61 protein-coding genes (2 of these 61 running past the window's edge) are annotated in these 52,977 nt (G+C 68.3%); 32 read left to right on the top strand and 29 right to left on the bottom strand.

Annotated elements, in window-relative coordinates; genetic code table 11:
• The 4 genes from dxs to JKL49_RS06430 all read right to left on the bottom strand — a co-directional run.
• Positions 1-955: the 5' end (the start) of a 1-deoxy-D-xylulose-5-phosphate synthase gene (dxs, locus tag JKL49_RS06445; protein ID WP_215339115.1), read on the bottom strand. Its footprint begins 971 nt before the window's first position; 955 of the gene's 1,926 nt are visible here — the first part of the coding sequence; its start codon is at positions 953-955; its stop codon lies beyond the left edge, outside the window.
• A gap of 24 nt (positions 956-979) precedes the next feature.
• Positions 980-1,861 carry a polyprenyl synthetase family protein gene (locus JKL49_RS06440; protein WP_215339114.1) on the bottom strand — a complete coding sequence of 294 codons (882 nt, stop codon included), beginning with the start codon at positions 1,859-1,861 and terminating at the stop codon, positions 980-982.
• Positions 1,861-2,103 (bottom strand): exodeoxyribonuclease VII small subunit, encoded by a 243-nt coding sequence (locus JKL49_RS06435; protein WP_215339113.1) that lies wholly within the window; start codon positions 2,101-2,103, stop codon positions 1,861-1,863. The genes JKL49_RS06440 and JKL49_RS06435 overlap by 1 nt, the downstream gene beginning before the upstream one ends.
• A 67-nt stretch (positions 2,104-2,170) precedes the next feature.
• Positions 2,171-3,097, bottom strand: a complete 927-nt coding sequence (locus tag JKL49_RS06430) for a histone deacetylase family protein (RefSeq protein ID WP_215339112.1) — start codon at positions 3,095-3,097, stop codon at positions 2,171-2,173.
• A 37-nt stretch (positions 3,098-3,134) separates the two neighbouring features.
• On the opposite strand from JKL49_RS06430, the gene JKL49_RS06425 reads away from it, so the two are divergent.
• The 5 genes from JKL49_RS06425 to JKL49_RS06405 all read left to right on the top strand — a co-directional run bounded on the left by JKL49_RS06425 (position 3,135) and on the right by JKL49_RS06405 (position 7,967).
• Complete coding sequence (locus JKL49_RS06425; protein WP_215339111.1) at positions 3,135-3,671, top strand: GNAT family N-acetyltransferase; 537 nt, start codon at positions 3,135-3,137, stop codon at positions 3,669-3,671.
• Positions 3,672-3,823: 152 nt separating this feature from the next.
• Positions 3,824-4,342, top strand: a complete 519-nt coding sequence (locus JKL49_RS06420) for a helix-turn-helix domain-containing protein (protein ID WP_215339110.1) — start codon at positions 3,824-3,826, stop codon at positions 4,340-4,342.
• Positions 4,343-4,670: 328 nt separating this feature from the next.
• The gene (locus JKL49_RS06415) at positions 4,671-5,855 is read left to right on the top strand and encodes a vWA domain-containing protein (RefSeq protein ID WP_215339108.1); all 1,185 of its coding nucleotides are present in this window, start codon (positions 4,671-4,673) and stop codon (positions 5,853-5,855) included.
• Positions 5,856-6,030: 175 nt separating this feature from the next.
• Positions 6,031-6,687, top strand: a complete 657-nt coding sequence (locus JKL49_RS06410) for a TetR/AcrR family transcriptional regulator (RefSeq protein WP_215339106.1) — start codon at positions 6,031-6,033, stop codon at positions 6,685-6,687.
• Between the two features lie 113 nt (positions 6,688-6,800).
• Positions 6,801-7,967, top strand: coding sequence for an MFS transporter (locus JKL49_RS06405; protein WP_215339104.1), 1,167 nt, complete (start codon positions 6,801-6,803; stop codon positions 7,965-7,967).
• Here JKL49_RS06405 and JKL49_RS06400 read toward each other — a convergent pair.
• The 3 genes from JKL49_RS06400 to JKL49_RS06390 form a co-directional block, all read right to left on the bottom strand.
• Positions 7,939-9,363 (bottom strand): UdgX family uracil-DNA binding protein, encoded by a 1,425-nt coding sequence (locus tag JKL49_RS06400; RefSeq protein WP_215339102.1) that lies wholly within the window; start codon positions 9,361-9,363, stop codon positions 7,939-7,941. The two genes, JKL49_RS06405 and JKL49_RS06400, sit on opposite strands and share 29 nt — an antisense overlap.
• Positions 9,363-10,589 carry a putative DNA modification/repair radical SAM protein gene (locus JKL49_RS06395; RefSeq protein ID WP_215339100.1) on the bottom strand — a complete coding sequence of 409 codons (1,227 nt, stop codon included), beginning with the start codon at positions 10,587-10,589 and terminating at the stop codon, positions 9,363-9,365. Before JKL49_RS06395 ends, JKL49_RS06400 begins: the two co-directional genes overlap by 1 nt.
• A gap of 103 nt (positions 10,590-10,692) precedes the next feature.
• Positions 10,693-12,885, bottom strand: coding sequence for a transglycosylase domain-containing protein (locus JKL49_RS06390; RefSeq protein ID WP_215339098.1), 2,193 nt, complete (start codon positions 12,883-12,885; stop codon positions 10,693-10,695).
• Between the two features lie 206 nt (positions 12,886-13,091).
• Between JKL49_RS06390 and JKL49_RS06385 the strand changes: the two genes are divergently transcribed.
• The 4 genes from JKL49_RS06385 to JKL49_RS06370 all read left to right on the top strand — a co-directional run bounded on the left by JKL49_RS06385 (position 13,092) and on the right by JKL49_RS06370 (position 17,009).
• Positions 13,092-13,970 carry a transglutaminase family protein gene (locus tag JKL49_RS06385; RefSeq protein WP_215339096.1) on the top strand — a complete coding sequence of 293 codons (879 nt, stop codon included), beginning with the start codon at positions 13,092-13,094 and terminating at the stop codon, positions 13,968-13,970.
• Positions 13,971-13,999: 29 nt separating this feature from the next.
• On the top strand, positions 14,000-14,143 hold the full coding sequence (locus tag JKL49_RS06380; protein ID WP_215339094.1) for a hypothetical protein: 144 nt from the start codon (positions 14,000-14,002) through the stop codon (positions 14,141-14,143).
• A gap of 197 nt (positions 14,144-14,340) precedes the next feature.
• Positions 14,341-15,510 carry an MFS transporter gene (locus JKL49_RS06375; RefSeq protein ID WP_215339092.1) on the top strand — a complete coding sequence of 390 codons (1,170 nt, stop codon included), beginning with the start codon at positions 14,341-14,343 and terminating at the stop codon, positions 15,508-15,510.
• 122 nt (positions 15,511-15,632) lie between these two features.
• A complete protein-coding gene (locus tag JKL49_RS06370) occupies positions 15,633-17,009 on the top strand; it encodes an MFS transporter (protein ID WP_249778038.1) in 1,377 nt (458 codons plus the stop codon).
• A gap of 14 nt (positions 17,010-17,023) precedes the next feature.
• Here JKL49_RS06370 and JKL49_RS06365 read toward each other — a convergent pair whose 3' ends face one another.
• From JKL49_RS06365 to pcaF, 8 genes are read right to left on the bottom strand one after another with little or no spacing between them, the layout of a single operon-like run.
• Positions 17,024-18,100, bottom strand: a complete 1,077-nt coding sequence (locus tag JKL49_RS06365; protein ID WP_215339090.1) for a Glu/Leu/Phe/Val dehydrogenase dimerization domain-containing protein — start codon at positions 18,098-18,100, stop codon at positions 17,024-17,026.
• Positions 18,101-18,160: 60 nt separating this feature from the next.
• On the bottom strand, positions 18,161-19,180 hold the full coding sequence (locus tag JKL49_RS06360; RefSeq protein ID WP_347340361.1) for an alpha/beta fold hydrolase: 1,020 nt from the start codon (positions 19,178-19,180) through the stop codon (positions 18,161-18,163).
• Positions 19,177-19,761, bottom strand: coding sequence for a uracil-DNA glycosylase family protein (locus tag JKL49_RS06355; protein ID WP_215339088.1), 585 nt, complete (start codon positions 19,759-19,761; stop codon positions 19,177-19,179). Before JKL49_RS06355 ends, JKL49_RS06360 begins: the two co-directional genes overlap by 4 nt.
• 35 nt (positions 19,762-19,796) lie before the next feature.
• Positions 19,797-20,432 (bottom strand): glutathione S-transferase family protein, encoded by a 636-nt coding sequence (locus JKL49_RS06350; RefSeq protein ID WP_215339086.1) that lies wholly within the window; start codon positions 20,430-20,432, stop codon positions 19,797-19,799.
• Complete coding sequence (locus JKL49_RS06345; RefSeq protein ID WP_347340360.1) at positions 20,429-20,749, bottom strand: DUF3253 domain-containing protein; 321 nt, start codon at positions 20,747-20,749, stop codon at positions 20,429-20,431. The genes JKL49_RS06350 and JKL49_RS06345 overlap by 4 nt, the downstream gene beginning before the upstream one ends.
• 2 nt (positions 20,750-20,751) lie before the next feature.
• Entirely contained in the window at positions 20,752-21,900 is a 1,149-nt protein-coding gene (locus JKL49_RS06340; RefSeq protein WP_215339085.1) for an acyl-CoA dehydrogenase family protein, read from the bottom strand.
• A gap of 16 nt (positions 21,901-21,916) precedes the next feature.
• Positions 21,917-22,513 carry a hypothetical protein gene (locus JKL49_RS06335; RefSeq protein WP_215339084.1) on the bottom strand — a complete coding sequence of 199 codons (597 nt, stop codon included), beginning with the start codon at positions 22,511-22,513 and terminating at the stop codon, positions 21,917-21,919.
• Positions 22,510-23,718: a 3-oxoadipyl-CoA thiolase gene (pcaF, locus tag JKL49_RS06330; RefSeq protein ID WP_215339083.1), complete on the bottom strand. Its 1,209-nt coding sequence runs from the start codon at positions 23,716-23,718 to the stop codon at positions 22,510-22,512. The genes JKL49_RS06335 and pcaF overlap by 4 nt, the downstream gene beginning before the upstream one ends.
• A 108-nt stretch (positions 23,719-23,826) precedes the next feature.
• Here pcaF and JKL49_RS06325 point away from each other — a divergent pair, with 108 nt between their 5' ends.
• Together JKL49_RS06325 and JKL49_RS06320 are read left to right on the top strand one after the other, a co-directional pair.
• The gene (locus JKL49_RS06325; protein ID WP_215339082.1) at positions 23,827-24,288 is read left to right on the top strand and encodes a PaaI family thioesterase; all 462 of its coding nucleotides are present in this window, start codon (positions 23,827-23,829) and stop codon (positions 24,286-24,288) included.
• Positions 24,285-25,283 (top strand): MsnO8 family LLM class oxidoreductase, encoded by a 999-nt coding sequence (locus JKL49_RS06320; RefSeq protein ID WP_215339081.1) that lies wholly within the window; start codon positions 24,285-24,287, stop codon positions 25,281-25,283. Before JKL49_RS06325 ends, JKL49_RS06320 begins: the two co-directional genes overlap by 4 nt.
• On the opposite strand, the gene JKL49_RS20950 is transcribed toward JKL49_RS06320, so the two are convergent.
• Both JKL49_RS20950 and JKL49_RS06310 read right to left on the bottom strand, forming a co-directional pair.
• Positions 25,280-25,789 (bottom strand): molybdopterin-binding protein, encoded by a 510-nt coding sequence (locus JKL49_RS20950; protein WP_215339080.1) that lies wholly within the window; start codon positions 25,787-25,789, stop codon positions 25,280-25,282. The two genes, JKL49_RS06320 and JKL49_RS20950, sit on opposite strands and share 4 nt — an antisense overlap.
• Positions 25,786-27,063, bottom strand: a complete 1,278-nt coding sequence (locus JKL49_RS06310) for a NupC/NupG family nucleoside CNT transporter (RefSeq protein ID WP_215339079.1) — start codon at positions 27,061-27,063, stop codon at positions 25,786-25,788. The genes JKL49_RS20950 and JKL49_RS06310 overlap by 4 nt, the downstream gene beginning before the upstream one ends.
• Before the next feature lie 178 nt (positions 27,064-27,241).
• On the opposite strand from JKL49_RS06310, the gene JKL49_RS06305 reads away from it, so the two are divergent.
• The 4 genes from JKL49_RS06305 (at position 27,242) to JKL49_RS06290 (ending at position 30,494) form a co-directional block, all read left to right on the top strand.
• Positions 27,242-27,661, top strand: coding sequence for an organic hydroperoxide resistance protein (locus tag JKL49_RS06305; protein ID WP_215339077.1), 420 nt, complete (start codon positions 27,242-27,244; stop codon positions 27,659-27,661).
• A complete protein-coding gene (locus JKL49_RS06300) occupies positions 27,658-28,158 on the top strand; it encodes a MarR family winged helix-turn-helix transcriptional regulator (RefSeq protein WP_215339075.1) in 501 nt (166 codons plus the stop codon). The genes JKL49_RS06305 and JKL49_RS06300 overlap by 4 nt, the downstream gene beginning before the upstream one ends.
• Before the next feature lie 309 nt (positions 28,159-28,467).
• A complete protein-coding gene (locus JKL49_RS06295) occupies positions 28,468-29,517 on the top strand; it encodes a M23 family metallopeptidase (RefSeq protein WP_215339073.1) in 1,050 nt (349 codons plus the stop codon).
• A gap of 80 nt (positions 29,518-29,597) precedes the next feature.
• A complete protein-coding gene (locus JKL49_RS06290) occupies positions 29,598-30,494 on the top strand; it encodes an alpha/beta fold hydrolase (protein WP_215339071.1) in 897 nt (298 codons plus the stop codon).
• 76 nt (positions 30,495-30,570) lie between these two features.
• Here the strand turns inward: JKL49_RS06290 and JKL49_RS06285 are convergent, their stop codons facing one another.
• The 3 genes from JKL49_RS06285 to JKL49_RS06275 form a co-directional block, all read right to left on the bottom strand.
• On the bottom strand, positions 30,571-31,224 hold the full coding sequence (locus JKL49_RS06285; protein ID WP_215339069.1) for a DUF4360 domain-containing protein: 654 nt from the start codon (positions 31,222-31,224) through the stop codon (positions 30,571-30,573).
• Between the two features lie 150 nt (positions 31,225-31,374).
• On the bottom strand, positions 31,375-31,974 hold the full coding sequence (locus JKL49_RS06280; RefSeq protein ID WP_215339067.1) for a DUF4360 domain-containing protein: 600 nt from the start codon (positions 31,972-31,974) through the stop codon (positions 31,375-31,377).
• 161 nt (positions 31,975-32,135) lie between these two features.
• Positions 32,136-32,480 (bottom strand): cupredoxin domain-containing protein, encoded by a 345-nt coding sequence (locus tag JKL49_RS06275; protein WP_215339065.1) that lies wholly within the window; start codon positions 32,478-32,480, stop codon positions 32,136-32,138.
• A 97-nt stretch (positions 32,481-32,577) separates the two neighbouring features.
• On the opposite strand from JKL49_RS06275, the gene JKL49_RS06270 reads away from it, so the two are divergent.
• The gene (locus tag JKL49_RS06270; protein WP_215339063.1) at positions 32,578-33,339 is read left to right on the top strand and encodes a hypothetical protein; all 762 of its coding nucleotides are present in this window, start codon (positions 32,578-32,580) and stop codon (positions 33,337-33,339) included.
• Positions 33,340-33,463: 124 nt separating this feature from the next.
• Here the strand turns inward: JKL49_RS06270 and JKL49_RS06265 are convergent, their stop codons facing one another.
• The 6 genes from JKL49_RS06265 to JKL49_RS06240 form a co-directional block, all read right to left on the bottom strand.
• A complete protein-coding gene (locus JKL49_RS06265; protein WP_215339061.1) occupies positions 33,464-34,747 on the bottom strand; it encodes an RNA polymerase sigma factor in 1,284 nt (427 codons plus the stop codon).
• Positions 34,663-35,031, bottom strand: coding sequence for a YciI family protein (locus JKL49_RS06260; RefSeq protein ID WP_215339059.1), 369 nt, complete (start codon positions 35,029-35,031; stop codon positions 34,663-34,665). Before JKL49_RS06260 ends, JKL49_RS06265 begins: the two co-directional genes overlap by 85 nt.
• Positions 35,032-35,200: 169 nt before the next feature.
• Positions 35,201-36,430: a hypothetical protein gene (locus JKL49_RS06255; protein WP_215339057.1), complete on the bottom strand. Its 1,230-nt coding sequence runs from the start codon at positions 36,428-36,430 to the stop codon at positions 35,201-35,203.
• Positions 36,431-36,653: 223 nt separating this feature from the next.
• Positions 36,654-37,352, bottom strand: a complete 699-nt coding sequence (locus JKL49_RS06250) for a glutathione S-transferase family protein (RefSeq protein WP_215339055.1) — start codon at positions 37,350-37,352, stop codon at positions 36,654-36,656.
• Positions 37,353-37,453: 101 nt separating this feature from the next.
• Positions 37,454-37,639: a DUF2200 family protein gene (locus tag JKL49_RS06245; RefSeq protein WP_347340359.1), complete on the bottom strand. Its 186-nt coding sequence runs from the start codon at positions 37,637-37,639 to the stop codon at positions 37,454-37,456.
• 44 nt (positions 37,640-37,683) lie between these two features.
• Positions 37,684-37,845, bottom strand: a complete 162-nt coding sequence (locus tag JKL49_RS06240; RefSeq protein WP_215339053.1) for a hypothetical protein — start codon at positions 37,843-37,845, stop codon at positions 37,684-37,686.
• A 155-nt stretch (positions 37,846-38,000) separates the two neighbouring features.
• Here JKL49_RS06240 and JKL49_RS06235 point away from each other — a divergent pair, with 155 nt between their 5' ends.
• The 4 genes from JKL49_RS06235 (at position 38,001) to JKL49_RS06220 (ending at position 40,306) form a co-directional block, all read left to right on the top strand.
• The gene (locus JKL49_RS06235; RefSeq protein ID WP_215339051.1) at positions 38,001-38,795 is read left to right on the top strand and encodes a GNAT family N-acetyltransferase; all 795 of its coding nucleotides are present in this window, start codon (positions 38,001-38,003) and stop codon (positions 38,793-38,795) included.
• Between the two features lie 86 nt (positions 38,796-38,881).
• A complete protein-coding gene (locus JKL49_RS06230) occupies positions 38,882-39,532 on the top strand; it encodes a glutathione S-transferase family protein (protein ID WP_215339050.1) in 651 nt (216 codons plus the stop codon).
• A gap of 109 nt (positions 39,533-39,641) precedes the next feature.
• Complete coding sequence (locus JKL49_RS06225) at positions 39,642-39,884, top strand: type II toxin-antitoxin system Phd/YefM family antitoxin (RefSeq protein WP_215339049.1); 243 nt, start codon at positions 39,642-39,644, stop codon at positions 39,882-39,884.
• Positions 39,884-40,306 (top strand): type II toxin-antitoxin system VapC family toxin, encoded by a 423-nt coding sequence (locus tag JKL49_RS06220; RefSeq protein ID WP_215339048.1) that lies wholly within the window; start codon positions 39,884-39,886, stop codon positions 40,304-40,306. The genes JKL49_RS06225 and JKL49_RS06220 overlap by 1 nt, the downstream gene beginning before the upstream one ends.
• Here JKL49_RS06220 and JKL49_RS06215 read toward each other — a convergent pair.
• Positions 40,303-41,097, bottom strand: coding sequence for an SDR family oxidoreductase (locus JKL49_RS06215; protein ID WP_215339047.1), 795 nt, complete (start codon positions 41,095-41,097; stop codon positions 40,303-40,305). The genes JKL49_RS06220 and JKL49_RS06215 overlap by 4 nt on opposite strands.
• A gap of 340 nt (positions 41,098-41,437) precedes the next feature.
• Here JKL49_RS06215 and JKL49_RS06210 point away from each other — a divergent pair, with 340 nt between their 5' ends.
• Entirely contained in the window at positions 41,438-41,959 is a 522-nt protein-coding gene (locus JKL49_RS06210) for a GNAT family N-acetyltransferase (protein WP_215339046.1), read from the top strand.
• 103 nt (positions 41,960-42,062) lie between these two features.
• Here the strand turns inward: JKL49_RS06210 and JKL49_RS06205 are convergent, their stop codons facing one another.
• Positions 42,063-42,428: a nuclear transport factor 2 family protein gene (locus JKL49_RS06205; protein ID WP_215339045.1), complete on the bottom strand. Its 366-nt coding sequence runs from the start codon at positions 42,426-42,428 to the stop codon at positions 42,063-42,065.
• An 81-nt stretch (positions 42,429-42,509) separates the two neighbouring features.
• On the opposite strand from JKL49_RS06205, the gene cysK reads away from it, so the two are divergent.
• From cysK to JKL49_RS06160, 9 genes are all read left to right on the top strand, one after another.
• Positions 42,510-43,553 carry a cysteine synthase A gene (cysK, locus tag JKL49_RS06200; protein ID WP_215339044.1) on the top strand — a complete coding sequence of 348 codons (1,044 nt, stop codon included), beginning with the start codon at positions 42,510-42,512 and terminating at the stop codon, positions 43,551-43,553.
• Positions 43,554-43,587: 34 nt separating this feature from the next.
• Positions 43,588-43,938 carry a hypothetical protein gene (locus JKL49_RS06195; RefSeq protein WP_215339043.1) on the top strand — a complete coding sequence of 117 codons (351 nt, stop codon included), beginning with the start codon at positions 43,588-43,590 and terminating at the stop codon, positions 43,936-43,938.
• 121 nt (positions 43,939-44,059) lie between these two features.
• The gene (locus JKL49_RS06190) at positions 44,060-45,274 is read left to right on the top strand and encodes a hypothetical protein (protein WP_215339041.1); all 1,215 of its coding nucleotides are present in this window, start codon (positions 44,060-44,062) and stop codon (positions 45,272-45,274) included.
• A complete protein-coding gene (locus JKL49_RS06185) occupies positions 45,271-45,702 on the top strand; it encodes a hypothetical protein (protein WP_215339039.1) in 432 nt (143 codons plus the stop codon). The genes JKL49_RS06190 and JKL49_RS06185 overlap by 4 nt, the downstream gene beginning before the upstream one ends.
• A gap of 463 nt (positions 45,703-46,165) precedes the next feature.
• Entirely contained in the window at positions 46,166-47,308 is a 1,143-nt protein-coding gene (locus tag JKL49_RS06180) for an ABC transporter permease (protein ID WP_215339037.1), read from the top strand.
• Positions 47,305-48,060 carry an ABC transporter ATP-binding protein gene (locus JKL49_RS06175; protein ID WP_215339035.1) on the top strand — a complete coding sequence of 252 codons (756 nt, stop codon included), beginning with the start codon at positions 47,305-47,307 and terminating at the stop codon, positions 48,058-48,060. Before JKL49_RS06180 ends, JKL49_RS06175 begins: the two co-directional genes overlap by 4 nt.
• A gap of 4 nt (positions 48,061-48,064) precedes the next feature.
• Positions 48,065-49,021: an HlyD family secretion protein gene (locus JKL49_RS06170; protein WP_215339034.1), complete on the top strand. Its 957-nt coding sequence runs from the start codon at positions 48,065-48,067 to the stop codon at positions 49,019-49,021.
• A gap of 47 nt (positions 49,022-49,068) precedes the next feature.
• Positions 49,069-49,302: an antitoxin gene (locus JKL49_RS06165; RefSeq protein WP_215339032.1), complete on the top strand. Its 234-nt coding sequence runs from the start codon at positions 49,069-49,071 to the stop codon at positions 49,300-49,302.
• Complete coding sequence (locus tag JKL49_RS06160) at positions 49,302-49,700, top strand: type II toxin-antitoxin system VapC family toxin (protein ID WP_215339030.1); 399 nt, start codon at positions 49,302-49,304, stop codon at positions 49,698-49,700. The genes JKL49_RS06165 and JKL49_RS06160 overlap by 1 nt, the downstream gene beginning before the upstream one ends.
• Positions 49,701-49,709: 9 nt before the next feature.
• Here the strand turns inward: JKL49_RS06160 and JKL49_RS06155 are convergent, their stop codons facing one another.
• Complete coding sequence (locus JKL49_RS06155) at positions 49,710-50,492, bottom strand: SDR family NAD(P)-dependent oxidoreductase (protein WP_215339028.1); 783 nt, start codon at positions 50,490-50,492, stop codon at positions 49,710-49,712.
• Between the two features lie 276 nt (positions 50,493-50,768).
• Here JKL49_RS06155 and JKL49_RS06150 point away from each other — a divergent pair, with 276 nt between their 5' ends.
• Positions 50,769-51,674: an SDR family NAD(P)-dependent oxidoreductase gene (locus JKL49_RS06150; protein WP_215339026.1), complete on the top strand. Its 906-nt coding sequence runs from the start codon at positions 50,769-50,771 to the stop codon at positions 51,672-51,674.
• 265 nt (positions 51,675-51,939) lie between these two features.
• A protein-coding gene (locus JKL49_RS06145; RefSeq protein ID WP_215339024.1) for an MFS transporter crosses the window boundary here: on the top strand, positions 51,940-52,977 show its 5' portion. 384 nt of this gene lie beyond the right edge of the window; only the first 1,038 of its 1,422 coding nucleotides appear in the window; it begins with the start codon at positions 51,940-51,942; its stop codon lies off the right edge, out of view.

The raw sequence follows: 52,977 nt of genomic DNA, 5'->3' as shown, positions 1-52,977 counted from the left end.
GCGGAGCCGGGGCGGTCGACTTGGCCTGCTGGCCGGTCACCACGTCGAACTTCACCACCGCGTGCAGCTTGTCGGCGGCGCTCTCGGCGGGGGCGTAGCCCTTGCCCTTCTGGGTCACCACGTGGACCAGGACCGGGCGGTCCTTGATCTCGCGCGCATTCTTCAGGATCGGCACCAGGGCGTCCATGTCGTGCCCGTCGATGGGGCCGACATAGTAGAAGCCCAGCTCCTCGAAGAAGGTCCCGCCGGTGACCATGCCGCGGGCATACTCCTCGGCCTTGCGGGCGGCTTCCTGCAAAGGCTTGGGCAACACCCGGGCCATGGACTTGCCCAGGTGGCGCAGGGACTGGTAGCCGCCGCCGGACACCAGGCGGGCCATATAGGCGCTCATCCCGCCGACCGGCGGGGCGATGGACATGTCGTTGTCGTTGAGGATGACGGTGAGCTGGCCGGTGGTCTCGCAGGCGTTGTTCATCGCCTCATAGGCCATGCCGGCGCTCATCGAGCCGTCGCCAATCACGGCGACGACGCGGTTGTCGCGGCCCTTGGCGTCGCGCGCCGCGCAGAAGCCCAGCGCCGCCGAGATCGAAGTGGCCGCGTGGGCGGCGCCGAAGGGGTCGTATTCGCTCTCGCTGCGCTTGGTGAAGCCCGACAGTCCGCCGCCCTGGCGCAGGGTGCGGATGCGGTCACGGCGGCCGGTGAGGATCTTGTGCGGATAGGCCTGATGGCCGACGTCCCAGATCAGGATGTCGTCGGGCGTCTGGTAGACATGGTGCAGGGCCACGGTCAGCTCAACGACGCCCAGCCCGGCGCCGAAGTGCCCGCCGGTCTGTGACACAACATCGATCATCTCGGCGCGCAGTTCGTCTGCGAGCTGCTTCAGTTCCGAAGCATTGAACCCACGCGTGTCGGCGGGCGAGGCGACCTTGTCGAGCAGAGGCGTGTTTGGCGGCATGTTACGCGGACAAATCTCTTGAAATCAGTTTCGGCGCTCTAACACGAAATCCACGCTGGCTCGCAGGAATTCAGCCCGCGGACCGAGGGGATCAAGATGGGCCTTGGTCTGCTCGATCAGCAAATTCAGCCGCTCGCGGGCGGCGTCGGCGCCCAGCAGGGTGACGTAGTTGGCCTTGCCCTTGGCGGCGTCCTTGCCGGCCTTCTTGCCCAGAACGGCGTCCTCGCCGTCATGGTCCAGCAGGTCATCGACGATCTGGTAGGCCAGGCCCAGGCCCTGGGCGAACGCCATCAGGGCGTGGCGCTCCCCCTCGCCAGCATGGGCCATGATCAGCGGCAGCTCGAAGGCCACGGCGATTAGGGCTCCGGTCTTCAGTCGCTGCATGCGGGCCACCGCGCCCAGGTCGTCGCGGACTCCCAGCAGGTCGATCATCTGGCCGCCGCACATGCCCCGTGCGCCGGAGGCCTGAGCCAGGCGCACCACCATCTCGGAGCGGACATTGCCGTCCTTGTGGGTGTCGGGATGGGCCAGGATCTCGAAGGCGGCGGTCTGCAGGGCGTCGCCGGCCAGGATGGCGGTAGCCTCGTCATAGGCCACGTGCACGGTGGGCCGGCCGCGCCGGGTGTCGTCGTCGTCCATGGCCGGCAGGTCGTCGTGCACCAGGCTGTAGGCGTGGACGCACTCCACCGCGCAGGCCGCCCGCAGCACCGGGCGTTCGTCCAGGTCGAACATCTTGCCGGTCTCGATGGCGAAGAAGGGTCGCAGCCGCTTGCCCGGTCCCAGCGCCGCATAGCGCATGGCTTCGGTCAACCGGGCCTCCGGCCCCTCGGCGCGGGGCAGCAGTTCGTCCAATGCCACAGTGACCAGGTCGGCGGCCTCGGTCACGCGGTAGGCGAGGTCGGCCATCAGCTGAAGTCCGCCGCCTCGACTCCCGGTGCGCCGTCGGCGCCCATGACGATCTTCTCCACCCGCAGGCGGGCGGCCTCCAGGCGGGACTCGCAGTGCGCCTTCAGCTTGGCGCCACGCTCATAGAGCTCGATGGACTGCTCCAGCGGCGTCTGGCCGGACTCCAGCTGGGCCACGATCTTCTCGAGCTCGGCCAGGGCCAGCTCGAACGAAAGCCCATCGATGTCTGCGGCGTCGGCCATGTCGGTTCCCGGAGGTGAGCGAGCCAACCTAGAGAGCCCCGATGCACCTCGCAACGGGGCAACGAGGTTAGCTGTCTGACAACGCCCGAACATGGGCCAGGGCCGAACGGCCCAGCGCCTCCAGGCCGTAGCCGCCCTCCAGAGAGGAGACGATCCGCCCCTGGCTGTGCTTGCGGGCCACCGAGGCGATGGCCCGGGTCGCCCAGTCGAAGTCCGGGGCCTCTAGGTTCTGGAAGGCGTCGCCGACAGGATCATAAGCGTGGGCGTCGAAGCCCGCCGAGATCAGGATGAGGTCCGGGGCGAAAGCGTCGACGTGGGGCATAAGGCTCTCGAAGGCCCTGCGCCATTCCTCTGCGGGCGCGCCGGGCGGGACCACGGCGTTCTTGATGTTGGCGGGGACCGTCTCGTCCGGATGCCCGGTGCCGGGCCACATCGGCCACTGCTGCACCGAGGCGAAGAACAGGTCCGGATGGCCGGCGAGGGCCGCCTGGGTGCCGTTGCCATGATGGACATCGAAGTCCACCACTGCGACCCGCTTCAGACCACAGGACTGGGCCACGCGGGCGGCGACGGCGATGTTGGAGAAGATGCAGAAGCCCATCGGCTTGTGCGGCTCGGCGTGATGACCCGGCGGCCGCACGGCGCAGAAGGCGCGGCCCTGCCGGCCCGCCGCCACATCCCGCACCGCCTGGACCACCGAGCCCGCGGCGCGGCGCGCGGCGTTCAGGCTGCCCGGCGACATGTAGGTGTCTTCGTCCAGCATCAGCATCCCCTGGCGGGGCGCGGCCTCGAAGATGGCCTGGACGTACATGGGCAGGTGCACCCGGGCGAGATCGCTCGGCTCGACGAGCGGCGCGTCGCGGGGTTCGAGATCGAGGTCGGAGGCGTCGCTCAGGGCGTCGATCACCGCGGTCAGCCGCTCGGGCCGCTCGGTGTGGTTGGCGCCCGGGCGGTGGTCGAGCATGTCCGCATGGGTGTAGAGCGCGACAGTCATCAGAATCGATCCTAACCCCGAAAAGCCTCCGAGCCGAATGTCCGAAATCACCATCCGCCGCGCGGGGCCCGCCGACGCCCCGGTCCTGTCTGTCCTCGCCGCCCGGACCTTCAGCGACACCTTCGCCCATCTCTACGATCCCGCCGACCTCGCCGCCTTCCTGGAGGACGCCTACAATGTCGCGGCGATGACGGCCGACCTCGCCGACCCGGCCAAGGCCCTGTGGCTGGTGGAGGCCGCGGGCGAGGCCGTCGGCTACGCCCAGTGCGGTCCCTGCGAGCTTCCGCATGCGGAGGTCACATCAAGTTGTCGCGAACTTAAGCGCTTCTACCTGCTCGAAGCCTTCCAGAACGGCGGCCTCGGCGGACGCCTGTTTGCGCAGACCATGGCCTGGATGGAAGAGGGCGAACCCCGCGACCTCTGGATCGGCGTGTGGTCGGAAAATCATGGGGCGCAGCGGTTCTACGGGCGGGCCGGTTTCGAAAAGATCGGGGAATACGGCTTCCGAGTCGGGGCCACGACAGACAGAGAGTTCATTCTGAGGCGTTCTGCGGATAGGTTTTCTAACAAATAGGTCAATTCCGCGCTCGCATTGCGAGCACTTGGCCGATTATCGCCATTGGAAGAACAATTATTGCGGAGATTTAAGGTTCTACGCTTTGACGGCGGCCCCGGCTTTTGCGAGTTTGGCGTCAATCATCGCAGTAGCTGGAAGCGACGGGTGGGATGTTGAGAATTGGATATGTCCGGCTGCGCGACGAGCGCTCCGCGGACGATACAGCAACGCTGAAAGCCATCGGCTGTCATGTGGTCCGGGCTGAGGAGCCCGCCGGCCCGATGACGGATGAGTCCACGGTGCTAACCTCGATCCTCGACTTCATTGGCGAGGGCGATCAGCTGGTCGTGACCCGGCTCGAACACCTGGCGGGGTCCAGCCGCAATGTCCTCGGCGTGATCGACAAGCTCGAGGAACGCCAGGCCAGCCTGTACATCGTCGAACCCGAGATCTGCAGCGAAGGCGAAGGCGGCCGGGCCCTGCGCGCCGCCCTGCAGGCGGTGCTCTCTGTGGAGCCCACGGGCCTGTACCGCCGGCCTCGCGGCCAATCGGCCATCGACCAGATCCGCGCCCTCCAGGCCGCCGGCGTCGGCCCCGTCGAGATCGCGCGCCGCCTCGGGGTCTCGCGCATGACCGTCTGGCGCAAGCTGCGCGACGTCGAGACCCGCGAGGCCCGGGCGACCGCCTAGGTCTTGCCGGCGCAAAGTCGATGAAGGCCCGCTGGGCCGCCGGCACATGTCTGCGGCTGGGATAGGCCCGGGAACCGAGGCAGCCAATCCTCCAGCACGCTCACCAGCCGGTTCGCCACCATGTGCTTGGCCACATTGCCTTCGAAGGTGGCGTAGAAGCCGACACCGGCCGGAGCGGCGGCGGGAGGCCGCTATGCGGCGCCCCAGATGGCCATGCTTGACAGCGAACGCTGACCGTCACTCGCGCGCCATACTGGACAGACGGCGCGCGGGGCTCCATCTTCGGACGATCAAACAATCGTTCGTCCCCCTATTAGGGAAGCCTGCCATGTTCATGCGCTTTTTCACCGAACTTCGGGAAGCCAAGGTCCCGGTGACGCTGAAGGAGTACCTGATGCTCATGGAGGCCATGGACAAGGTGGTCATCGAGCGGACGGTGGACGAGTTCTATTACCTGTCCCGCTCGGCCCTGGTGAAGGACGAGAAGAACCTCGACCGCTTCGACCAGGTTTTCAGCCACGTCTTCAAGGGCTTGGAGAAGGTCGACGGGATCGGGGTGTCCGACATCCCGGCCGAATGGCTGAAGAAGCTCTCCGACCAGTTCCTCACCGATGAGGAGAAGGCGCAGATCGAGGCCATGGGCGGCTTCGAGGCGCTGATGGAAGAACTCGCCAAGCGGATGAAGGACGCCAAGGAAGGCAAGGGCGAAGGCGACGAGGGCAAGGGCGGCATGGGCCCCAAGGGCGACTCGCCCTTCGGCGCCAACGGCTACCACCCCGAGGGCGTGCGCATCGGCCAGGACAAGGGCCGCCATGGCAAGGCGATCAAGGTCTGGGACAAGCGCGAGTACAAGAACCTCGACGACTCCGTCGAGCTGGGCACCCGCAACATCAAGGTGGCCCTGCGCCGCCTGCGCCGCTGGGTCCGCGAGGGCGCTCAGGAAGAACTGGACATGAACGCCACCATCCGCGGCACCGCGGAGAAGGGCTATCTGGACATCAACCTGCGCGCCGAGCGCCGCAACAAGATCAGCGTCCTGATCTTCTTCGATATCGGCGGCTCCATGGACAGCCACATCAAGGTCTGTGAGGAGCTGTTCTCGGCCGCGCGGTCAGAATTCAAGAACATGGAGTTCTACTACTTCCACAACTGCCTCTACGAGAGCGTCTGGAAGGACAACCGCCGCCGTCACGCGGAGAAGCTGAACACCTGGGATATCCTCCACAAATATTCCCACGACTACAAAGTCATCTTCGTCGGCGACGCCACGATGAGCCCCTACGAGATCACCTATCCGGGCGGCTCGGTGGAGCACTGGAACGAGGAAGCCGGTGCGGTCTGGATCGACCGGGTGGCGGGCATCTACGAGAACATGATCTGGCTGAACCCCACCGCCGAACGGCATTGGGACTACACCCCCTCGATCGAGCTGATGAAGCAGCTGCTGGGCGACCGGATGTATCCGCTGACCATCGAGGGCCTCGACAAGGCGATGCGGCAGCTGTCGCGGTAGAGCCCTTTCCGTTCAGGTCTTCTGAAGGGACCAAAAGGGCTCTCACCTTAGATGAAAGCGTGACGGGCGCGTGAACCGGCAGCCACGTCACGCTGTCGCGTTAAGCCGCAGGCGGACAATCGTTTGCGACACGCATTAGCCTGCTAAGCTGTTCGCGAACCTTGAGGATTCGCCTGTGACCGACCCGGTGCCGGCCAACGACCCTGATCCGCCCAACGAAGCCGCCACCAAGGCCGCGGTCTTCGCCGCCGCTGAGCGGCTGTTTGCCCTGCACGGGTTCCAGAACGTCTCGGTGCGCGACATCACCGCCGAGGCCGGGGTCAACCTGGCGTCGGTGAACTACCATTTCGGCTCCAAGGACGCCCTGCTGTTCGAGATCTTCCGGCGCCGTACCGGAGAGCTGAACCGCGAGCGGGCCCGGATGCTCCACGAGGCCCGCGACCGCCACAACGGCAAGCCGCCGGTGCGCGATATCCTTGAGGCCCTGTTCGCCCCGCCGCTGAAGTGGGCCTCCCCCGACAACGACCGCCGCATCTCGGTCCAGTTCATCATCCGCTCGCGCAGCGAGGGCACGGCGGAGATGCGCGAGGCGCTGACCAACGACGTCTCGCACCTGGCCCGCTTCGCCGACGCCCTGCTGGCGGCCAGGCCCGACCTGCCCCGCGAAAGCGTCTACTGGCGGCTGCACTTCTGCCTGGGCATGGTCCACAACAACCGCTTCGCCGAGTTCGACCGCCTGCACGTGCTGTCGGACGGGGCCACCCGCGAGAGCGACATCGACGGCCTGCTGAAGCGGATGCTCGACTTCGCCGAGGCCGGCTTCCTGGCCTAGAGCGGGAGCGAAAAGTGGGAACCGGTTTTCGCGTCAAGCCCGCTCTAGATACAAAGAATCGATCACGTTTCATGATTTTGGATCTGCGATCCAAAATCATCGTGATCTAGGCCGTGCCCAGGTTTGTTGGCCGGGTCTACCTGTTCAAGGCCCTCGACGCCTTCGTCCTGATCTACCCGCTCTACACGGTAATGTTCGTCGCCCACGGTCTGACGCCGGTCCAGGTTTCGGCCACCCTGATGGCCTGGTCGATCACCGCCTTCATCCTGCAGATCCCGTCTGGCGTCCTGGCCGACCGCTATTCCCGGCGCTGGATCCTGGCGGGCGCGCAAGTTTTGCGGGTGATCGGCTTCCTGGTCTGGATCGCCTCGCCCAGCTTCCTGAGCTGCCTGGTGGGGATGATGCTGTGGGGCGCCAAGAGCGCCTTCACCAACGGGGTGTTCGAGGCGCTCGTCTATGACGAACTGCACGGCGAGGGCCGGTCCGACGACTATAGCCGCGTGATCGGCCGCGCCCAGGGCGTTGGGTTCGCCGCGGTTCTGCTGGCCTCGCTGAGCGCCTCGGTGTCGGTGCAGTTTGGCTACACAGCGATCCTCTGGGCCAGCGTGGCGGTGGTGATCGGCGCGGCCGGTGCGGCCATCGCTCTGCCCCGGGCGCGCAAGACCCTGAAGGTCGGCCGCCACTACCTGGTCCTGCTGAAGCAGGGTTTTCATACCGTGGCCGGTGCGCCCCTGGTGTTGGGCTTCATCGCCTTCGCCGCGATGAGCAACGCCTTCGGCGGTGGGCTGGAGGGGTTCTGGCCGATCTTCGGGTCGCAGACCGGCCTGCCCGCCTCCCAGGTCGCCCTGTTCGTCGCCGCCATCAGCGCCGCCCAGGCCGGCGGCTCCCTGACCGCCCACCGCCTGCGCAAGGCCACGACCCCGGTGTTCTTCGCGCTATTCGCCCTGATCGGTCTGCTCATCGCCGCCGCCGCAGCCAGCCTGCAACCCTGGTCGGTGGCGCTGATCGTGCCGGCCGCCGGCCTGTTCAAGGTGGTGGACGTCAACTTCGACGCCCGCCTGCACCACGCCATCCCGACCGAGACCCGGGCCACCATCGCCGCGGTGAAGAGCTTCGCCGGCCAGGTGATCATGACCGGCATGCTGATGGTCTTCGGCGTCCTGGCCCAAGGCGTGTCCTACCGGATCGCCTTCATGGCCTGCGGCGGGGCCATCGCCCTGATCGGCCTGGGCGCCCTGGCGCGCAACCGGCTCAGCCCGCCAGCTTCCACGCAAACTTGAGGTCCTGCACGAACAGGGCATAGGCCTTGGCCTTCGCCTCGGCATCCGGGACCCGCAGCAGGTAGGACGGATGATAGGTCACCACGCCCTGGGCCTGGTCGGGAAGCTGCAGGGCGACGCCGCGGTTCTTGCCGATGGGGGTGGCCTTGCCGAATACGCTGAGCGCGGCGGTGGCGCCCAGGGCCACCACCACGCGGGGCCGGATCAGGCGGCGCTCGGCGTCAACCCACCAGCGGCAGGCGGTGACCTCCGACGGGTTCGGCGTCTGGTGGATACGCCGCTTGCCCCGAAGCTCGTGCTTGAAGTGCTTCACGGCGTTGGTGATGTAGGTCTCCGCGCGGGGCACGCCGGCCTCGGCCAGGGCCTTGTCCAGCACCTGGCCCGCGGGACCGACGAAGGGCAGGCCGGCCAGGTCCTCCTGGTCGCCGGGCTGCTCGCCCACCAGCATCAGGCGGGCGTGGGCGGGGCCTTCCCCCGGCACGCCCTGGGTGGCGTCCTTGTAGAGCGGGCAGCGGCGGCAGGCGTCGACCCCGGCGGCCACCTCCTCCAGGCCCTGGGGCGCGAGCGCGTCGTAGGTGGCGTCGCGGGCGGTGCGAGCCATCTGCCGGATCACGCGGTTGGGCTGGCTGGGAGCTTGGGCGACCATCAGGTTGGTTCGGCCTTCGGCGGCGGCGATCAGGTCTGGAATGAGCCGCGCCTCCGGCAGGTTCCGCCAGTAGCGCTTGGGCATCTCCTTGGTCATGGCGTCGACCTTCAGCCGGGCGGGGTTGAAGATCGAGGCGTAGTAGGTGAGCCAATAGTCCTCAAGGGCGTCCTCGCCGGGCGCATCGGCGGGGTCCGCGCCCGGCGTGGTGGCCAGCTGCGCGCCGTTCCAGTGGATGCAGACATCCGGTGTCAGGATCGACCAGATCATGTTGGCGAAGCGCTTGGCGAAGAAGGGGGCGACCGACTCCGTGACCCGGTGTGGCGGCTCGAACCAGGCGGCATAGGCCTCCGGATCGGTTCCAACCGTGCGGAAGCGCACGAAGGCCTTCATCTTGTGGGCCGCCTTGCTGACCTGACGGGCGAGATCGTTGGCGCGGGCGACGTCGGGGTCGGTGGCGATACGCAGCAGGTTGGGCTCGGCGGCCATGCGCCACAGCATCCGGTACAGCAGGGCGAAGCGTTCGGCCGAGCGGTGCAGGATCACGTCCTCGGCCAGCTCCAGGAATTCGCGGCTGACCGTGAAGCCGCCGGGCGACGGCGAGGCCAAGGGTTCTGGATCGGCGAACAGGTCGCCCTCCCCGTCCACGGTCCAGATGACCGTGTCGGGCGCGACGCCCTGGCCGCGCAGGACCCGCGCCGCCTCGCGCCAGCCGGCGAAGTCGATCTCCGAGGCCAGCCGGACCACGCGCATCAGAACAGGCTCAATTGGGTCGGCGGCGCCAGACGGGCGCGCAGGTCGGCCTTGTCGGTGAGCGCGCCGGGCCGCCAGTCGGCGGTGACGATGAAGGGCTTGAGCTTGTCGAGCCGCCGGGTCAGGCGCTTCACGTCCTCCAGGGTCAGCTGCTTGTAGCGTCGGATGTCGATCATGCGCTCGACGCTGCGCACCCCCAGGCCCGGCACCCGCAGCAGGGTCTCGCGCTCGGCGGTGTTGAGGTCGACCGGGAAGTCGCCGCGGTTGCGCAGGGCCCAGGCCAGCTTGGGGTCGATGTCGAGGTCCAAATCGACACCCGCAACCGTGATCTCGTCGTGGGTGAAGCCGTAGAAGCGCATGAGCCAGTCGGCCTGGTAGAGGCGGTGCTCGCGCATCAGGGGCGGGCGGACCGGGGGCAGGCGGGAGGTGGTGTCGGGGATCGGGCTGTAGGCCGAGTAATAGACCCGGCGCATGCCGTAGGCGCCGTAAAGGCCGGCGCTCTTGGCCAGGATCTCGCCGTCCGTGGCGGCGTCGGCGCCGACGATCATCTGGGTGGACTGGCCGGCCGGCGCGAACTTGGGCGGCTTTGTTTTGATAGATCTTTCCGTGGCTTGATCGATGCCGAGGCGGACGCGGCCCATGGCCTTCTTGATGCCGACGGCGTCCTTCTCTGGCGCGAGGTCGGCGAGGCTGGCGTCGCGGGGCAGCTCGACATTGATGGAGATGCGGTCGGCGTAGAGGGCCGCCTCATTGACCAGGGCCGGCGAGGCCTCGGGGATCACCTTGAGGTGGATATAGCCGCGGAAGTCGTGGTCGATCCGCAGCGATTTCGCCACCCGCACCATCTCCTCCATGGTGTAGTCGCCGCTCTTGATGATGCCGGAGGAGAGGAACAGGCCCTCGATATAGTTGCGCTTGTAGAAGCCAAGGGTCAGGTCGACGACCTCGGCCACGCTGAACCGGGCGCGGGGCGTGTTGGACGACACCCGGTTCACGCAATAGGCGCAGTCATAGACGCAGAAGTTGGTCAGCAGGATCTTCAGCAGGCTGATGCAGCGGCCGTCCGGCGCATAGGCGTGACAGATACCCATGCCCCCGTCGGTGGACCCCATCCCCTTCCCGCCCACGGAGTCGCGCTTCACCGTCCCGGACGATGCGCACGAGGCGTCGTACTTGGCCGCGTCGGAGAGGATTTCGAGTTTGCGCTTCAGCGTCAGGACGGCCATGTCCCGACCCTAGGGTTCTTGTTTTGTTCCGTAAAGTTTTAGCTATGGTGAAGCTGAAAATACTCTGCTCATCCCCGCTTTCGCGGGGATGAGCAGATGGGGGTTACGTTCTGGGCGCTTCGGCAGCGGCCGGTGGCGGAGCCGCCGGAGCAGGCTCCGCTACGGGAGCTGTGGGAGGCGCCGGGGCGCCGGGCGGGGCGTCGGCAGCAGCAGGCGCCTCGACCCCTTCCGGCAACGTCCCATCGAGCGGCAGCTCCGGCACGGCCAGTTCCTCGGTGACCACGGGTTCGGCCTCCACCAGGGTCGCCTTGGGGGCGTTCCGCGCCACGGCGTAGGAGGCGAACTCCTTCCAGATCTTCGCGGGCAGGCCGCCGCCGACGACGCCGTTCATGGAGGCGTTGTTGTCGTTGCCGACCCAGACGCCGACGACGAGATCGCCGACATAGCCGACGAACAGGGCGTCGCGGTAATCCTGGGTGGTGCCGGTCTTGCCGAAGGCCCCGGGGATGGCCGCCTCGATGCCGGTGCCGCGCTGGGTGGCTGATCGCAGCAGGTCGCGCATGCCGGCGAGCTCCGCCTTGCCCAGCTTGTGCACGCCTTTGGGCTTCCTCCAGTCGGCCAGGCCGTGGGCGATCACCGGGGTCTCACCGGCGTCGATGGCGGCATAGGCGGCGGTGAGCTGGACCAGGCTCATGGGGCCGGTGCCGAGCGCCAGGGTCAGGTCGTTGGGGATCGGCTCGGTGATGCCGAGATCCCGCGCCGTGCGGACGATCTTGTCACGGCCGATCTCCTTGGCCAGACGAACGGCGGCCACGTTGGAGGAGCCGGCGAAGGCGGTGATCAGCGGCACCATGCGGCCGGCGTACTTGACCTCGTGGTTCTTCGGCTTCCAGCCTGAGACCTCGACGGGGGCGTCGAGGATCGGGCTGGTGGGGGTCCAGCCCTCGCGCAGGGCGGCGAGATAGACAAACAGCTTGAAGGCCGAGCCCGGCTGGCGCGCGGCGTCGGCGCGGTTGAACTGGCTGACCTTGTAGTCGCGCCCGCCCACCATGGCGACGACGCGGCCGTCGGTGCGCATGGCCACGAGGGCGCCCTGGCCGGCGTTCAGCACCTTGCCGTCGCGGTCCAGCGCCCGGGCCAGGATCTTCTCGGCCTGGGCCTGGAGGTTGGTGTCCAGGGTGGTCTTGACCACCGTCTCGCCATAGCTGGCCTCCATCGCCGCCTTGGCCTGGGGGATCACCCAGTCGGCGAAATAGGAGCCGGTGGGGATCGGCTTGCGGCCGCCATAGGGACGAACGCCACGCCCGGCGCTCCGCGCCTGGGCTTTGCTGATCAGGCCGGTGTCGGCCATGGCGCCGAGAACGATGCGCATGCGCTCGCGGGCGCCTTGCAGGTTTTCGGTGGGCGCCAGACGCGAGGGCGCCTTGACCAGGCCGGCCAGCATGGCGGCCTCACCGATGGAGAGGGTCTCCGGCGTCTTGTCGAAATAGTGCCGGGCCGCGGCGCGCAGGCCAAAGGCGCCGTCGCCGAAATAGACCGAGGACAGGTAGCGCGAGAGGATCTCGTCCTTCGACAGCCGCGCCTCCAGATACAACGCGATGATCGCCTCCTGGGCCTTGCGGCGCAGGGTGCGTTTGTTGGACAGGAAGGCGTTCTTGGCCAGCTGCTGGGTGATGGTGGAGCCGCCCTCGGCCACGCCGCCGGCCTTGGCGTTGGCGCTCATGGCCCGGGCTATGGCCTTCGGGTCGATGCCCATGTGGCTGTAGAAGCGCCGGTCCTCGATGGCGATGAAGGCGCCGGGAACGTATTTCGGCAGCTTGGCGACCTCGACCGGCTCTTCTTTGTAAGAGCCGCGCTTGGCGATGGGCCGGCCGTCGGCGGCCACCAGCACCAGGGTCGGATTTTCCAGCGGTTCCAGGGCCTGGCCCAGCGGCAGAGACCCTACCAGCCAGATCATGAAGATGACGAACAGGGCCGCGACCCCGGCCCCGATCTGCCAGCGCCGGCGCATCCAGATCGGCGGCGGGCCATCGGCGGCGGCGGTCACCGGCGCGGAGGAGACGTCGGGCTCGGGCTGCGGCGCGATCTCGGGTTCGGGGTCGGTGTCCGCGATCACCTCCGCCTCGGGATCAGGCTGTGGTTCGATCTCCGGCTCGGGCTCAGCTTCCGGCTCGGGCGTCGGTGCGTCCGCGTCGGAAAGGGCGTCCGCCTCAGGCGGCGTCTCGGCCCCGAGCGCCGCATCGGGCAGGGGCTCGGCGGGCTCGGGCGGATCGACCTCGGGGCCGTTGTCGGACATGCACGTCGCATTCAATCGGGCGTGGGCCCGGGGGAGCGGCGTCCATACCACATGGGCGCGGGGCGCCAAGCGTGGCCGCAGCAGAGGCCGGAAGCGCTCCAGGCGAAACAGTGCGGGCCGTCGGTTGTCGGTGCGGGGCACGAGGAGAAGCCTGTCACCAGGCCTCAGTCGGAACCTCCACCGTCCCTGCCCGTTCGTGGCGCACAATGGCGCGCCTGATCATCCGTCACGAGACCCGTTACCTCTACGAGCGGCCGGTGGGCTTTGGCCTGCACCGGCTGCTGCTGCGGCCCCGCGACAGCCATGCGACCCGGGTGATGGAGGCCTCCATGACTTTCTCCCAAGGCGCCGCCACGCGCTGGGTCTATGACGCGCTGGGCAACTGCGTCTGCCTGATGACCCCCAAGCGCCGGTCCGACGAACTGTCTATCGTCAGCGAACTCACCATCGAGCGGTTCCCCGCCCCCTTGGCGCCGCTGCGGATCGACAATCCCCACACCGCCATGCCCATCGTCTATGGTCGCGGCGACCGCACGGTGCTGGCCCCCTTCATTGACCCGGCCACCGACGACCCCAACGGCCAGCTGCTGGACTGGGTTCGGGCCCAGGCCGGCGGGACCTATGAGCCGGCGCTCGACTTCCTGCAGCGGCTGAACCGCTACATTCACCAGCACTTCGACTATCGCCAGCGCGACGAGGAAGGCACCCAGACCCCGGCCTTCACGGTGACCATGGGTTCGGGCACCTGCCGCGACTTCGCCTGGCTGATGGTGGAGGCGCTGCGGCGGCTGGGTTACGCCGCCCGCTTCGTCACCGGCTACCTCTACTCGCCCGAGCATTCCAGCGCTCGCGGCGCGGGCGCCACCCATGCCTGGTGCGAGGTGTTCCTGCCCGACCTCGGCTGGATGGAGTTCGACCCCACCAACGGCTTGGCGGAATCGGCCGACCTGATCCCGGTGGCGGTGAGCCGCACGCCCGAGGAGGCCACGCCGATCAGCGGCTCGATCCTGGGCGATCCAGGCCGGCGAGAGCTCTCGATTCACGTAGATGTGCGCGCGGCTGACACACAGATGGCCGCGGCATGAGCGACAGTTGCGTAAGGGAGGAAAAGCCCATGACCCGAGGCTTCGACCAGCAGGACCCAACCCTCAACTTCAGCATCCCCAAGTCCGCGCCCAAGCCGCAGCACGGCCAGACCCCGGACAAGATCGTCAAGGTCAAGGAACAGCGGACCTTCCAGCCGCGACCGGGGCATTAATTTCCCGCTCATCCCGGCGAAGGCCGGGACCCAGGTCGTAGGTCACAATCTGCGCCTGGAATCCTGAAAGCGGCGGATGCATCTGGGTCCCGGCCTTCGCCGGGATGAGCGGGTGTATGTCCGCCCACGGACTCTGCTTAAGCTCCGACCTGACGCCCTTTCGGCGCTGGAGCCCGCGCCTTGCCTGACCGTCAGCCATGAGCTTCACCCCGCGCCGCGCGGTGCTGACCCTGGGGGTGACCCAGACCATCGGCTATGCCTGCAGCACCTACCTGCCCGCGACGCTGGCCAAACCGATGGCGGCCGATGTCGGCATGTCGACCTCGGCGGTGTTCCTGGCCTTCTCCGCCGCCCTGCTGCTGCAGGCGGTGACGGGGCCGCGGATCGGGCGGCTGGTGGACCAGCGGGGCGGGCGCCTGCCGCTGTCGGTGGCGAGCGTGCTGTTCGCCGCGGGCCTCATCGGCCTGGCCCTGTCGCATACGCCCGCCGCCCTGATCATCTCCTGGTTCGTCATCGGGTTTGGCATGTCGGCGGGGCTCTACGACATCGCCTTCGCCGGCCTGGTGGGCTGGTTCGGCGCCGATGCGCGCCGCTCGATCACCGGGGTGACCCTGATCGCCGGGTTCGCCAGCACCATAGGCTGGCCGCTCACCGCCTGGCTGGAGCACGCCGTCGGCTGGCGCGGCGCCTGCCTGGCCTGGGCGGCGCTGAACATCCTGATCGCCCTGCCCCTGCATCTGAGCCTGCCCCGCGCCCCGGCGCCCAAGCCCGAGCCCGCCCACGACGCGCCTCCGGTGAGCGACGCCGCCCTGCCCGGCGACACCGCCAAGATGGTGCTGATGGCGACGGCCTTCGCCGTGCAGTCGGCCATCGGCTCAGCCATGTCGGCCCACCTGCCGCCGCTGCTCAACGCCATCGGGGTCGGAGCCGCCGCAGCCGTGGCCGCCGCGGCCCTGGTAGGCCCGGCCCAGGTCGCCGCGCGGCTGGCGGAGTTCGCCCTGGTGCGCCGCATCCATCCGCTGATCTCCGGCCGTTTCGCCGTGGCCATGTTCCCGATCGGCGCGGTCCTGCTGATCGTGTTCGGCGGCATCGCCGCCGCGCCCTTCACCATCCTCTATGGGGCAGGCAACGGGCTCTTCACCATCGTGCGCGGCGCCCTGCCGCTGGCCCTGTTCGGGGAGCGCAACTATGGCCGTAGGCTGGGGGTGCTGAACGTGCCGGCCCGGCTGCTGCAGGCCGCCTCGCCCTTCGTCTTCGCCCTGATGCTGGAGACCTCCGCTAACCTGGCCCTGGCCATCATGGCGGTGGGATCGGTGCTGGCGCTCGGCGCCCTCCTGCTGCTCCGCAGGCCGGAAAGCGCGGCGTGACGTCACCCAGGGCTTCCCCTGCCCGGGGACTCTGCTAGACCGGAGAAATTGATTTATCAGTTATAAAAAAGGGAGCCTGCGCGGCTTTTTTCAAATCCCCTGCGCGCGCGGGCGGGACGCCATTGGAAGAAAAAATTACCGACGAACTTGAGGCGATCGGCGAGACCGAGGCCGCCTTCGAAGCCCAAGACATCGAAAGCATGGCGGACAAGGAAGCCGCCTATGAGAAGTTCGTCTGGGACAACCTGAAGCGCAACTATATCGGCAACTACCTGCACGGCATGCTGGGCATGACCGGCTTCCGACTGGTCAATGCGCCCACCTTCCTGCCCGCCTATCTGCACCTGATCTCCGGCTCCAACGCTGTGGTGGGCCTGGCGCTCGGCCTGCAGCAACTGGGCAGCGTGATCTCGCCGGTGTTCGGCGCCACCCAGATCGAGCACCGCAAGAAGGTGATGCCCGCCGCCATCTGGATGGGGGGCCTGGCCCGGGTGCAGATCGTCGGCATGGCGCTGGCCGGCTGGTTCCTGCACGGCCAGCCCCTGGTCATCGCCATGATGGTGCTGATGTTCCTGTTTGGCCTGTTCATGGGCACGCAGCGGGTGGTCTTCGGCTTCCTGATGGCCAAGGTGATCCCGCTCAGCCGCCGGGGCCGGCTGCAGGCCTGGCGCAACGCGACCGGGTCATTGATCGCCGCGGCGCTCGCCTATGCGGCGGGCAAGTACATCATCAAGGCCGATCTGTTCGGCAACGGCTATTCCACCACCTTCGCGCTCTCGGCCTTCCTCACCACCTGCGGCCTCTGGGCCCTGCAGCTCCTGCTCAAGGAGCCTGAGCCGCCGAACCTGCCCGCGCGGTCGGGCTTCCGCGACCGGCTGAAGGACTTCCCGAGGCTGATCCTGTCGGACCACAGCTATGCCTGGTTCCTGGTGATGCAGATGGCGGGCACCGCGGGCCGGGCGGCGACGCCGTTCTACGCCATCTATGTCACCCACCTGATGACGGTGGGCGGCGAGGTGCACGGGGCGGTCGGCGCCGGCGCCTTCCTGGGGGTTCTGGGCCTTTGCTACATCGGCGCGGACGCGATCTCCAACCTGGTCTGGGGCTATATGGGCGACAAGACCGGCTTCAAGCTGGTGCTGATCCTGTCGATCTCCTTCTCGGTGGCCTCGACCATCCTGCTGATGACCGTGCACGAACCCTGGGCCTTCTTCCTGGCCTTCTTCGGCCTGGGCGGATCGCAGTCGGGCTACATGATGGCCGCCCAGACCATGATCCTGGAGTTCGGCGGCCGCGAGGACATGCCGATGCGCATCGCCATCTCCTCCATGGCCGAGGGGATCATGGCGTCCATCGGTCCGCTGGCCGCCGGGGTGATGGCCGACCAGCTCGGCTATGGCTCGGTGTTTGGAACCTCGATCGCCTTCCTGGTGGCGGCCCTGATCATCCTGTTCGCCGCGGTGAAGGAGCCGCGCACCGCCCGTCTCGCGGCGAGCTAGCCAAGTTTCGGAGGCTAGGCCGCGAGCTTGGCCTCCGCCGCCGCGGCGATGCGGGCCTTGGCGATCTCGTTGGCGACCTCGTGGGTCGGACGGCGTTCGGCGATGGAGCGGGTCATGACCTCCTCCAGGGTCTCGGTCAGGCGGTCGAGCTTGGTGGCCACCCAGGTGGCGTCGAAGCTGGTCCCGGCCTCCAGGGCGGCGATCTCGGCGGCCACATTGATGATGCCGCCGCCGTTGATCACGTAGTCCGGCGCATAGAGCATGCCGCGTTCGAAGAGGACGCGACCCACCTCGGGCGTGGCCAGCTGGTTGTTGGCGCCGCCGGCGATGATGCGGGCCTTCAGGCGCGGCAGGGTCTCGGCGTTGATGGCGCCGCCGAGCGCGCAGGGGGCGAAGACCTCGGCGTTGGCCTCGAAGATGTCGGCGGGACTGACCACCTTGGCGCCTGTGCGCTCGGCCACGGCGCGCAGGGCTTCGGCGTTGGTGTCGGTGATGATGAGCTTGGCGCCGGCCGCATGCAGCTTGTCGGCCAGGTAGGCGCCGACATGGCCCACCCCCTGGATGGCGACGGTGATCCCGGCCAGGTCGCGGTTCAGGGCCCGACGCACGCTGAGCGCCACGCCGCGGAACACGCCCTCGGCGGTGACCGGCGACGGATCGCCCGACGCGGCGGGGTGGCCCTCGAGGCCGGCCACATAGCGGGTCTCGCGCCGTGCGTGCGTCAGGTCAGCGGGCGAGACGCCGACGTCCTCGGCGGTCCAGTAGCGGCCACCCAGCTGGTCCACGGCGCGGCCGAAGGCCTCGAACAGGGCCGGCGTTTTCTGGGTGCGCGCGTCGCCGATGATCACGGCCTTGCCGCCGCCTAAGGGGATGTCGGCCATGGCGTTCTTGTAGGACATGGCCCGCGACAGCCGCAGGGCGTCCTCCAGCGCCAGGTCGGCGCTGGCATAGGGCCACATGCGGCAGCCACCGGCCGCAGGACCCAGGGCGGTGGAGTGGACCGCGATGATGCACTTGAGGCCGGATTTCTCGTCGAAGAACGCGTTGACGCTCTCATGGCCCTCAAAGGCGGGGTGATCGAACAGGGTCATGCTGAGAACAGGCTCGAAGTAGGGAAGGATTTACCCGCGTCTACGCCCGCGCGTCCCATCTCACAACCCCGGCGATGAGGCGGCCTGGGCGCTCTGGCGCCTGGGCTTGGGGATGGGCGGGGCGCCGGACGGCAGGGGGGCGTCGGGATCGCGGACATAGGCCAGGATGTCGTCCCAGACCTTGGGTCCCTGGTGATCACGGGTCATCAGGTGCCAGCCGTCGGCATAGTAGACGCTGCGGTCGCCGGGCTTCAGGCGGCTGGCGGCCTCGAAGGCCGGGCGCTTGGGGATGATCTCGTCGTGGGCGCCGTAGAGATAGAGGGCCGGCACCTTGATCGCGCCAGTGGACCGCCAGGCGCGCTCCATCATCGCCACCAGGCCATAGAGCGTGTCGGAGCGCGCGCCCCAGACCATCAGCGGATCGCGGCCCATGGCGATCAGCTCCTGGCGATTGTCGGTGGGGGCGACATGGCGGATCAGCCATTCCGGCGGCGTATAGACCTTCGAGCCCGTCAGTCGGGCCGCGAACCACAGTGTGGTCTTGTACGGCAGGGGCTGGGACGACCAGCCCCAGACGGCGGGCGACAGCAGCACCACGCGATCGGCGGTTGGAGGGCGGTCGGAGGCGAAGGCCTCGACGGTGACGGCGCCGCCCATACTCTCGCCGGCCACCACGATCACCGCCTTGGGATGCTTGGCGCGGACCACCGCGGCGATGGTGCGCAGGTCCTCCTGCATCAAATCATCGCCACCCCAGATGCCGCGATGGGGCGAGCGGCCGAAGCCGCGCTGGTCATAGGCGTAGGTGGTCACGCCTTGGCTGGCCCAATAGGGCGCGGCCAGGTGGAAGGCGTTGGAATAGTCGTTCATGCCGTGGACGCCGATGATCACGGCCCAGGGCTCCGGCGTGTTGGCCTGCCAGGTCGTGAGACCCAGGCGCGTCCCGTCGAAGCTGACGAACTGGTCGCCTTCCAGCCTGGGGCCGGAGAAGGCGGCCGGCGGGATGCCGGCCTGCTGCACCATCAGCGGGGTGCAGGCGGTGAGCATCATGGCCGACAGGAGGACGAGGAGGCGCTTCACGACTCTAGAATGGCTTGGACCCTTTGGCGAAGATAGGGCGTTACCTCGGCCTCAAACCAGGGATTCTTCTTCAGCCAGCCGGTGTTGCGCCAGGAGGGGTGGGGCATGGGCAGATAGTGCGGCAGGTAGTCCCGCCAGGCCCGCACGGTCTGCGTCATGCTGGCCTGGGATCGGTCGCCCAGCGCCCAGGCTTGGGCATAGCCGCCCACCAGCAGGGTCAGCTCCATTTGCGGCAAGGCGGCCATGAGTTGCGGCCGCCACAGCTGGGCGCAACGCGGCGGCGGCGGATAGTCGCCGCCCTTGGGACTGGTCCCCGGAAAGCAGAAGGCCATGGCCGCCACACCGATCTCCGGGCGGCCGTAGAAGGTGTCGGCGTCGATCCCCATCCAGGCGCGCAGCCGCTCGCCGGAGGGGTCGGTGAAGGGCAGGCCGCTCTCGTGCACCCGCCGCCCCGGCGCCTGGCCGACGATCAGCAGCCGGGTCTCGCCCCCAACCATCACCACCGGCCGCGGCGTGTGCGGAAGTTCGCCGGCGCAGGCGCGGCAGGCGGCGATATCGGCGAGGACGGCAGCGAGGGACATCGCCACTATCTAGGCAGGCGGCGCCAAAGAGCCAGTTAGGCCGCGAACATCCTGCCTTCGGCCTCAACCCATTTGGCGTAGGAAGGGCGCGCCAGGATCTTCTCGACATAGGCCGTCGCGCGAGGATGACGCGCCTCATCAGCCTGCCATTTCAGGTGCGAGAGATTCACGAACGGGCTGGCCACCGCGAGGTCCGCGAGGGTCAGCCGATCCTCCACCAGATAGCCACTTTCGGGCAGGATGCGCTCAAGATAGTCGAGGATGGCCGGCAGTTCGCTCTCGGCCTTCGCGGCTGCGGCCTCGTCGCCCGGCTTGTTCATGAAGCGCGGTGAGACGAGGCGATTGAAGAACATCGTCCCGGCGCAGCCGATCAGGATGGTGTCGGCAAATTCCTCGTACCAGATGGTCCGCGCCCGTGCCTTGGCCTCCAGGGGAATCAGGTTCGGCTCGGGTTTGATGGCCTCAAGATAGGTGATGATGGCCGTCGAGTCCGAGATCAGGAAATCGCCGTCCTTGAACCCGGGCATCTTGCCGAACGGGCTGGCGTGCATGAACTCGGGCGGGCCTGACCCCATGCCGGCCGGCTGAAGCTCCAGTTCAATGCCCTTTTCGGCGGCGAAGGCCAGGGTCTTGCGAACAAATGGGGACAGTGACGAACCATAGAGGATCATTGATTTTCTCCCGGAGTTTCGAGTTCGATGTCCGGCGTCTCAGCGGCCTTGGCCAGGGCGGCGGCGCGTTCATCGTCGGTGGGCAGGCGCAGGCGGTAGACGCCCTTGAAGGTGTCGGGATCGGCGGGCTTGTTGTGGCGCAGCACCGTGATGCGGCCCTGGCGGGCCAGGCCGCGCGCGGTGGCGCGGACGTGGCCGGTCAGGCGCTGCCAGTGCTCGGGCTCGGCGGCGCGGGCCACCTCTTCGGAGGAGACCGACTTGCCGGCGGGAAGCTTGCCGATGATCTCGAGGATCACGGCCTCCATGTCGATGTTCACGGTCAGCCGCCTCGTTTCAGGGTTTCGCGGGCGATCACCACCTGCTGGATCTGGCTGGTGCCCTCATAGATCCGGAAGATGCGCACGTCGCGGTAGAAGCGCTCGATCCCGTAGTCGGCGACATAGCCCGCGCCGCCGAAGATCTGCACCGCGCGGTCGGCGACCCGGCCCACCATCTCCGAGGCGAAGTACTTGGCGGCGGCGGCCTCCATGGTGACGCTTTGCCCGGCGTCGCGCTTGCGGGCGGTCTCCATGACCATGGCCTTGGCCACCAGGGTCTCGGTCTTGCAGTCGGCGATCATGCCCTGGATCAGCTGGAAGGCGGCGATCGGCTGGCCAAACTGCTTGCGCTCATTGGCGTAGCCCACGCAGTCGGTGAGCAGCCGCTCGGCCACGCCCACGCACACCGCCGAGATGTGCAGGCGGCCACGGTCGAGGACCTGCATAGCCACCTTGAACCCCTCGCCTTCCCGGCCCAGGCGGTTGGCGACGGGCACCCGGACATTGTCGAAGTTCACGTCGCAGATGTGGGCGCCCTGCTGGCCCATTTTCTTCTCGGGCTTGCCCACAGTGAGGCCTGGCAGGTTGCGCTCCACCAGGAAGGCCGAGACCCCGCCCGCGCCGGCCTTCGCAGCATCGGTCCGGGTCATGACCGTGAAGAGGTCGGCCTTGTTGGCGTTGGTGATGTAGCGCTTGGAGCCGTTCAGCACGTAGTGGTCGCCGTCCAGCACCGCCCGGGTCTGGACCGCCGCGGAGTCCGACCCCGCCTCCGGCTCGGTGAGCGCGAAGGAGGTGATGATGTCGCCCGAGGCGATGCCGGGCAGGTACTTGGCCTTCTGCTCCTCGGTGCCGAACATCACCAGGCCCTGGCTGCCGATGCCGACATTGGTGCCGAAGGTGGAGCGGAAGGCCGGGCTGGTGCGACCCAGCTCCACGGCCACCAGGCACTCGTCCTCCATGGAGAGATCGAGCCCCCCGTACTCAGCGGGGATGGAGAGGCCAAACAGGCCCAGCTCCTTCATCTCGGCCACCAGCTCCGGTGGCATGGCGTCCTCCTCGGAGACCTTGGCCTCCAGCGGGCGCAGGCGTTCGGAGACGAAGCGGCGGACCGTGTCGATCAGCTGTTCGCGGGTTTCCAGGTCGAGGGCCATGATGTCTCTCTCGGCTCTATTTGCAGGTGATCTTGTCATCGGGGATCTCGGCGATCTTCGACAGGGTGACGGCGATGACGGGGTCGGGCCACATCTCGTAGTTCGTGCCGGCGCCGGGCACCGCGCAGACCTGGGCCATGCGCTTGGCGAGCTTGCCCTCGCGGATGGCGGTGATCTCGGCCAGGTAGCCGACCGCGTGCGGCCGGCCGTTCCAGATCTTCAGGTAGGACTGCTTCTTGGCCGCCGAGCCGTCGACGGCGAAGGCGACCTTGCCGGGCGCGAGGAGCTTATAGGTATCGGGCGTGCCGTCGGGCAGGGCCATGTCCACATGGCCGGTCTCCACAGCCACCAGAACCGGCTTGTCGCCGGCGATGTCGAGGGTGGCGCGCTGGCCCGACATGACCTGGACGCTCTCCCCCACCAGCTTGGTGTGGGGATCGAAGCCCACGGCGATCAGGGCCTCCACCAGGCTGCCCGGCCGTTTCGGCGCGCCGGCGGCAGGACCACCAGCCAGCGGAGGCGCGGTGGCGGGCGCGGTCTTGACCGGGGCGTCCTGGGCGAAGGCCGGGCCTGCCAGGGCCAGGACGGCCAGGAGGATCAGCGGGCGGATCATGCCTTGGCGAGCGCCAGGGCCGAACCTTGGCCGACGCCGACGCACATGGTGGCCAGGGCGCGGTCGCCACCGCTCATGTGCAGGGACCGGGCGGCGGTCAGCGCAAGGCGGGCGCCCGAGGCGCCCAGCGGGTGGCCGATGGCGATGGCGCCGCCGTGGGCGTTCACATGCTCGGCGTCGTCGGCCAGTCCCCAGGCGCGGGTGCAGGCCAGGGCCTGGGCGGCGAAGGCCTCGTTCAGCTCGATGACGTTGAAGTCGCGCGGCGTGATGCCCAGGCGGGCGCAGAGCTTCTCCACCGCCGGGACCGGGCCGACGCCCATGATGCGCGGCGCGACGCCGCCGGAGGCGCCGCCCTCGATGCGGGCCAGCGGCTCAAGGCCCAGCTTCTGGACCATCTCGGCCGAGGCCAGCAGCAGGGCCGCGGCGCCGTCATTGACGCCGGAAGCGTTGCCGGCAGTCACCGTGCCGCCCTCGCGGACGATGGGCTTCAGGCCCTGCAGGGCCGCCAGGGTGGTGTCGGGGCGCGGGTGCTCGTCCTCGGAAACGACGATGTCGCCCTTGCGGTCCTTGAGGGTCAGGGGCGCGATCTCGCCGTCGAAGAAACCCTTGGCGCGGGCGGCGCCGACGCGGGCCTGGCTGCGCTGGGCGAAGGCGTCCTGGTCCTCGCGGTTGATCTGGTAGTCGGTGGCGACGTTCTCGGCCGTCTCCGGCATGGCGTCGACGCCGTAGTCCTTCTTCATCTGCGGGTTCACGAAGCGCCAGCCGATGGTGGTGTCGTACATCTCCGGGGTGCGCGAGAAGGCGCTGTCGGGCTTGGCCATCACGAAAGGCGCGCGGCTCATGCTCTCCACGCCGCCGGCGATGATCAGGTCAGCCTCGCCCGCGGCGATGGTGCGCGCGCCGGCGATCACCGCATCCAGGCCCGAGGCGCAGAGGCGGTTGACGGTGAGGCCCGGCACGCTGGACGGCAGGCCCGCCAGCAGCAGGGCCATGCGGGCGACATTGCGGTTATCCTCGCCGGCCTGGTTGACGTTGCCGTAGATCACCTCGTCCACCTGCTCCCAGTCGAGCTTGGGATAGGCGGCCATCAGGGCCTTGAGCGGATGGGCGGCGAGGTCGTCGGCGCGGACCTTGGAGAGGGCGCCGGCGTAACGACCGATCGGGCTGCGCAGGCCTCCACACAGATAGACAGTCCGGCCTTGCATGATCTCTCTCCGCCACTTAGGTCGCCTTGCGGCGTCGCCACTTACAGGCGGCAAACTAGTGTTTGGATCGGCGGCGGGCAAACGCTTCCGGCGGGGTGAGGCGACATCATGGACGGCACGGAAACCGAGACCAATCCCTGGGTGCATGCCGTGGTGAGCGAGGGCGATTGGGCCGGCTGGTCGATGTACGGCAACGACCCCTTCGAGGACCACGCCGGGCCCTTCTACTACCGCATCGCCGACGATGGCCGACCGCTCTGCGCCATGCGCCCCGAGCGCAAGCACATGAACGGCGGCGGCTTCATGCACGGCGGGGCGCTGATGACCTTCGCCGACTACTGCCTGTTCGTGATCGCCCGCGACGCCCTGGCCGACAGCCGCAGCGTGACCGCCACCTTCAACAGCGAGTTCGTCGGCGCGGTGCAGGAAGGCGCGCTGCTGGAGTGCCGCGGCGAGGTGGTGAAGGCCGGCCGCAGCATGGTGTTCGTGCGCGGCCTGATGACCGTCGAGGGCGACGCGGTGCTGAGCTTCTCCGCCGTGCTGAAGAAGACCGCCCCGAGAGCCAAGTGACCTACACCCTCTCGGTCCTCGACCTGTCGCCGGTGAGCGGTGACAACACCCAGGCCCAGGCGGTGCGCGAAAGCCTGGAGGTGGCCAAGGCCGCCGAGCGGCTGGGCTATCACCGCTTCTGGGTGGCCGAGCATCACAACATCGGCGGGCTGGGCTCGCCGGCCCCGGAGATCCTGATCGCCGCGGCCAGCCAGATCACCTCGACCATCCGCCTGGGCTCGGGTGGGGTGATGCTGGTGAACTATTCGCCGCTCAAGGTGGCCGAGGTGTTCATGGAGCTGGAAGCGCTCGCCCCTGGCCGCATCGACCTCGGCGTCGGCCGCGCCCTGGGAACCGACCAGCGGACCGGTGGCGCCCTGAGGTCTTCGGGCTCGGAAGCCTTCCCGCAATATTTCGCCCTGCTCTGCGCCTGGCTGCTGGACGCCTCGGGGACCGAGCCGATCACCGACGCCCATCCGGCCCGGGAGATCCACGCCAATCCCAAGGGGCCGTCGCACCCCGATCCGTTCCTGCTCTGCACCTCGGTGGACAGCGCGCTGTTCGCGGCCCAGGCCGGGGTGGGCATGGTGTTCGCCGAGTTCATCGCCCGCGCCGACGGCGGCCCGGCGGTGGCTGCCTACAAGGGCAATTTCCGGCCGTCGGTCTTCCGATCCGAACCGCTGGCGGGGATCGCCACCATCGCGCTGGCGGCCGAGACCGCCGAGGAGGCAGAGCGGCTGGCCGCGCCGATGCGGGCCGGGAACCTGGCCACCCTGGACGGCGGGCGGCGGCGGTTCACCTCCATCCCCGAGGCCCAGGCCTTCCTGGCCGAGCATGCCGATGATCCCAGGCTGGCGGGCGTCATGGCGCGCTCCATCGTCGGTGACGCGGCCACCGTGAAGGCGCGGCTCGACAGCAAGGCCGCGAGCACCGGCGCCGACGAGGTGTTCGTGATGGCTGTGGGCCCGGACCTGGAGAGCCGGATCCGGTCGCTGGAACTGATCAAGCAGGCTTAGTGGTGGTGATCCATCTCGGCGGGCTTGGCGGGCGCCTCCGCCATGCGCGCCTCAATCCGGGCCAAGCCGAACACAGAGCGCCAGCCCTTCTTGTCGCCGCCTGAGGCCAGGCGCCAGGGAGCTTCCTTCTCGGGCAGGGGCTTGCCGTCCACCTGGTCGGCGAGGATCACCACATCGTCGTGGAAGTCCTTGTCCAGTTCGGCCAGGGCGTAGACCGCCTGAAAGCCGTCCTTGCCGGTCATGACCACATAGGCCCGCAGCGGATCGCCGTGCAGCTTGGGGCCCACCGGCAGGCCGCCGGCCCGTAGGACATAGGTGAGGACGGGCCCCTCATAGGTCTTGGCGCCGCCTTCCAGGGTGACCTTCACCTCGGCGCGGGGCAGGTCGGCGAGGTCGGCGGGCGTCAGGACCTTGGTCTTGCCGTCGGTCGCCACCACCGTCAGCGACTGGGCGAAGGCCGCGACGGGGGCGACCGCCAGGGCCAGGGCGAGGACGAGGGCCCTCACTGGCCGAACAGTTCGCGGGGCATGGCGCCCACCACGGCGGCGGTCATGCAGGTGGCCAGGAAGCCGGCGACGAGCGCTTTCCAGACCATGCCGATGATCTCGTTGCGGCGCTCGGGCATCAGGACCCCCATGCCCGAGACGGTGATCCCCACCGAGCCGACATTGGCGAAGCCGCAGAGGGCGTAGGTCATGATCATGCGGGTGCGCTCGGTCATCTCGCCGGCCGGGACCGCGCCCAGCTGGATGAAGGCGATGAATTCCGTCAGCATCAGCTTCACCCCCAGCAGGTAGCCGGCCTTGAAGGCCTCGTCCCAGTGGATGCCCAGGGTCCAGGCCAGGGGCGCGAACACCACGCCCAGGATGCGCTCGATGGTGAGCGGCGCGCCCATCACGTCAGGGAAGATCGAGAGCATCCCGTTGCCGATGGCCACCAGGGCCACGAAGACGATCAGGATGGCCGAGATGTTCAGCACCACGGTGAGGCCGTCCATCGTGCCCTTGGAGATGGCGTCGATCGCACTGTCATACTTCAGGAGAGAATTGTAATCCGCGTAGAAGCCGCCCTGGCCCGGCTTCTCCGGCACCATGATGCGGGCCAGCAGGACGCCGGCCGGGGCCGAGATGATCGAGGCCACCAGGACGTGGGCCGCGGCGTTGGGCAGCACCGCCTTCAAGATGGTGGCGTAGGCGACCATGGTGGAGCCGGCCACGGTAGCCAGGCCCACCACGATCATCAGGAACAGCTCCGAGCGGGTCAACTTGTCCAGGAAGGCGCGGATGACGATGGGGCTCTCGATCATGCCCAGGAAGATGTTGGCGGCCACGGCCAGGGCCGAGGCGCCGCCCAGGCCCATGGTCTTCTGGAAGACGAAGCCGAAGCCCCGGGTGATCCACTTGAGGATCTGCCAGTGCCACAGCAGGGCCGACAGGGCCGAGATCACCAGGATCAGCGGCAGCACCTGGAAGGCGAAGACAAACAGGCCGCCGGGGTTGGTGACGGCGTAGGGCTGGGCCCCGCCGCCCATGTAGCCGAACACGAACTGGGTGCCCTGGGCCGTCGCCGCGGCCAGGCCGTCGACGCCGTTGTTCAGGGCCTGGATGAACCCTTGCGCGCCGGGCAGGCCGAAGAGCAGCAGCACGAGGGCGACCTGGACGAAGAGGGCCCCCAGGGCCAGCTTCCAGGGGAAGCGCTTGCGGTCCTCCGACATGGCCCAGCAGACGGCGAGGGTCAGGGCGATGCCGACCAGGCTCTGGGCGTTTTCGGGACGGAACATGCGGCATTGACCCCTGGCGCGGGGGACTCATTCCCCGCTGGGCCAATTGAGGGGAAGGCCGGGGCGGAGGCAACTGCGTGGTGGTCGCGGATGGAAGAAAAGGGCGCCATGCTCGGGTTGACATCAATTGAATTGTACACAATATGCTTTTGTACAAACACACACGGAGACGACCCCCATGCCCGCCCTCTATTCCACCCAAGCCCGCGCCGTCGGCGGCCGCGCCGGCCATGTCGAGACCCCTGACGGCCTGCTGTCGGTGGACCTGGCCCTGCCCAAGGAGATGGGCGGCAAGGGCGGGGCGACCAACCCTGAGCAGCTGTTCGCGGCCGGCTACGCCGCCTGTTTCGAGAACGCCGTGCGGTTCCTCGCCGGCCAGCAGAAGATCGGCCTGACCGGCGCTGCGGTCACCAGCACCGTCGAGCTGCATCCGCGCGCCGAGGGCGGCTTCCGCCTGGGCGTGGCCCTGGACGTGGAGACCCAAGGCCTTGACCCGCAAGCCGCCGAGGCCCTGGTGGCCCAGGCGCACGAGGTCTGCCCCTATTCGAATGCGGTTCGCGGCAATGTCGATGTTGCGATAACCGTAAGGGCGCAATGAGTCCCAAGACCACCAAGACCGCGCCAGCCCAACGAACGCCGACAAGTGACCGTCGGGGTGTCGCGCAACAACTGCGTCTGGAGAACCAGCTCTGCTTCGCCCTCTATGCGGCGAGCGGGCTGGTGACCCGGGCCTACCGGCCGCTGCTGGAGCCGCTGGGCCTGACCTATCCCCAGTACCTGGCCATGATGGCCCTGTGGGAAAAGGCCCCGCGCACGGTGAGCGACCTGGGTGAGGCCCTGGGTCTGGACTCCGGCACGCTTACCCCGCTGCTGAAGCGGATGGAGGCGGCGGGACTCGTCACCCGCACCCGCGACCGAGCCGACGAACGCCGCGTGCAGATCACGCTCACCGACCAGGGCCACGCGCTACAGGAGCAGGCGGCCGGCGTGCCCTTTGCCCTGGCCTGCGCGCTGGACTTGCCGGGCGAGGAGATCGTGGGCCTGCGCACCGCCCTGCAGGACATGGCGCGGAAGCTGCGCGGGGTGGAGGGGTAGGGACGCCTTCCCGCCCTGCGGGGCGCCCCTGACCGTCATCCTCGGGCTTGTCCCGAGGATCCATAGACTCCGTGGCGCAGAGAGGGTCTCGGCGGAGACGTTCGCGCCGCCTGCGGAGAGGCGGAGATCATGGATCCTCGGGACAAGCCCGAGGATGACGATCTTGGTGGAATGGGTGACGCCCCGGCCTGCGCCTACGTGCACCAAGATGCAACCAAGGCGCGCGCCGCCGCACCTTACCGCAACCCCTCCCCTCCGCGAGACAGACGGCCATCGCCGGGACGCGCCCGGCCGCCACGGAGAGCCCCCATGTTCCGATCCGCACTGCTCGCCGGCGCCCTGCTGGCCGCCGCCCCCTTCGCCGCCCAAGCCTATGAGATGCCCCTGCGGGCCAACGACTTCGGTCCGGGGGAGCTGGGCGCCACCTTTGTCCACACCACCGGCATCCAGGCGCAGGGCAAGGACATCGGCGTCACCCGCCAGGACGGCGAAGGCCATTGGTCGCGCCAGAACCCGGCGGGCGCCGACAAGACCGTCCTGGCCAACTGGGTGGTCTATGGCAAGCCGGTCTACGCCATGGCCTCGGGCACGGTGGTGGGTTGCTGGCGAAACGCTCCGGAGAATGTGCCGGGCAGCTACCTGGCGGAGTACCAGGCCGATAAGATCCCCGGCGCCGGCAACCACCTGTGGATTCGCCAGGACGACGGGGTCTACGCCCTCTACGCCCACATGCAGCCGGGCAGCGTCCCGGCCAGCCTGTGCCCCAACAACGCGATCCTGCTCACCGACACCAGCGACGTGAAGGGCGGCCCGGCCATGCGCAAGGAGGCCGTCGTGGTGCGCGGCGCGCGGATCACCGTCGGCCAGAAGATCGGAAAGATCGGCAACGCCGGGGCCTCCGGCGGCGGGCCGCACCTGCACGTGCACATGGAGAAGGACGGCAAGCCGGTCCCCATGACCTTCGACCGCGGCCTGACCACGCCGAACGTCGGCGCTCAGTCGAACCTCAACGGCCCCTGGACGCCGCTGAAGGGCAAGATCCTGCCCGAGGCCGACATCCTGTTCTGGCCGCCGCATATCGTTGGCGACTACACCTTCAACGGCATTCCGGCCGCCAACTACCAGCGGCTGGTGGAGCACATGGCCGACAGCGGCATGATGCCCAAGACCATCAGCTGCGCGGGGAACGGGGCGACCTACAGCTCGCAGTGGGTTCCGGCCGTCGGGCAGTGGGGCTCGCACCACGGGATGAGCGCCACCGAGCTGGCGGCCAAGGACAAGCTCTATGTGGGCCAGGGCTACAAGAGGACCTCGACCTACACCTGCGGCGGCGTGAATGTGGCGGTCTGGCGCAAGTAGGACTTGCGCGAGGGCTCGCCCGGCTGACAGATTGTGGAGGTGGGCGGCGCCCATCTCCACAACATCCGGGACTTTGAGCCATGACGCCTTTCCAAGGTGCGCGCGAGGTTGCGCGTTCGGCCGTGCGCGACACCTTCGAGGTCGGCGGCCAGCAGGTGACCCTGAGCGGGGTCGGCCCGCCGCTGCTGATCCTGTCGGGACCCGGGGTGGCCTTCAGCCGGATGCCCAGGCTGTTCGCGCCATGGGAGGGCGCCTTCACCCTTGTCCACTGGGACCAGCCGGGGGCGGCGCTGAGCGCGGGTCCGGTGAGCCTGGGGCGGCTGGTGGCCGACGGGCTGGGGGTGGTCGAGGCCGTGCGGTCGCGGCTCGGCGTCACCAAGGTGGCGGTGCTGGGGATTTCCGGCGGGTCGGTGGTGGGGCTCTCGATGGCCGCGGCGCGCCCGGACCTGATCAGCGTCTATGCCGGGACCGGGCAGTTCGTGGACTGGGCCGCCCAAGACGCCCTGAGCTACCAGATGGTGCTGGCGGCGGCGAGGTCAGCCAGAGATGGGGCCGCCGTGGCCGAGCTCGAAGGGATCGGGCCGCCGCCCTATGCCGACGCCGCGACCGAGGCGATCAAGTCCAAATATGCCGGGGCGCTGACGCCGGCTGAGCAGGCGGTGTTCGCCGACCCCTCGGTGATGGCGCCGCCGGAGGGGGCCCCGGTTGTGGATCAGAGGGCCCTGGCGATGGCGGCCTATGGGGCGGTGCGGGGCGAGCTGATGGCGTTCAAGGCCCGCGATCTGGGACCGATCGCGACGCCGGTGGTGTTCCTGCTGGGGACGCTGGACGCCTATTCGGTGAGCTCGGAGGTGGAGGCCTATGCCCGCGAGGTCGGAGCGACCTACGTGCCGGTCGCGGGCGGCGGACACTCGGCGATGTTCATGGTCGCGGAGATGCTGGGGCTGCTCGTGGAGCATGTGCGGCCGTCGGCCTGACGGGTTCCCCCAAAAAGCCCCAGGGGGACAATGGAGCGACGCCACACGCGGGGTCAGGCCTTGGCGGCCACCGACCTCAGTTGCGGCACTTCTTCAGGTCGACGCCGAAGACCACGCCGCCGCGCGCCGCGCCGTCCACGGAATCCAGGGTCACCAGGGCGTCTTGAGACCCGCCGTTGGACCTCAGGTCGAGCGCAGCGGTCATGTTGAGGGCGGCGGCCTCGCCGCAGCCGGCGCGCTTCATCAGGCCCGCGCCGAGGTTCTCGCTGAAGACGAAGTCGCCATCGTAGCCGCCGCGGACGCCGCGGTGGAAATTGCGACCCCGACCTTGGCGGCCGACCCCATAGTCGACGCTCAGCAGGGCGCTCTGCCCCACGTCCAGGTGGGCGAAACCGCGGTAGTCCATCCGGAACACCCCCAGGGAGTAGCCGGCGGGCAGGTTGAGCGGGATTTGCACGACGCAGTTGGTGTGCGCCGACCCCGCCATGGCCTGGGCGCCTGAGGCGGTGAAGTTGTCGAAGAGCACGCTGATCGAGGTTCCGTCGGGCGAGTTCTGGACACTGTAGGACCCGCCGCCGCAATTGGCCTCGGTGACCTCGGCCGCGAGACCGCGGGCCTTGTAGGACCCGATGATGGGATCATCGACATCCGACAGCGGAGACTTGGCCTGGGCGCTCGCGGCCGCAGACAGGGCCAGGGCGAGCAGGGGAAGGGCGGCCGACCAGCGCATGTGAAGACTCCGTGTTTGCGGAAAGGGGCCGCGGTGGCCCCGCCGTTTCAGCACACCGGCTTGGAACGGCGGGGCGCTGTGCAAAGCGTCGGAGCGTGACGGCGCCGGGTTCCCCGCGGTCCGCCACGCTCCTGTCCTAGGCTTGTCGGCCTAGCAGCGACGCCAGTTGAGGCGATAGACGATGGCGGCGTTCACGTCCTGGGAGTCGACGGTCGCCATGGCTTCGGCGTTGTTGACGGTGTTGACCCGCATGCTGGAATTGGTGCGCAGGTTGACGTCCGCGCCGCAGGCCGACCAGACCGAGCTCTGCACAGTGAGCTCGTTGTTGATCAGGTAGTCGGAGTCGAGCGCGCCGTAGAAGGTGCGGCGGAACGCCGGGCCGCGGCCGCCGGCGAAGAAGTATTCGACATTGAACTGCGAGGAGGCCCGCGGCGGCAGCCGGTTGAAGCCGCGGTAGTCGACCGAGAGGACCGACACGCTGTAGCCCTCGGGCACGAAGACCGGGATGGCGACGTTGCAGCTCTTGCGGTCGAAGGACCGGCCAGTCGTGCCGCCCGCCGACACCTGGTAATCGTCGAAGATCAGGCTGAGGGACCTGTTGTCGGGGCTGAGGGTGGCCGAGACGCTGCCGGACGGACAGCCGGAGCCGCCATAGCCGGGCGTACCCAGGGCGATATCGTTTTGCGCGCTCGCGCTGCCGGCCACGGCCAGGGCGCCGATGGCGACCAGGCCCATAATCTTGGCTTTCATTGTCTGACTCTCCGCTCTTTCCTGGCCGAGGTCGGCCCGATGAAGCAGGGATATCGGCGGCCCCCTAACTGTGATCTGAGGGAAGCTGTCAGTCGCGGTTCAGGTTCGGCGACGAACGGCATGCCGGGGGGCGGCCCCGAGGATGCGCCATCGGAATGGCCTCAAGGGGCCGCGATGGCCTTGATGGCGCCGTGCGCGGTGTCGGCGTGCAGTTCGCCGATAAAGCTGTAGACCCCCGGCGTCAGCGGACCGACCACGAAGCTCACCCGTCCCTTCGGCGTGACATCCTTTTCGATGCCAAGGTCGAGGCTGTCGAACTCCTCGCTGGCGGCGTCGAGGTTGATCAGCTCGATCCTGACCGGCTGACCGGCCGGAATCTCGACGGACTGCGGCGTGAAGCGATGGTCCTTGAGCGTCAAGGTCACCACCGGCAGCTCAGGGGCGGCTTGTGCGGCGACCCCGACGGCGAACAGGGCGGCCGTCAGGGCGGCAAGCTTGAGACGCATTTCGAAACTCCGAGACCTGGTGTTGGCGCGTCGATGCAATTGACAATCGTTCGCATTATAATCATACGACTGATTATCATGTGCAAGGGGGTTTTAAATGGTCGCTCGGTGTGGCGTCGCGGTCCTGGCGACGGCGATGATGTGGGCGTGGTCGAGCGGTGCGGTGGCCGCGCCCGGCCTGTCCAACAAGGTCTACGCGCCCTACCTGAAAAAGGGCGTCACCGAGGTCGAACTTCGCGCCGGCCGCCTCACCGGTGGACCTTTGGACGGTGAGCAGGCGGCGATCGTCGAGGTGGAATACGGCGTGAACGACCGGCTCAGCCTCGCGGTCCTGGGCGAGTTCGAACAGCATGCCGGCGAGGCCAGGAAGCTGGACGCCTTCGCCATCGAGGGGGTGGCCTATCTCGGCCAGGTTCCGGGGCTCGGGATCGATGTCGGCGCCTATCTTGAATACGAGCAGCGCATCCACAACGAGTCAGGTGTCGCGGAGGCCAAGCTGCTGCTCGCCAAACGATCCGGCAGCTTCGAAGGCCTGCTGAACCTGATCGCCAGCCGGCCATTGTCCGACCGGCCGGGAGAGCATGACACCGAATTTGGCTATGCCGCCCAGGCGACATGGGCCGTCACTGACACCGTGCGGCTCGGCGGTCAGGCGTTCGGTGATCTGGGGACCGATCGCGCCTTCGGCGGCCGTCAGGCCCACTACCTGGGCCCCGTCGCCCAATGGGAGCTTCATCCCCGTTGGTTGCGGGGCGGCGAGCTTGAGTTTGAAGCGGCCTATCTGCTCCCTGCCGGGACAGCCAGGGCCGAGAGTGACGGCCAGGTTCGACTGGTGGTCGAGTACGAGCGGCATTTCTGACGCTCTTCGGACCTGGATTACGGAATTGCGGAGACAGTACATTCCATGCTGGGAGGCCTGAGAGTCTGCCTTTCAATTGAATGCACTGTCACCGTAATTCCCGCTCGGCGTTGGGCGAGGAGTTTCAGCCCAGCTGAGCAACCAGGAAATCACGCAGACGCGGATCGTCGGTCAGGCCGATGGCGCGCTGAACCGCGGCCTGCCTGCCAGGCGCGCCGGCCATGCCCAGCACGTGGGCGCGCGCCACCCAATAGGGCGCGTAGCCGGCGGCCTCAAGCGGCAGTGCGTCCAGCAGCGCCACCGCAGCCGCGGGCTCGCCGGACTCGGCCAAGGCCACGGCCTGGCCGACGCGCGCGCCGAGGTTGGCGTGGTGCTGCACGAGCACGCCGTACAGCTGTGCGATGGCGCGCCAGGGTGTCTGCCCCGTGGCGCGGCGCTGCGCATGGGCCGACTGGATGGCCGCCTCGATCTGGAAGAGCCCGGGCTGGCGCAGCTTAGCGGCGGTCCACAGCGCCGCCTCGGCCTCGCGGATGAGGTCGTCCCGCCAGCCGGCCGGGTCCTGCGCCGCCAGGGGCACAAAGCGGCCCTCGGCATCGAACTGCGCGGCGCGTCGCGACTCGGCATGCAGCAGGAGGGCCAGCAGCCCCCAGGCCTCGGCCTGCCTCGGCAGCAGCTGCGCCGCCAGCCGGGCTAGGAAGAGGGCTTCCTCGCGCAGGTCGTCAGCGGGGCTGTCCAGCGCGTGCCGGCCCAGGGTGTAGGCGGCGTAGATCGCCTCCAGCACGGCGGCCAGGCGCGCCGGCAGCTCGCGGGCTTCCGGCGCTTCGAAGCGCAACCCGGCTTCGCGGATCCTCGCCTTGGCCCGCACCAGGCGCTGGGCCATCGCTGCGGGCGAGACGAGAAAGGCGCTGGCGATGACCTTGGCGTTCAGCCCCAGCACGGCCTGCAGCATCAGCGGCGCGTGGACGTTGGCCTCGATAGCCGGATGGGCGCACACGAACATCAGCTGAAGCCGTGCGTCGGGCACGGTTTGGCGCTCGGGCGCCTCGGGCTCGGCCTCGTCGAGCAGGGCGGTGACGCGCGGGTCCAGCGTCAGCCGGACGTGGCGGGCGTGGTGCAGCAGGCGGCGATGGGCCGCCGCGGCCAGCCAGGCCTCGGGCGCGTCCGGCACGCCCTGCTCGGGCCAGTGGCGCAGCGCGGCGGCAAAGGCGTCGGCCAGCGCATCCTCCGCCGCGGCGAGGTCGCGCCATTGCCAGGCCAGGCGCGCTACGAGGCGGCCATAGCTCTCACGGGCGACGCGCTCGGCCGCCGCCGCCGCGCCGTCGCTCACGCAGGCGCGTTCGTCGGCGGCGGCATAACCGGCCGCACCTCGACGCTGCCGGCCGATGCGCAGGGCGCCCGCGCGGCCCATTCCAGCGCGTCATCCAGGCTGGCCGTCTCGACGATGAAGTAGCCGCCAAGGTGCTCGTGGGTGTCGGCGAAGGGGCCGTCCTGCACCTGGCGCTTTCCGCCTTCCACGCGCACGCGGGTGGCGGTGCTCGGCGACTGCAGCCCGTTGCCGCTGACGACGATGCCACTCTCATACATGGCGCCGACGTAAGCGTTCCACGCGCCCCAGTAGGCGGGCGCGGCCGCGGGGTCGTCGCGGCGGCCGGTTTCGGCGGTCGTCTCTTTGAAGATGAGCATGTATTGCATGGGGTTCTCCTTGGGCGGCTCGCGCACCGTACGCGTTCCTAACAGGGTGATGCGCGGCGGGGCGCCCGATCGACAGCGCCGCAGAAATATTTTCGCGCCCGGCCTCAGACCGCGCAGCCGCCTGACGGCATTGCGGGCGGCTCATGTGCGACCTGCGGGACGTCCATCCCTAGAAGGCCACCCGCAGCGCGGCTCGCCCTTGCAGGCTGGTCTGTGACGCGGCCTCCCCGAAGCGCCGCCGGTCGGGGCGGGTGCTCTGGGCCACCACCCCTTCGAGCACCAGATCGATGTGGCGCCGGACGGGGGTCGACCAGGCGGCGGTCGCCGCCCAGCCGTGCTCGGCATTGTTGTCGAGAGCCTTGAAGCTGTGGTCGGAGACGGAGAACTGGTCCAGCCGCGCCGTGGCCACACCGCCGGGCAGGTCGTGAGACACCAGGACATAGACGGCGGCGAAGCCGATATCGGCCGGCGCCTGCCCATTGAACGGGACGCCCATCGCGGTCTCGCCGGTCATCGCCTGGGCGAGGATCTCGGTTCCCGGCGCGGGCGTCCAGCGGGCGGCGACCTGGACGAAGCGTGTGCGCCAGGCATACTGGCCGCGTGTCACGGTGGTGCGGTCGCCGTTGTTGTCATAGCCCAACAGGCTCACCGTCAGGGCGTCGTTGGCGGTGTAGTCGAGTTTCACATAGGCGCCGACGCGGCCGTCCACCTCGTCGACGGGGCGGGTCCTCTGGGCCTGCTTGCCGACGAACATCTTGGGCACGTCAGGCAGCGGGAAGGACCCGTTGAGGTCGGCCCTGAGGTCGTGGAGCGCCCAGCCCCGGAAGGTCAGCAGGGCGCCGGAGGTGTCATTGCCTTCGAAAGCCGCGGCCGTCAGGGCCAGGGGATGTCCGGCCACGGCGCCGCGCGCCGTCAGCTCCACGCCCGCGACCTTCACCTCCTCGGCCACCCAGCTGTTGATGGCCGACGGGGTCAAGGTGCGGCTGAGCGACCACTCCGATCCGTCGTGCTCCAGCGAGACCGGCGGGAAGAACACCCCGGCCCGGCCGGAGATCCGCACGGCGGCGCCCGGATCGGGGCGCAAGGTCAGGTAGGCCTCGCTGACGCCGGCGACGGGCGCGACGTCCGATTGCGCGTCGACCGAGACCAGGGCGCCGACGCGGGAGGTCAGGTTTCCCCGCCAGGCCACGGTGGCGGTGGCGTCGAACGCGCCATGATCACCGCCGGCCCGCAGCTTGCCCAGACCGCCCTTGATCCAAGAGGGTTCGCCCGAGGCCGCGGCCGGGCCGGCCACGATCACGCCGGAGAAGGCCTCAGGCGAAAACAGGCCCTCGGCCAGGGCATGGCCCGGCGCGAACGCCAGCAGGCCAAAGCTAAGAATTGGGAAGGGTCTCGCCATCCCCGCCTTGTAGGGCGGAGAGACTTAGGTCGGCTTAATGGGCGGCGGACATCGGAAAGGTTTGATTTGGGGAATTAATATCACGTCCCCGAATTATTCGACCCTGCTCCGCAGGGCCACCGTCGAGAGCGAGCGGGGCTACTCAAGCCCCGCTATGCGTTTCGCCAACGATTTGGCGAAACGCCGCTCTCGACCCCGCAAGGGGAGAAGGGACCCGTAGATTTTACGCTTCGGCAGCGGCGGCGGCGGCCTTGGCCTTTTCCTTGGCGGCCATCTTGGCGATGAGTTCGCGGCGCTCGGCCAGGCCGCGGTAGAGCTCCACCAGGGTGGCGGCGGCGTGCTCGTTCTTCTGGATGGCGGCCCAGTAGGCGGCGACCTTGGGGGTGTCGGGGATGGGGTTGGCGACGCCGACCGTGTCGATGACGTTCTCGATCAGGAACAGGGCCGGGACCAAGGTGCAGTCGGCCAGGGTCAGGCGGCCGCAGACCGCGAAGCCGTCCTCCCCGATATAGTGCTCCAGGGCCTTGAGGCCACGGATCACCTGGCCGGTGAGCAGGTCGACGATCCCTTGATTGCGGGTCGAGGCGCGGGCCTGACCCAGGACCATGAACATGTTGTTGAGCAGGTAGATGTCGGCGATGCGCGACACTGTGCGGATGGTGGCGGTCTCGCGGGCGGTGGCGCCCAGCAGGCGGACCTGAGGATAGACCTCCTCCAGATATTCGCTGATGACCTCGGACTCCGGGATCAGGTCGCCGCCTAGGTCGAGAACCGGGATGCGGGCCAGCGGCGAGGTCTTGTGGAACTCCCCGGTCATGAAGCCCGGCGGCAGCTCGATCTCGATGTCGGAAATGCCTTTGGCGTAGATCTGCATCCGCACCTTGGCGGAATAGGGCGAGAGGTCGCCGGAATAGAGCTTCATGCGATCATCCTGGAAATGCGCGCCGCGAACGGCTGTTTGAAATATGCGCTACAGCTAACGCCGTTTCGCCAGGGGTTCAATGCGGGTCGGTGCGCGTGTGGTCAGACCTTGGCCGGCGCGCGGTTGAGGATCTTCTCCATCGGCCTGCCCTTGGCGAGGTCGTCGATGAGTTTGTCGAGGTCGCGGATCTCGCGCATCACCGGGTCGGTGATCTCCTCAATGCGGACGCCGCAGATCAAGCCGCGGATGTCGGTCCGGGCCGGGTTGAGGGCCGAGCTTCGCCGCACAGTCCTAGGAGTCAGGCTGGCGGAGCGTTCGCCTCAGGCCCGGGTCAGCGGCTCATGAGGGCGACGACCAGGATGCCGAGGATGGCCAGGACCGTTCCAATCCCCAGCACCCAGCGGATGTGGCCGGTCTTTTGACCGCCGCTCGCGGCCTCGCTGCGAATTGTCTCGCCGTCGCCGCCGGGATTTAACTTCGGATCGTTTGCCATCCATTCGTAACGCGTCCCGGCGGAAGTCGATGCACATTGCCATGCGGGCGGCCCGACAGACGGGGAAGATGGCCCGTATCGGCCCTGGAACGCGGGGGCGTCACCCTCTACCCTACGCTGTGGCAAGCCCGGCCAAGACCGGGCGCGGGGAACATATGGACGAGACCGAAGAGCTGATCGCGCTGTGCGCGCGCGCGCTGGTCGCGCAGATGGGGGACGTGCCGGGGGTGGAGATGGCCCTGACGCGGAACGGCGTCCTGGGCCTGACCGGCGCCCCCTCCCCCGACTTCAACCGGCTGACCCTGGGGGCGGGGCCGCAGGCCGAGGACTTCCTGATCTCGTCGGTGGGCCGCGCCCGGGCGCGCGGGCTGCCGCTGGTGGTGGTGATGAGCCCGCAGGCGCAAGCCGCCCTGGCGCCGGTGGCGGCGGGGCTGGGCCTGACGGTGGCGGGGACCTCACCGCTGATGGTGCTGAGGCCTGAGACGCCGGTGACGCCGAGCCGTCCGGTGAAGATCACCCGGGCGCTGGGGGTCGAGCTGGTGGCCATCGCCGGGGACCTGGAGGCCGCCGCCTTCGACGAGCCCCGGGACGCCATCGCCCGCTATTTCGATGTCTGCCTCACCGAGACGGCCGGTGTGGAGGCCTGGATCGCCTGGGACGGCGACCTGCCCATCAGCGCCGTCACGGTGACGCCGACGGGAGACACAGCGGGGATCTCGCTGATGGCCACGCCGCCGGAGCACCAGCGCAAGGGCTGGGGTCGCGCGCTGCTGACCCAGGTGATGGCCGACTATCGCAGTCGGGGAGTGGCGCGCTTCCACCTGGGGTCCACGGAGGCGGGCCTGCGGCTGTATGAGAGCGTGGGCTTTGTGACCGTCGCCAACCTCTCGGCCTGGCTGTTGCCCGCCGAGGGCGCTCTGCCCGGGCGCGACCGAGGCGGGCCGTCCTAGGCGACGAAAATCGCGGCGCCTGTCGGAACGCTTGCCGGGGGTTCGTCCTCGGGAGACGTTCAAGAGAGACACCGCGGAGCCGCCCGATGACGCCCACCATCACCGCCTTCAAGGCCTCCCCAGACCGCGGCCGCGGCCTGGCGCGCGACATGCGCGTGCGCTGGGCGTTCGAGGAGGTGGGCCAGGCCTATGAGGTGCGGCTGGTGACCTTCGAGGAGATGAAGGCGCCGGCGCACATGGGGCTGCATCCGTTCGGACAGATCCCGACCTATGAGGCCGGCGGCCTGGCGATCTTCGAGTCCGGCGCCATCGTCTTCCAGATCGCCCAGACCCATGCGGGCCTGCTGCCGGCCGAGGCCGACGCCCGGGCGCGCGCCATCAACTGGTTGTTCGCCGCGCTCAACACCGTCGAGCCGCCGATCCTGGAGCTGCAGACCGCCCTGCTCGCTGAGCGCGACAAGCCGTGGACGCAAGAGCGCCTTCCGATGATCCATGACGCCATCCACGTGCGGCTGGGGCAGCTGTCGGCGCGGCTGGCCGACGCCGACTGGCTGGACGGGGCGTTCAGCGTCGGCGACCTGATGATGGTGTCGGTGCTGCAGCGGCTGGGCAGTTCCGGACTGGTGGCGGAATTCCCGAACCTGGCGGCCTATGTCGCCCGCGCCGAGGCGCGGCCCGCCTACCGCCGGGCGTTCGAGGCGCAATACGCGGTGTTCCTGGCCGCATCGGGCGGCTGACAGCGGGTGCAAGCTGTGGGGTGGCGGGCGACCGCGCCGGCAGGGTCGCGGACTTGGCGCCTTACCCCTGGCCTGCTAAGTTGACCAACTAACAGGTCAGGACACCCGTGTGACCAACATCAATCTCGCCGACGCCAAGGCCCATTTCAGCGAACTGATCGCCCAGGCCGAGAGCGGGGAACAGGTCACCATCACCCGGCGTGGCAAGCCCGTCGCGCGGTTGAGCGCGGTCGTGACGCCGCGCAAGCTGATCGAACTGGCGGTGCTGAAAACGCTGACTGACGCGATGCCTGTACAGGCTGAACCGGCAAGCGCGTTTGTCCGGAAGATGCGGGACCAAGACCGCTACTGATGCGCTATCTCGACACCTCGCTGCTCGTCGCCGCCCTGACGAACGAAGACGAGACAGCGCGCATGCAGGCCTGGCTCGCGGCCCAGGAGCCGGAACAGCTGACCATCAGCGACTGGGTGACGACGGAGTTTTCCGCCGCGCTGTCCATCAAGCTGCGAACCGGGCAGATCGAGGTCCACCACCGCGCTGACGCCTTGGCGATGTTCACGCAACTGGCGGCGGACTCCCTGCTGATCGCGCCCGTCTCGGCGGCGCACTTCAAGACAGCGGCGCGGTTCGCCGACCAGTATGCCTTGGGCCTTCGGGCCGGCGACGCCCTGCATCTGGCCATCGCCGTCGATCAGGGCGCGACGCTTTGCACCCTGGATCGACGGCTTGCCGAGGCCGGTCAGGCCTTGGGCCTCAAGGTCGAGCTGCTCTAGGCGTAGTTGGCCAGCGCATTGCCCGACGCGTCGCCGCAGCCGGAGCCGCCGTCGACGGGGATGATGGCGCCGTTGACGTACTTGGCCTGGTCCGAGGAGAGGAACAGGCACATGTCGGCGATCTCGTCCTTCGTGCCGTAGCGGCGCATCGGGTTGCGGCTCTTCACGCGCTCCTCGGCCTCCGGCGTCGAGGCCAGGCGGGCCATGCCCTCGGTGTCGGCGATGGGGCCGGGAGACACGGCGTTGACGCGGACGCCGCCGGGTCCCCACTCCAGCGCCAGGCACTTGGTCAGCATGTTGATCCCGGCCTTGGCGGCGCAGACATGGGCCTGGAACATCGAGGGCCGGTCGCCCTGGCCGGCGGTGATGGAGATCAGGCTGGCGCCCGGCCGGCGCAGGAACTCGAAGGAGGCGCGCAGGACGTTGAAGGTGCCGATCAGGTCGATGTCGACCACGGTCTTGAAGCCGTTGGCCGACATGCCCAGCGCCGGGGCCACGAAGTTGCCGGCCGCGCCGGAGAGCACGATGTCGATGTCCCCGAACTCGGTGTGGGTGCGCTTCAGCGCGGCCTCGACGGCGGCGTAGTCGCGGACGTCGGCGGCGATGCCGATGCAGGGCTTGCCGAAGGCCGAGACCTCCTGGGCGGCGGCGGCGATCTTTTCCTCGCTGCGGCTGATGATGACGACATTGGCGCCGGCGGCGGCGAAGCGCTTGGCGATGCCGAGGTTGATGCCGCTGGAGGCGCCGGCGACGAAGCAGGTCTTGCCGACGAGTTGAGTGTCTTGGGCCATGGGGTTTCCTCTCGATCTTGTTGGGTCGACCTTAGGGCGGGGGAATGCGGTGAGGAAGGGTGACCCGGCGTCCTCCAGGATCGTCATGGCCGGGCTTGTCCCGGCCACCCATGATCTCCGGGGTTCAGCAAGCATCCCTGGCGTCGGCCACGCGACCTGCGGCGGGGCGGAGATCATGGGTCCCCGGGACAAGCCCGGGGATGACGATCAATACTGGGATGGAAAGGTCGTGGCCGCCGCACTAGCCTGCCCTCATGGCCTGACCCCGGACATCGGCGCGGCAAGCGCCCTCCCCGCCCGCCGTTGTGGGCGCAGTCCCCTCATGCCCAGAGAGCTTCCCATGACCATCCGACGTATCGCCGCCGCTGACCTCGCGCAGGTCGCGCCCTATCCCTTCACCCTGTCCATCACCGAACCGATGACCGATCCGGGCAGGCTCGCCGAGACCTTCGCCGCCACCGGGTTCTGGACGGAAGAGGCCGGGGCGGTGGCCATCGAGGCCGACGGGCGGCTGGTGGGGACCTGCCAGTTCTATCGCGCCGCGCCCTGCATTCACGGGTTCGAGCTGGGCTACATCCTGCACGATCCCGCCGACCGGGGACGCGGCCTGGCGGCGCCGGCGGTCCGCGCGTTCTCCGACCTGCTGTTTTCCGAGCGGCCGACGATCTATCGCCAGCAGCTGATCATCGAGGCCTGGAACACGGCCTCGTGGAAGCTGGCGGAGCGCTGCGGCTTCACCCGCGAAGGGCTGTTGCGCAGTTCCGGGTTCGGGTCGGGCGATCCGGCCGACTGCCTGATCTATTCCCGCACGCGCAAGGACTGGCACGAGGAGGCGACGACGACGATGGGGGTCGCCATCTGACGTCATCCCGGCCGTAAGCGCAGCGGAGAGCCGGGACCCGGGGGCGGAGCGCTCGGCCCCTGGGTCCCGGATCGCCTATCGGCGTCCGGGATGACGGTTGGCGTTAGCCCGCCATCTGCTTCGGATCATAGAAGAAGGTCTCCGTGGCGATCTTGTCGCCGCGCCAGGTCTGCCAGGCGACTTCCTCCTGGCTGCGTTCGGGGCCCTCGTGGGGGACGAAGGTGAAGCGCCAGCGGATGGCGACGACATCGCCGTCGATGAGGGCGGGACCGAGGATCTCGGTGCGGATCTCCTTGACCCGGCCCATGGTCTTGCGCTCGCCGGCCACCAGGGCGTCGCGGCCCTGGCGGGGCGGCGCCTGGTTCTCCTGCATCCAGGCGTCCTCGAGATAGTGGTCGAGGATGGCCTGGTCGTGGGCGCCGGAGAGCACCTGGGCCACGAAGGCCTCGACGATGGCGCGGGTGGGCATGATCTCACTCCGGGGTTGCGGTGGCGGGGATGCGACATAGGTTGAGGCGCAACAACGTTCGCGCAAGACCGGAGGCCCCAGATGGCCCGCTATCAGAGCATCCTCGAAACCATCGGCCGCACGCCAGTCGTGCGGATCAACAAGCTGGGGCCGCCGGGCGTGAACCTGTGGGTCAAGGTCGAGGCCTTCAATCCCCTGGGCTCGGTGAAGGACCGCCTGGCGCTCGGCGTCATCGAGGCCGCCGAGAAGTCCGGCGCCCTGAAGCCTGGCCAGACGGTGATCGAGGCCACCAGCGGCAATACCGGCATCGGCCTGGCCATGGTCTGCGCCCAGAAGGGCTATCCCCTGGTGGTGGTGATGGCCGAGAGCTTCTCGGTGGAGCGGCGCAAGCTGATGCGGTTCCTGGGCGCCAAGGTGATCCTGACCCCGGCCGCCCTGCGCGGGACCGGCATGGTGGCCAAGGCCGTGGAGCTGGCCGCGAAACACGGCTGGTTCCTGACCCGCCAGTTCGAGAACGAAGCCAATCCGGACATGCACTCGGCCACCACGGCCCTGGAGATCCTGGAGGACTTCGAGGGCGAGACCCTGGACTACTGGGTCACCGGCTACGGCACCGGCGGCACCCTGAGGGGCGTGGCCCGGGTGCTGAAGGACAAGAGCCCGAAAACCAAGATCATCGTCTGCGAGCCGGAGGACGCCCAGCTGCTGGGCAGCGGCGCGGAGCAGGCGCGCAACCCCGACGGCACCGCGGCGGCCAGCCACCCGGCCTGGAAGCCCCACCCCATGCAGGGATGGACGCCAGACTTCATCCCCAAGCTGACCGGCGACGCCGTGGCCCTCTCGCTGATCGATCAGATCCTGCCCACCGCGGGTCCTGAATCCATGGCCATGAGCAAGAGGCTGGCCGACCAGGAGGGCATCTTCGTCGGCATCACCTCGGGCGCCACCTTCGCCGGCGCCCTGAAGATCGCGGCCACCGCGCCCAAGGGGGCCAACATCCTGTGCATGCTGCCCGACACCGGGGAGCGCTACCTCTCCACCCCGCTGTTCGCCGACGTGCCGGTGGAGATGACGCCGGACGAGCAGTCGATCTTCGATAGCACCCCCTTCGGCAAGCCGGACTAACCGGGCGTTCAGACTGGCGGCGCATCCTGGCGCCATGAGCTTTGGACGCCGCCAGGTTCCGACCTATGCGCCGCCGGTGGCGCGGGCGGTTGCGCCCTCCCCTGCCCCGAGGGCGGAGCGGATCGTTGTGCCGGATGGCGTGCTGACCGGCTCGGCCTCCGAGGAGGATGCCGAGCATGCGGCCTGGCGATCAGGCTACCGGGCCCGCCTCTGGCGCCGCTGGAGCCTGAAGCTGCTGCTGTTCGCCGGCCTCCCGGTCAGCCTGCTGGCGCCGGCGGGGACGAGCGATCTGCTGCTGTGGGGACTGCGCGCGGCGATCGTGGCTCTGCTGGTCTACCGCTGGTCCAGGGACCGTGGCGAGGCGAAGGCGACGGGGTTGCGGTAGGGGTCGAGCGCCCCATTTGTTCTTCTTTTGTTCTTGAACATTTGAGCGTTTTGCCCCATAGTTCAGGTCGAACTCAGCGGCGCTGAGCAATCGTTTCCCTGAATTGAGGTGAGGATGCTCTATGGCTGAACGACAGCCAGCGCAGCGACGCGCGGATGTATTAGACGATATCGAAGCCTGGATGGCTCAGCGGAACGCTGACGCCCGGCAACTGGCCCAGGACGCCGAGGCTGCCGGGCGTGAGGCCTGGGAACGGGCCACCAAGACCGGCCAGAAGCTCGCCGCGACGCGGCCCAGCGATGTGCTGGCGCTTGGCGCTAACCTTCTGAAGCAAGGCAAGTCGCCGGCGCAGCAAGGGCGCGCAGCGCCAATGCCAATCAGGAAGCCGACGCCGACTAGCACGGCTGCCAAGGACTCCGGCCTGCTGGACTACGCCGGGCAGACCGCCGTTAGGTTGGTCGCCCAACCGGTGGGTCAAGTCGCCGGGGTATTCCGAGGCGCTCGAAATACAGTCCGTGACCTTGGTGACAGCGCCGTCTTTGGAGCCCGCCTCCTCAATCCGGCCGATTCCTTCACCTCGCCCCCTGGGGAGGCCGCATGGAATGACGTGCTCGACGCCGGTGGGCGAGCCGCGGGTTATCTGCGCGCCGGCATCTCGAACCCCCGTGGCGTCGTCGATGAAGCCGCTGCGGCTTACCGACAGGCTCAGATCAACCTCGATCCGTCCGCAACCCCGAAGGCCGACACGATCGGCGGGGAGTGGAAGCGCAACTACGAGATCGGAAAGAACCAAGGCGAACTGGCGTTCGACGTTGGATCAACCCTGTACGGCGGCGCGGTTGCTAAGGAATTCGCAGGCCTAGGCCATCTGTCGAAAGAGGCGCAGGTAGCCAAGCGCCTCAAGCAAGGCTTCGATCCAATCCAAGCCGCTTATCTAGCTGAGCCCTACGAGGGCATGGGGCATCACTACGTCAAGCGAAGCTTCACACTCCCGGAAAAGTACCGGTCCGTTCCGCTGCCCAAAGCCATTGTCGGCAAGAAGCCGCCGGAATGGTTCATTGAAAGCCCGTTCAACGTGCTGAAACCCCGAAACATCAGCAGAGGTGACTTCTACGAGCTCCACTTCCAGGTCGATCCTCAGTTTTACGGTGCAAGGTTGCCCAAATTTGAACCCACAGGTGGCTGGCGGGGCAATGATCTTGGGCTTGAGAAATATGATGGCCTGGAGCGCGCATGGTACGGCGCGCCGGCCCCTTTGAAGGCCGCAGCCGGAAGCGCGGGACTTGGCGCTGCCGCCGTTACCTATGATGGTTTTGACCAGGAGAACCGGCGATGAGAATCCTGCCGCTGGCGGAGTTCACAAGCGACTTTCCTGAGGATGGGGTCGAGGACAAGGATGGCGTCCTGCAGTTCGGTGGGCGAGCCGTCACGGAAACGATCGTCGACATACTGAAGGGTTTTGGCTTCCGGGTTTCGCCACCAGAGTTTGACGAACACGGCTGGGGGTTTGATTTCTGGGCGTCCGAGCGCCGGTTCTGGTGTCAGGTGACGGCGTTGGACACTTTTCTCCTTAGCTGTGAAGACCTGTCCCGGACCCTGACGGAAAAGTTCTTCAAGCGGCCACCAAACGCCATCTACATCGATGTTATGACCCGATTGGGCGAGGCGCTGGGACACCATCCACGCTTTCACCAAGTCAGGTGGTCCGCCGACGACTCACTCAGGTCGCCGCGGGCCGCATCACCGGTGCAGTTCGACGACTAGGGCGTCCCGCGAAGCTGCATGTCCTTGGCCAGGGCCACCCCCACTTTTGATCGTCATGGCCGGGCTTGTCCCGGCCACCCAGGATCTCCGAGGTTCAGCAAGCGCCCATGGCGACCGCCGTGCGACCTGCGGCGAGGCGGAGATCATGGGTCCCCGGGACAAGCCCGGGGAGGACGGGAGTGGGTGTGCTGGTTCGAAAGCTAAAATCCGGATCGCCCAATACTCCGCTCACCCCGGCGACCGCTCTTCGGCGCCGCGGTCCCCGGGGACGTCGCGGGGCGCGATCTGCGACAACGAGACGGACCCCTGCCAGGGGCTTTATGGATCAAGGACTTAACCGCCAGCCCGGCGGAAAGTTACTTATAATTCATGCGATTAGCGCCCCGAAACCGCCGCCTTACGGCGTTTTAACTAGGTTGCGGCCGGCGTCTCGCACACATGCTGGCGCCGTTGGAGGGACCCGATGTCACTGGCCTTGGCCACGCTCATCTATGAATGGCGCCGGTACATGGCCGCCGTGATCGCGCTGGCCTTTTCGGGCCTGCTGATCCTGGCCCAGGTCGGCATGTTCACGGGCATCGTGCGGGCGGCGACCGCCACCATCGACCGCTCTCGCGCCGACCTGATGATCATGCCGGCCAAGTCCGAGAGCCTGATCAATTCCGGCCCCTCCAGCCTGCCGCGCCGCATCGGACCGCAGGCCTATCTGAACCCCGCCGTCCTGCAGGTGGCCAGCTTCGACGGCGGCGGCGGCCGCTGGACCAACCACGCCAAGGGCAAGACCAAGCAGATCACCACCTTCGTGCAGGTCAACATGGTCGACACCGAGCCGGGCGCGCTCACCCTGCCCGTCGACTATCCGGAGAGCGTGCGGGTGGCCCTGCTGGAGCCCAACGCGGTGGCCGTCGACCGCTCGGCGCTGGGCCGCCTCGGCGTGAAGCTGGGAGACCAGGCCAGTCTGAACGGCAAGACCGTCTGGGTTCGGGGCCTGCTGGACGGCTATCCCGACATCAACCAGGCCTCGGTGGTGGTCTCTCGCGACACCCTGCGGCGCCTCGGCATGCTGGAGAAGGGCGACAAGACCGGGCCACTGATGGTGCGGATCGCCGACCCCGCCCAGGCCGAACTGGTGCGCGACCAGATGAACGCGGTCTCCAAGGGGACCTACCGCGTCTGGACGCGGGCGGAGCTGGCCAAGGCCAATGAGGGCGCCCTGCTGAAGGAGCAGATCATCGGCATCTTCCTGGGCTTCTCGGTGTTCCTGGGCTTCCTGATCGGGGTGGGGATCACCTCCCAGACCCTGCGGGGCGCGATCCTGGCCAATATCAAGGAGTTCGCCAGCCTCCGCGCGCTGGGGGTCTCCATGGGCTCGCTGCGGCTGATCGTGGTGGAGCTGTCGTTCTGGGTCGGCGTCGTCGGCCTGGGGGCCACGGCCCTGTTCACCACCGGGGTCTATTTCCTGGCCAAGGGCGCGGGCCTGCCCATGGGCTTCCCCATCAATGCGGTGATCGGCGTGGCGATCCTGCTGATGGCGATCTCCATGGCCTCGGGCCTGATGGCCATGGGTATCCTCAAGAAGAGCCAACCTGCGGACCTGCTGCGATGAGCCAGACCTCCGGCGTTCCCGGCGCCCATGCCCTGGTGGCCAAGGGCCTGACCAAGCGGTTCAAGACCGGCCGCACCCATATCGAGGTGCTGAAGGCCGTCGACTTCGACGCCCTGCACGGCGACGTGACCATGGTCATGGGGCCATCAGGCTCGGGCAAGTCGACCCTGGTGGCGACGCTCTCGGGTCTGTTGAAGCCCGACGAGGGGTCGGTGAGCGCCATGGGCGAGGACCTGTGGGGCCTGAGCCCCGGCAAGATCGACCGGTTCCGGCTGGACCACTGCGGCTTCATCTTCCAGGGCTTCAACCTGTTCGGGGCCTTGAGCGCCCTGCAGCAGGTGGCCATCATCCTGAAGTACAAGGGCTTTTCCCCCGCAGAGGCCCGCGCGCGCGCCGAGATCGCGCTGGGCGAAGTGGGCATGACCAACCGCATGCACCAGCGGCCCTCGGAGCTGTCGGGCGGCGAGAAGCAGCGGGTGGCCATTGCGCGCGCCCTGGCCAAGGAGCCGCACCTGCTGTTCGCCGACGAGCCCACCAGCGCGCTCGACGGCGAGAACGGCCAGATCGTCATCCAGCTGCTGCAGCGGGCGGCCAAGAGCCATGGGGCCGCGGTGATCTGCGTCACCCACGACCCGCGGCTGGAGGCCTATGCCGACCGCATCATCCACATCGAGGACGGCCGTATCCTGGACGACCGGCGCACGACGCCGGCGCCCGGCGGCGCCAAAACCCCTGAGCTCATCGGAGCCTAAGACCATGTTCGCCTTCCTCCGCCGCCACGTCGTCTGGCTGATCGTCATCGTCCTCGCCGTGGCGGTGGGCGGGGCCGTGGTGATGAACGGCAAGGCCAAGGCCCAGAAGGCCGCCGCCGAGAAGCTGGCCGCCGCCAAGGCCCCAAAGAGCCCCTTCGTGGCCATCGCCAACGGCAAGGCCGACGTCGAGGGCGGCATGATCCAGGTGGCCGCGCGCCGCGCCGGCATCGTGCGCGAGGTGCTGGTGAGCGAGGGCGACCGGGTCACCAAGGGCCAGGTCCTGGCCCGCCAGGAGGACGACGAACCGCGCCTGGCCGCGGCCCAAGCCGCCGCCGCCGTGCGTCAGGCCCAGGCCCAGATGGCGATGACCCAGGTGCAGCTCTCCACCGCTCAGCGCGAACGCGCCCGCCTGCAGGGCCTGGTGGCCACCAACTTCGTGGCCGGCCAGCGCCTGGACCAGGCGCAGGACAAGATCCGCGAGGCCCAGGCCACCCTCGAGGCGCAGCGCGCCAGCATCGCCACGGCCCAGGCGGCCCTGGCCCAGGCGCAGTACAACCGCGAACTGACCATCATCCGCGCGCCGGCCGACGGCCGCATCGCCCGGCGCTACGCCAATCCCGGCGCCGGGGCCTCGACCCTGAACGTCTCGACCATGTTCGACCTGGAGCCGACCGCGCCGCACATCGTCCGCGCCGAGATCGCCGAGGGGGCCCTGCCCTATGTCAGCATCGGCCAGGCCGTGCAGATCGCCCCCGAGAGCGACCCCACCAAGACCTATCGCGGCACGGTGCTGCGCCAGGCCGCGGTGTTCGGCGCCCGCAAACTGGTCTCCGACGACCCCAGCGAACGCACCGACGACCGGGTGGTGGAGGTGGTGGTCTCAGCCCAGGACGCGCCGTTCCTCATCGGCCAGCGGGTGCTGGTGAAGTTCCTGCGCGGGACGGAAGTGGCGGCGAGGTAGGCGCGGGCGGTCTTGGCATATGTCATGGCATAGGCTAATGTTCGGCCATGACTGTTCATCGCCACGTCAAGCTGTTCAAGAACGGCCGTAACCAGGCCGTCCGCATTCCCCGTGAGTTCGAATTGCCTGGCGAAGACGCCATCATGCACAGGGAGGGAGACCGACTGATCATCGAAGCCGCAGCGCCGAAATCGCTGTTGGCCGTGCTCGCGGGATTGTCGGCTCTGGATGAAAACTTCCCCGAGATCGCCGACCCGATCCCGGACGCTGTTGATCTCTGATGCGGCATCTGCTGGACACCAACATCCTCTCCGATCTTGTGCGCAATCCTCAGGGACGGATCGCTTCACGGATCGTCGAAGTCGGCGAGAACGCCGTCTGCACCAGCGTGATCGTCGCGGCCGAACTTCGATTTGGAGCCGCCAAGAAGGGGTCAGAGCGCCTGACCGCGCAACTCGAAGCCGTCCTAAGCGCCCTCGAGATCCTGCCATTTGAAGCGCCTGCCGATAGAGCCTACGGCGAATTGCGCGCGCGCCTTGAAGCGGCGGGAACCCCGATCGGCGGCAACGACATGCTGATCGCCGCCCACGCAATTTCGTCGGGCCACATCGTCGTCACCGACAACGAACGCGAATTCGGCCGGGTCGCCGGCTTGCAGGTTCTGAACTGGCTTCGTTGACGGCCGGCCCTAGAACCTCTGCGCGCCGTCGAGGCGGATGGTGGTGCCGTTGAGGAAGTCGTTCTCGCAGATCTGGGCGGCCAGCTGGGCGTATTCGTCGGGGTCGCCCATGCGGTGGGGGTTGGGGACCATGGGGCCCCACTTGGCCTGGGCCTCCTCGTCGGTCATGCGGGCGGAATAGGCGAGCGTCAGGAAGGTGCCGGGCGCGATGGCCATGGCCCGCACGCCGATCGGCGCCAGGTCGCGGGCGATGGTCAGGGTCATGCCGATGATGCCGCCCTTGGCCGCCGAATAGGCCGCCTGGCCCGGCTGGCCCTCGTAGCCGGCGATGGAGGCGGTGTTGATCACCACGCCGCGCTGATTGGAGGCGAGCGGCGCGTTCTTGGCCATGGCCTCGGCGGCCTGGCTGGTGACCGCAAAGGCGCTGTTGAGATAGACCCCGACCGTGTGGGCGAAGTGGGCCAGCGGGATGCGCTTGCCCTCGCGGTTGACGGTGCGGGCCGCGCCGGTGGCGCCCGGCGGCGGGGGCCCGCCATGCACCACCACGGCGGCGCGCAGGGGGGCGAGATCCACGGCCGCCTGGACGGCCCGGGCGATGGACTCCTCGTCCATGATGTCGGTGCGCACATAGACAGAGCCGGCGCCCAGCTCTTTCGCAAGAGCCTCGCCGCGCTCGTCGGCCACGTCGGCGATGACCACCTTCATGCCCCGCTGGGCGAGACGGCGCGCCGTGGCGCTGCCGAAGCCGCCGGCGCCGCCGGTGACCAGGGCCGAGGCGTTGGTGAGATCCATGGTGTTTCCCCGTGTCGCGTGGCCGGAGGTCGGCCGCTTTCGCGCCATCCTGTCGGCGTCCCGGCGAGAATGCGAGGCTGTCGTTGCGGCAAGCGCCGCCCAACATAAGCAGAGGGGGCGCTACTCGAACCGGCGGGCCAGCTGTTGCAGGGACTTCGTCGACACGCTTGGCAAGCCAAGGCCCGGGGCCAGGCGGTGGCGACGGCCGCTTGACCTGCCTTCGCCCGCGCCGCACAAACCGCGCGAAATTCTGACCCTGTTTCTGGAGAGACTTCCATGGCGGATATCCGCTTCGACGGCAAAGTGGCGATCGTCACCGGTGCGGGCGGCGGCCTGGGCAAGCAGCACGCGCTGGAGCTGGCGCGGCGCGGGGCCAAGGTTGTGGTCAACGACCTGGGCGGCTCGATGGACGGTTCGGGCGGCTCCTCGGCCGCCGCCGACGCCGTGGTCGAGGAGATCAAGGCCATGGGGGGTGAAGCCATCGCCAACGGGGGCTCGGTCACCGACGACGCCGGCGTGGCCCACATGGTCAAGCAGACCATGGACCAGTGGGGCCGCATCGACGTGCTGATCGCCAACGCCGGCATCCTGCGCGACAAGAGCTTCGCCAAGATGACCATGGAAGACTTCGAGCTGGTGGTGAACGTCCACCTGATGGGCACGGTCAAGCCGACCAAGGCCGTCTGGGACATCATGCGCGAGCAGAACTACGGCCGCATCGTCGTGACGACCTCATCGTCGGGCATGTACGGCAACTTCGGCCAGTCCAACTATGGCGCGGCCAAGCTGGGCATCATCGGGTTCATGAACACGATCCGGCTTGAGGGCCAGAAGAACAACATCCACATCAACGCCATCAGCCCGGTCGCCGCCACGCGCATGACCGAGAACCTGATGCCCGCCGAAATCCTGGAAAAGCTGAAGCCGGAATACGTGACCCCGGGCGTCGTCTACCTGGCCTCGGAAGAGGCCCCCACCGGCGCGATCCTGACCGCCGGCGCCGGCGCCTTCGCGCTGACCCGCCTCTATGAAACCGAGGGCGTCTACCTCGGCGAGGGCGGCCTGTCGGTGGAAGAGGTCCGCGACAACTGGGCCAAGATCTCCGACCCGGCCGGCCAGCAGGCCTATCTGAACGGCGGCGAGCAGAGCGGGAAGTTCTTCCGCAAGATGCAAGGCGGCTAGAGCCCATCCGCGTCACGATGGATCATCGTGACGGGAGACGATGGGCTCCAGATAAAGCCTGCGACCCTGGTCATCCCGGCTGACTTGATTCAAGTCAGCCGGGACAGGGTCTAGGTCCGAGGCTTCCTTTGGACCTGATCAGGGCGGTCCGCGCGGGCCGCCCTTTTCAAGGCGCGATTTTCGCTTGCCCCGGCCGGCGCAATCACGCCTAACCTTGTCCCAAACACGCCCCGCGAGAGGCGCGATGTGGGATGAGAAGGACTTCATGAGCGACTCCATGGTGGCCCGCGCCCGGCGCCTGCCCCTTTCGACGGCCATCGCCTTCGCCGCCACCAGCCTGCCGCTCTCGGCCGTCGCGATCGCCATCTCCGTCTATCTTCCGCGCCACTATGCCAGCCACCTCGGCATCGACCTGGCCCTGGTGGGCGCGGCCTTCTTCATTGTCCGCATGATCGACATTCCGGTGGACGGTCTATTGGGCTGGGCCATGGACAAGACCCGCACCCGATGGGGGCGCTACCGGGTCTGGACCCTGCTGGGCGCGCCGATCTTGATGGCGGGTATCTATTTCCTGTTCCTGCCGCCCGAGAGCGCGACGCGAAACTATCTGATCGCCTGGCTGTTGATCATGTATCTGGGCAACTCGATCCTGGCCCTGTCCCACGCGGCCTGGGCCTCGACCCTGGCGCCTCACTATGATGACCGATCGCGCCTGTTCGGGATCATCACCGGGCTGGGCGTCCTGGGAGCCGCGGCCATCCTGGCGATCCCCATCATCAATGACGCGCGCCAGGCCTCCGATGCCGGCAATGTCGAAACCATGGGCTGGTTCATATTCGCTCTGATTCCGCTGGCGGTGGCGGCGGTCGTCTGGAGGACGCCGGAAAAGATCGCCCCGGAGATCGAGGGACACTCGTTCCGCCTGCGGGACTACGGCGCCCTGATCACCCGACCCTCCTTCGCCCGGATCCTGCTGGCCGACCTCTGCCTGGCCCTCGGGCCCGGCTGGATGAGCGCGCTCTATCTGTTCTTCTTCACCGACAGCCGGGGCTTCACCACCGGCCAGGCGAGCATTCTGCTGGCGGTCTACATCCTGGCGGGCTTCGCCGGCGCGCCCCTGATGGGGCGGCTGGCCACCAAGATCAGCAAACACCGCGCGGTAATGGTGGCCACGACGGTCTATTCGCTGGTGCTGATCTCGCTGATGGCGATCCCGCAGGGGAACATGCTGATTGGCGCCATCCCCATGTTCATGGCCGGCTTCATGGCCGCCGGGTTCAATGTCCTGACCCGGGCCATGACC

The organism is Phenylobacterium glaciei, from assembly GCF_016772415.1.
Taxonomy (GTDB): Bacteria; Pseudomonadota; Alphaproteobacteria; order Caulobacterales; family Caulobacteraceae; genus Phenylobacterium; species Phenylobacterium glaciei.
The sequence above is the reverse complement of the archived record's forward strand: the minus strand, read 5'-3'. Positions and strand labels throughout refer to the sequence as shown.

Bases quoted from the DNA above. Each gene is read 5' to 3' on its own strand.
- JKL49_RS06440 (WP_215339114.1), bottom strand. From the start codon at position 1,861: ATGGCCGACCTCGCCTACCGCGTGACCGAGGCCGCCGACCTGGTCACT.
- JKL49_RS06435 (WP_215339113.1), bottom strand. From the start codon at position 2,103: ATGGCCGACGCCGCAGACATCGATGGGCTTTCGTTCGAGCTGGCCCTG.
- JKL49_RS06430 (WP_215339112.1), bottom strand. From the start codon at position 3,097: ATGACTGTCGCGCTCTACACCCATGCGGACATGCTCGACCACCGCCCG.
- JKL49_RS06425 (WP_215339111.1), top strand. From the start codon at position 3,135: ATGTCCGAAATCACCATCCGCCGCGCGGGGCCCGCCGACGCCCCGGTC.
- JKL49_RS06420 (WP_215339110.1), top strand. From the start codon at position 3,824: ATGTTGAGAATTGGATATGTCCGGCTGCGCGACGAGCGCTCCGCGGAC.
- JKL49_RS06415 (WP_215339108.1), top strand. From the start codon at position 4,671: ATGTTCATGCGCTTTTTCACCGAACTTCGGGAAGCCAAGGTCCCGGTG.
- JKL49_RS06400 (WP_215339102.1), bottom strand. From the start codon at position 9,363: ATGCGCGTGGTCCGGCTGGCCTCGGAGATCGACTTCGCCGGCTGGCGC.
- JKL49_RS06395 (WP_215339100.1), bottom strand. From the start codon at position 10,589: ATGGCCGTCCTGACGCTGAAGCGCAAACTCGAAATCCTCTCCGACGCG.
- JKL49_RS06390 (WP_215339098.1), bottom strand. From the start codon at position 12,885: ATGTCCGACAACGGCCCCGAGGTCGATCCGCCCGAGCCCGCCGAGCCC.
- JKL49_RS06385 (WP_215339096.1), top strand. From the start codon at position 13,092: ATGGCGCGCCTGATCATCCGTCACGAGACCCGTTACCTCTACGAGCGG.
- JKL49_RS06380 (WP_215339094.1), top strand. From the start codon at position 14,000: ATGACCCGAGGCTTCGACCAGCAGGACCCAACCCTCAACTTCAGCATC.
- JKL49_RS06375 (WP_215339092.1), top strand. From the start codon at position 14,341: ATGAGCTTCACCCCGCGCCGCGCGGTGCTGACCCTGGGGGTGACCCAG.
- JKL49_RS06365 (WP_215339090.1), bottom strand. From the start codon at position 18,100: ATGACCCTGTTCGATCACCCCGCCTTTGAGGGCCATGAGAGCGTCAAC.
- JKL49_RS06355 (WP_215339088.1), bottom strand. From the start codon at position 19,761: ATGTCCCTCGCTGCCGTCCTCGCCGATATCGCCGCCTGCCGCGCCTGC.
- JKL49_RS06350 (WP_215339086.1), bottom strand. From the start codon at position 20,432: ATGATCCTCTATGGTTCGTCACTGTCCCCATTTGTTCGCAAGACCCTG.
- JKL49_RS06340 (WP_215339085.1), bottom strand. From the start codon at position 21,900: ATGGCCCTCGACCTGGAAACCCGCGAACAGCTGATCGACACGGTCCGC.
- JKL49_RS06335 (WP_215339084.1), bottom strand. From the start codon at position 22,513: ATGATCCGCCCGCTGATCCTCCTGGCCGTCCTGGCCCTGGCAGGCCCG.
- pcaF (WP_215339083.1), bottom strand. From the start codon at position 23,718: ATGCAAGGCCGGACTGTCTATCTGTGTGGAGGCCTGCGCAGCCCGATC.
- JKL49_RS06325 (WP_215339082.1), top strand. From the start codon at position 23,827: ATGGACGGCACGGAAACCGAGACCAATCCCTGGGTGCATGCCGTGGTG.
- JKL49_RS06310 (WP_215339079.1), bottom strand. From the start codon at position 27,063: ATGTTCCGTCCCGAAAACGCCCAGAGCCTGGTCGGCATCGCCCTGACC.
- JKL49_RS06305 (WP_215339077.1), top strand. From the start codon at position 27,242: ATGCCCGCCCTCTATTCCACCCAAGCCCGCGCCGTCGGCGGCCGCGCC.
- JKL49_RS06300 (WP_215339075.1), top strand. From the start codon at position 27,658: ATGAGTCCCAAGACCACCAAGACCGCGCCAGCCCAACGAACGCCGACA.
- JKL49_RS06295 (WP_215339073.1), top strand. From the start codon at position 28,468: ATGTTCCGATCCGCACTGCTCGCCGGCGCCCTGCTGGCCGCCGCCCCC.
- JKL49_RS06290 (WP_215339071.1), top strand. From the start codon at position 29,598: ATGACGCCTTTCCAAGGTGCGCGCGAGGTTGCGCGTTCGGCCGTGCGC.
- JKL49_RS06285 (WP_215339069.1), bottom strand. From the start codon at position 31,224: ATGCGCTGGTCGGCCGCCCTTCCCCTGCTCGCCCTGGCCCTGTCTGCG.
- JKL49_RS06280 (WP_215339067.1), bottom strand. From the start codon at position 31,974: ATGAAAGCCAAGATTATGGGCCTGGTCGCCATCGGCGCCCTGGCCGTG.
- JKL49_RS06275 (WP_215339065.1), bottom strand. From the start codon at position 32,480: ATGCGTCTCAAGCTTGCCGCCCTGACGGCCGCCCTGTTCGCCGTCGGG.
- JKL49_RS06270 (WP_215339063.1), top strand. From the start codon at position 32,578: ATGGTCGCTCGGTGTGGCGTCGCGGTCCTGGCGACGGCGATGATGTGG.
- JKL49_RS06265 (WP_215339061.1), bottom strand. From the start codon at position 34,747: ATGGGCCGCGCGGGCGCCCTGCGCATCGGCCGGCAGCGTCGAGGTGCG.
- JKL49_RS06260 (WP_215339059.1), bottom strand. From the start codon at position 35,031: ATGCAATACATGCTCATCTTCAAAGAGACGACCGCCGAAACCGGCCGC.
- JKL49_RS06255 (WP_215339057.1), bottom strand. From the start codon at position 36,430: ATGGCGAGACCCTTCCCAATTCTTAGCTTTGGCCTGCTGGCGTTCGCG.
- JKL49_RS06250 (WP_215339055.1), bottom strand. From the start codon at position 37,352: ATGAAGCTCTATTCCGGCGACCTCTCGCCCTATTCCGCCAAGGTGCGG.
- JKL49_RS06240 (WP_215339053.1), bottom strand. From the start codon at position 37,845: ATGGCAAACGATCCGAAGTTAAATCCCGGCGGCGACGGCGAGACAATT.
- JKL49_RS06235 (WP_215339051.1), top strand. From the start codon at position 38,001: ATGGACGAGACCGAAGAGCTGATCGCGCTGTGCGCGCGCGCGCTGGTC.
- JKL49_RS06230 (WP_215339050.1), top strand. From the start codon at position 38,882: ATGACGCCCACCATCACCGCCTTCAAGGCCTCCCCAGACCGCGGCCGC.
- JKL49_RS06220 (WP_215339048.1), top strand. From the start codon at position 39,884: ATGCGCTATCTCGACACCTCGCTGCTCGTCGCCGCCCTGACGAACGAA.
- JKL49_RS06215 (WP_215339047.1), bottom strand. From the start codon at position 41,097: ATGGCCCAAGACACTCAACTCGTCGGCAAGACCTGCTTCGTCGCCGGC.
- JKL49_RS06210 (WP_215339046.1), top strand. From the start codon at position 41,438: ATGACCATCCGACGTATCGCCGCCGCTGACCTCGCGCAGGTCGCGCCC.
- JKL49_RS06205 (WP_215339045.1), bottom strand. From the start codon at position 42,428: ATGCCCACCCGCGCCATCGTCGAGGCCTTCGTGGCCCAGGTGCTCTCC.
- cysK (WP_215339044.1), top strand. From the start codon at position 42,510: ATGGCCCGCTATCAGAGCATCCTCGAAACCATCGGCCGCACGCCAGTC.
- JKL49_RS06195 (WP_215339043.1), top strand. From the start codon at position 43,588: ATGAGCTTTGGACGCCGCCAGGTTCCGACCTATGCGCCGCCGGTGGCG.
- JKL49_RS06190 (WP_215339041.1), top strand. From the start codon at position 44,060: ATGGCTGAACGACAGCCAGCGCAGCGACGCGCGGATGTATTAGACGAT.
- JKL49_RS06185 (WP_215339039.1), top strand. From the start codon at position 45,271: ATGAGAATCCTGCCGCTGGCGGAGTTCACAAGCGACTTTCCTGAGGAT.
- JKL49_RS06180 (WP_215339037.1), top strand. From the start codon at position 46,166: ATGTCACTGGCCTTGGCCACGCTCATCTATGAATGGCGCCGGTACATG.
- JKL49_RS06175 (WP_215339035.1), top strand. From the start codon at position 47,305: ATGAGCCAGACCTCCGGCGTTCCCGGCGCCCATGCCCTGGTGGCCAAG.
- JKL49_RS06170 (WP_215339034.1), top strand. From the start codon at position 48,065: ATGTTCGCCTTCCTCCGCCGCCACGTCGTCTGGCTGATCGTCATCGTC.
- JKL49_RS06165 (WP_215339032.1), top strand. From the start codon at position 49,069: ATGACTGTTCATCGCCACGTCAAGCTGTTCAAGAACGGCCGTAACCAG.
- JKL49_RS06160 (WP_215339030.1), top strand. From the start codon at position 49,302: ATGCGGCATCTGCTGGACACCAACATCCTCTCCGATCTTGTGCGCAAT.
- JKL49_RS06155 (WP_215339028.1), bottom strand. From the start codon at position 50,492: ATGGATCTCACCAACGCCTCGGCCCTGGTCACCGGCGGCGCCGGCGGC.
- JKL49_RS06150 (WP_215339026.1), top strand. From the start codon at position 50,769: ATGGCGGATATCCGCTTCGACGGCAAAGTGGCGATCGTCACCGGTGCG.